Source organism: Methylobacterium tarhaniae (assembly GCF_001043955.1).
In the GTDB taxonomy this organism is placed as follows: Bacteria; Pseudomonadota; Alphaproteobacteria; order Rhizobiales; family Beijerinckiaceae; genus Methylobacterium; species Methylobacterium tarhaniae.
Genome location: NZ_LABZ01000021.1, coordinates 1 through 55,131, shown reverse-complemented (window position 1 = coordinate 55,131; position 55,131 = coordinate 1). Strand labels below are relative to the sequence as shown.

The 55,131-nt window shown below is 71.5% G+C and carries 55 protein-coding genes; 31 read left to right on the top strand and 24 right to left on the bottom strand.

All coding sequences use genetic code 11. From position 1 onward, the window contains the following. The first annotated feature begins 94 nt into the window (after window positions 1–94). A complete protein-coding gene (locus VQ03_RS03605) occupies window positions 95–1,003 on the top strand; it encodes a L,D-transpeptidase family protein (protein WP_048449493.1) in 909 nt (302 codons plus the stop codon). A 60-nt stretch (window positions 1,004–1,063) separates the two neighbouring features. Here the strand turns inward: VQ03_RS03605 and VQ03_RS03600 are convergent, their stop codons facing one another. Beyond that, window positions 1,064–1,819, bottom strand: a complete 756-nt coding sequence (locus VQ03_RS03600) for a DUF2076 domain-containing protein (protein WP_048449492.1) — start codon at window positions 1,817–1,819, stop codon at window positions 1,064–1,066. A 270-nt stretch (window positions 1,820–2,089) separates the two neighbouring features. On the opposite strand from VQ03_RS03600, the gene VQ03_RS03595 reads away from it, so the two are divergent. Further along, window positions 2,090–4,264 carry a malate synthase G gene (locus VQ03_RS03595; protein ID WP_048449491.1) on the top strand — a complete coding sequence of 725 codons (2,175 nt, stop codon included), beginning with the start codon at window positions 2,090–2,092 and terminating at the stop codon, window positions 4,262–4,264. Between the two features lie 191 nt (window positions 4,265–4,455). On the opposite strand, the gene VQ03_RS32655 is transcribed toward VQ03_RS03595, so the two are convergent. The 9 genes from VQ03_RS32655 to VQ03_RS03555 form a co-directional block, all read right to left on the bottom strand. Further along, entirely contained in the window at window positions 4,456–4,818 is a 363-nt protein-coding gene (locus VQ03_RS32655; RefSeq protein WP_157063938.1) for a hypothetical protein, read from the bottom strand. Between the two features lie 191 nt (window positions 4,819–5,009). After that, window positions 5,010–5,573 carry a single-stranded DNA-binding protein gene (gene ssb / locus VQ03_RS03590; RefSeq protein WP_048449490.1) on the bottom strand — a complete coding sequence of 188 codons (564 nt, stop codon included), beginning with the start codon at window positions 5,571–5,573 and terminating at the stop codon, window positions 5,010–5,012. Between the two features lie 218 nt (window positions 5,574–5,791). Further along, complete coding sequence (locus VQ03_RS03585; RefSeq protein WP_048449489.1) at window positions 5,792–7,081, bottom strand: O-acetylhomoserine aminocarboxypropyltransferase/cysteine synthase family protein; 1,290 nt, start codon at window positions 7,079–7,081, stop codon at window positions 5,792–5,794. Between the two features lie 82 nt (window positions 7,082–7,163). Then, entirely contained in the window at window positions 7,164–7,598 is a 435-nt protein-coding gene (locus VQ03_RS03580; protein WP_083467751.1) for a response regulator, read from the bottom strand. Window positions 7,599–7,766: 168 nt separating this feature from the next. Then, window positions 7,767–8,942: a sensor histidine kinase gene (locus VQ03_RS03575; protein WP_048449487.1), complete on the bottom strand. Its 1,176-nt coding sequence runs from the start codon at window positions 8,940–8,942 to the stop codon at window positions 7,767–7,769. Window positions 8,943–9,195: 253 nt separating this feature from the next. Then, entirely contained in the window at window positions 9,196–10,473 is a 1,278-nt protein-coding gene (locus VQ03_RS03570) for an O-acetylhomoserine aminocarboxypropyltransferase (protein WP_048449486.1), read from the bottom strand. 231 nt (window positions 10,474–10,704) lie between these two features. Beyond that, a complete protein-coding gene (locus tag VQ03_RS03565) occupies window positions 10,705–10,974 on the bottom strand; it encodes a hypothetical protein (protein ID WP_048449485.1) in 270 nt (89 codons plus the stop codon). A 136-nt stretch (window positions 10,975–11,110) separates the two neighbouring features. Then, on the bottom strand, window positions 11,111–12,088 hold the full coding sequence (locus VQ03_RS03560; protein ID WP_048449484.1) for a DUF1775 domain-containing protein: 978 nt from the start codon (window positions 12,086–12,088) through the stop codon (window positions 11,111–11,113). A 61-nt stretch (window positions 12,089–12,149) separates the two neighbouring features. Continuing rightward, complete coding sequence (locus tag VQ03_RS03555; protein ID WP_048449483.1) at window positions 12,150–12,515, bottom strand: hypothetical protein; 366 nt, start codon at window positions 12,513–12,515, stop codon at window positions 12,150–12,152. 266 nt (window positions 12,516–12,781) lie between these two features. Between VQ03_RS03555 and VQ03_RS03550 the strand changes: the two genes are divergently transcribed. From VQ03_RS03550 to VQ03_RS03525, 6 genes are all read left to right on the top strand, one after another. Beyond that, a complete protein-coding gene (locus tag VQ03_RS03550) occupies window positions 12,782–14,071 on the top strand; it encodes a L,D-transpeptidase family protein (protein WP_048449482.1) in 1,290 nt (429 codons plus the stop codon). A gap of 71 nt (window positions 14,072–14,142) precedes the next feature. Further along, a complete protein-coding gene (locus VQ03_RS03545; RefSeq protein WP_048449481.1) occupies window positions 14,143–14,355 on the top strand; it encodes a SlyX family protein in 213 nt (70 codons plus the stop codon). 511 nt (window positions 14,356–14,866) lie between these two features. After that, window positions 14,867–16,168: a serine hydroxymethyltransferase gene (gene glyA, locus VQ03_RS03540; RefSeq protein ID WP_048449480.1), complete on the top strand. Its 1,302-nt coding sequence runs from the start codon at window positions 14,867–14,869 to the stop codon at window positions 16,166–16,168. A gap of 120 nt (window positions 16,169–16,288) precedes the next feature. Further along, window positions 16,289–16,840, top strand: a complete 552-nt coding sequence (gene nrdR / locus VQ03_RS03535) for a transcriptional regulator NrdR (protein WP_048449479.1) — start codon at window positions 16,289–16,291, stop codon at window positions 16,838–16,840. Between the two features lie 41 nt (window positions 16,841–16,881). After that, window positions 16,882–17,967, top strand: coding sequence for a bifunctional diaminohydroxyphosphoribosylaminopyrimidine deaminase/5-amino-6-(5-phosphoribosylamino)uracil reductase RibD (gene ribD, locus VQ03_RS03530; protein ID WP_048449535.1), 1,086 nt, complete (start codon window positions 16,882–16,884; stop codon window positions 17,965–17,967). Next, a complete protein-coding gene (locus VQ03_RS03525) occupies window positions 17,968–18,612 on the top strand; it encodes a riboflavin synthase (protein ID WP_048449478.1) in 645 nt (214 codons plus the stop codon). 13 nt (window positions 18,613–18,625) lie between these two features. On the opposite strand, the gene VQ03_RS03520 is transcribed toward VQ03_RS03525, so the two are convergent. Further along, complete coding sequence (locus VQ03_RS03520; RefSeq protein ID WP_048449477.1) at window positions 18,626–19,537, bottom strand: LysR family transcriptional regulator; 912 nt, start codon at window positions 19,535–19,537, stop codon at window positions 18,626–18,628. 100 nt (window positions 19,538–19,637) lie between these two features. Between VQ03_RS03520 and VQ03_RS03515 the strand changes: the two genes are divergently transcribed. The 3 genes from VQ03_RS03515 (at window position 19,638) to VQ03_RS03505 (ending at window position 21,710) form a co-directional block, all read left to right on the top strand. After that, complete coding sequence (locus tag VQ03_RS03515; protein ID WP_048449476.1) at window positions 19,638–20,393, top strand: SDR family NAD(P)-dependent oxidoreductase; 756 nt, start codon at window positions 19,638–19,640, stop codon at window positions 20,391–20,393. Between the two features lie 161 nt (window positions 20,394–20,554). After that, window positions 20,555–21,052 carry an Hsp20 family protein gene (locus tag VQ03_RS03510; protein WP_048449475.1) on the top strand — a complete coding sequence of 166 codons (498 nt, stop codon included), beginning with the start codon at window positions 20,555–20,557 and terminating at the stop codon, window positions 21,050–21,052. A gap of 142 nt (window positions 21,053–21,194) precedes the next feature. After that, the gene (locus VQ03_RS03505; RefSeq protein ID WP_245291949.1) at window positions 21,195–21,710 is read left to right on the top strand and encodes a hypothetical protein; all 516 of its coding nucleotides are present in this window, start codon (window positions 21,195–21,197) and stop codon (window positions 21,708–21,710) included. A gap of 94 nt (window positions 21,711–21,804) precedes the next feature. On the opposite strand, the gene VQ03_RS03500 is transcribed toward VQ03_RS03505, so the two are convergent. The 4 genes from VQ03_RS03500 to ribH form a co-directional block, all read right to left on the bottom strand. Then, on the bottom strand, window positions 21,805–23,952 hold the full coding sequence (locus VQ03_RS03500; protein WP_048449474.1) for a sodium-translocating pyrophosphatase: 2,148 nt from the start codon (window positions 23,950–23,952) through the stop codon (window positions 21,805–21,807). A gap of 219 nt (window positions 23,953–24,171) precedes the next feature. Further along, complete coding sequence (gene thiL, locus VQ03_RS03495) at window positions 24,172–25,176, bottom strand: thiamine-phosphate kinase (RefSeq protein WP_083467750.1); 1,005 nt, start codon at window positions 25,174–25,176, stop codon at window positions 24,172–24,174. Window positions 25,177–25,353: 177 nt separating this feature from the next. Next, window positions 25,354–25,824 (bottom strand): transcription antitermination factor NusB, encoded by a 471-nt coding sequence (nusB, locus tag VQ03_RS03490; protein WP_048449473.1) that lies wholly within the window; start codon window positions 25,822–25,824, stop codon window positions 25,354–25,356. Window position 25,825: 1 nt separating this feature from the next. After that, window positions 25,826–26,368 (bottom strand): 6,7-dimethyl-8-ribityllumazine synthase, encoded by a 543-nt coding sequence (gene ribH, locus VQ03_RS03485; protein WP_048449472.1) that lies wholly within the window; start codon window positions 26,366–26,368, stop codon window positions 25,826–25,828. Between the two features lie 236 nt (window positions 26,369–26,604). On the opposite strand from ribH, the gene VQ03_RS03480 reads away from it, so the two are divergent. The 14 genes from VQ03_RS03480 to VQ03_RS03415 all read left to right on the top strand — a co-directional run bounded on the left by VQ03_RS03480 (window position 26,605) and on the right by VQ03_RS03415 (window position 39,132). Continuing rightward, window positions 26,605–27,909, top strand: coding sequence for an MFS transporter (locus VQ03_RS03480; RefSeq protein ID WP_048449471.1), 1,305 nt, complete (start codon window positions 26,605–26,607; stop codon window positions 27,907–27,909). A gap of 300 nt (window positions 27,910–28,209) precedes the next feature. Continuing rightward, entirely contained in the window at window positions 28,210–28,773 is a 564-nt protein-coding gene (petA, locus tag VQ03_RS03475; RefSeq protein WP_048449470.1) for a ubiquinol-cytochrome c reductase iron-sulfur subunit, read from the top strand. A 40-nt stretch (window positions 28,774–28,813) separates the two neighbouring features. After that, on the top strand, window positions 28,814–30,100 hold the full coding sequence (locus tag VQ03_RS03470) for a cytochrome b (protein WP_048449469.1): 1,287 nt from the start codon (window positions 28,814–28,816) through the stop codon (window positions 30,098–30,100). A 90-nt stretch (window positions 30,101–30,190) separates the two neighbouring features. Next, window positions 30,191–31,117 carry a cytochrome c1 gene (locus tag VQ03_RS03465; RefSeq protein WP_048449468.1) on the top strand — a complete coding sequence of 309 codons (927 nt, stop codon included), beginning with the start codon at window positions 30,191–30,193 and terminating at the stop codon, window positions 31,115–31,117. A gap of 164 nt (window positions 31,118–31,281) precedes the next feature. After that, window positions 31,282–32,160 (top strand): S-methyl-5'-thioadenosine phosphorylase, encoded by an 879-nt coding sequence (locus tag VQ03_RS03460; protein ID WP_048449467.1) that lies wholly within the window; start codon window positions 31,282–31,284, stop codon window positions 32,158–32,160. Between the two features lie 241 nt (window positions 32,161–32,401). Next, window positions 32,402–33,004, top strand: coding sequence for an imidazoleglycerol-phosphate dehydratase HisB (hisB, locus tag VQ03_RS03455; RefSeq protein ID WP_048449466.1), 603 nt, complete (start codon window positions 32,402–32,404; stop codon window positions 33,002–33,004). Between the two features lie 30 nt (window positions 33,005–33,034). After that, on the top strand, window positions 33,035–33,526 hold the full coding sequence (locus VQ03_RS03450) for a DUF2628 domain-containing protein (protein WP_048449465.1): 492 nt from the start codon (window positions 33,035–33,037) through the stop codon (window positions 33,524–33,526). Between the two features lie 64 nt (window positions 33,527–33,590). Beyond that, window positions 33,591–34,250 (top strand): imidazole glycerol phosphate synthase subunit HisH, encoded by a 660-nt coding sequence (gene hisH, locus VQ03_RS03445; RefSeq protein ID WP_048449464.1) that lies wholly within the window; start codon window positions 33,591–33,593, stop codon window positions 34,248–34,250. Between the two features lie 44 nt (window positions 34,251–34,294). Beyond that, the gene (gene hisA / locus VQ03_RS03440; protein ID WP_048449463.1) at window positions 34,295–35,056 is read left to right on the top strand and encodes a 1-(5-phosphoribosyl)-5-[(5-phosphoribosylamino)methylideneamino]imidazole-4-carboxamide isomerase; all 762 of its coding nucleotides are present in this window, start codon (window positions 34,295–34,297) and stop codon (window positions 35,054–35,056) included. 57 nt (window positions 35,057–35,113) lie between these two features. After that, a complete protein-coding gene (locus VQ03_RS03435) occupies window positions 35,114–35,602 on the top strand; it encodes a DUF29 domain-containing protein (RefSeq protein ID WP_245291945.1) in 489 nt (162 codons plus the stop codon). Window positions 35,603–35,613: 11 nt separating this feature from the next. Continuing rightward, complete coding sequence (gene hisF / locus VQ03_RS03430; RefSeq protein ID WP_048449532.1) at window positions 35,614–36,396, top strand: imidazole glycerol phosphate synthase subunit HisF; 783 nt, start codon at window positions 35,614–35,616, stop codon at window positions 36,394–36,396. Between the two features lie 96 nt (window positions 36,397–36,492). Continuing rightward, window positions 36,493–36,816, top strand: coding sequence for a phosphoribosyl-ATP diphosphatase (locus VQ03_RS03425; protein ID WP_048449461.1), 324 nt, complete (start codon window positions 36,493–36,495; stop codon window positions 36,814–36,816). Continuing rightward, the gene (gene coaA / locus VQ03_RS03420; protein ID WP_425350027.1) at window positions 36,813–37,850 is read left to right on the top strand and encodes a type I pantothenate kinase; all 1,038 of its coding nucleotides are present in this window, start codon (window positions 36,813–36,815) and stop codon (window positions 37,848–37,850) included. Before VQ03_RS03425 ends, coaA begins: the two co-directional genes overlap by 4 nt. 64 nt (window positions 37,851–37,914) lie before the next feature. Further along, complete coding sequence (locus VQ03_RS03415) at window positions 37,915–39,132, top strand: ABC transporter substrate-binding protein (RefSeq protein ID WP_048449460.1); 1,218 nt, start codon at window positions 37,915–37,917, stop codon at window positions 39,130–39,132. Window positions 39,133–39,316: 184 nt separating this feature from the next. Here VQ03_RS03415 and thpR read toward each other — a convergent pair whose 3' ends face one another. Further along, window positions 39,317–39,868: an RNA 2',3'-cyclic phosphodiesterase gene (gene thpR / locus VQ03_RS03410; protein WP_048449459.1), complete on the bottom strand. Its 552-nt coding sequence runs from the start codon at window positions 39,866–39,868 to the stop codon at window positions 39,317–39,319. A 6-nt stretch (window positions 39,869–39,874) separates the two neighbouring features. Further along, complete coding sequence (locus tag VQ03_RS03405) at window positions 39,875–40,510, bottom strand: arylesterase (protein WP_157063936.1); 636 nt, start codon at window positions 40,508–40,510, stop codon at window positions 39,875–39,877. A 171-nt stretch (window positions 40,511–40,681) separates the two neighbouring features. Here VQ03_RS03405 and VQ03_RS03400 point away from each other — a divergent pair, with 171 nt between their 5' ends. The 4 genes from VQ03_RS03400 to VQ03_RS03385 all read left to right on the top strand — a co-directional run bounded on the left by VQ03_RS03400 (window position 40,682) and on the right by VQ03_RS03385 (window position 46,017). Continuing rightward, on the top strand, window positions 40,682–41,377 hold the full coding sequence (locus tag VQ03_RS03400) for an ABC transporter ATP-binding protein (protein ID WP_048449457.1): 696 nt from the start codon (window positions 40,682–40,684) through the stop codon (window positions 41,375–41,377). Between the two features lie 5 nt (window positions 41,378–41,382). Beyond that, entirely contained in the window at window positions 41,383–43,965 is a 2,583-nt protein-coding gene (locus tag VQ03_RS03395; RefSeq protein ID WP_048449456.1) for an ABC transporter permease, read from the top strand. A 235-nt stretch (window positions 43,966–44,200) separates the two neighbouring features. Next, window positions 44,201–45,004, top strand: a complete 804-nt coding sequence (locus VQ03_RS03390) for a Bax inhibitor-1/YccA family protein (RefSeq protein WP_048449455.1) — start codon at window positions 44,201–44,203, stop codon at window positions 45,002–45,004. Window positions 45,005–45,138: 134 nt separating this feature from the next. Further along, window positions 45,139–46,017 carry a bifunctional helix-turn-helix transcriptional regulator/GNAT family N-acetyltransferase gene (locus VQ03_RS03385; RefSeq protein ID WP_048449454.1) on the top strand — a complete coding sequence of 293 codons (879 nt, stop codon included), beginning with the start codon at window positions 45,139–45,141 and terminating at the stop codon, window positions 46,015–46,017. Between the two features lie 125 nt (window positions 46,018–46,142). Here the strand turns inward: VQ03_RS03385 and VQ03_RS34945 are convergent, their stop codons facing one another. The 3 genes from VQ03_RS34945 to cobS are packed head-to-tail and all read right to left on the bottom strand — an operon-like array spanning window position 46,143 to window position 47,915. After that, window positions 46,143–46,841, bottom strand: coding sequence for a retropepsin-like aspartic protease family protein (locus tag VQ03_RS34945; protein WP_048449453.1), 699 nt, complete (start codon window positions 46,839–46,841; stop codon window positions 46,143–46,145). 4 nt (window positions 46,842–46,845) lie between these two features. Continuing rightward, entirely contained in the window at window positions 46,846–47,055 is a 210-nt protein-coding gene (locus VQ03_RS03375; protein ID WP_048449452.1) for a DUF1289 domain-containing protein, read from the bottom strand. Further along, on the bottom strand, window positions 47,055–47,915 hold the full coding sequence (cobS, locus tag VQ03_RS03370; protein ID WP_048449451.1) for an adenosylcobinamide-GDP ribazoletransferase: 861 nt from the start codon (window positions 47,913–47,915) through the stop codon (window positions 47,055–47,057). The genes VQ03_RS03375 and cobS overlap by 1 nt, the downstream gene beginning before the upstream one ends. 152 nt (window positions 47,916–48,067) lie before the next feature. Here cobS and cobT point away from each other — a divergent pair, with 152 nt between their 5' ends. Beyond that, window positions 48,068–49,099, top strand: coding sequence for a nicotinate-nucleotide--dimethylbenzimidazole phosphoribosyltransferase (gene cobT, locus VQ03_RS03365; RefSeq protein WP_048449450.1), 1,032 nt, complete (start codon window positions 48,068–48,070; stop codon window positions 49,097–49,099). Between the two features lie 3 nt (window positions 49,100–49,102). Here the strand turns inward: cobT and VQ03_RS03360 are convergent, their stop codons facing one another. Continuing rightward, window positions 49,103–50,284, bottom strand: coding sequence for a GNAT family N-acetyltransferase (locus VQ03_RS03360; protein WP_245291944.1), 1,182 nt, complete (start codon window positions 50,282–50,284; stop codon window positions 49,103–49,105). 98 nt (window positions 50,285–50,382) lie between these two features. Between VQ03_RS03360 and VQ03_RS03355 the strand changes: the two genes are divergently transcribed. Next, window positions 50,383–51,435, top strand: coding sequence for a polysaccharide deacetylase family protein (locus tag VQ03_RS03355; protein WP_048449449.1), 1,053 nt, complete (start codon window positions 50,383–50,385; stop codon window positions 51,433–51,435). A 3-nt stretch (window positions 51,436–51,438) separates the two neighbouring features. Here the strand turns inward: VQ03_RS03355 and VQ03_RS03350 are convergent, their stop codons facing one another. The 3 genes from VQ03_RS03350 to VQ03_RS03340 form a co-directional block, all read right to left on the bottom strand. Further along, on the bottom strand, window positions 51,439–51,792 hold the full coding sequence (locus VQ03_RS03350; protein ID WP_048449448.1) for a hypothetical protein: 354 nt from the start codon (window positions 51,790–51,792) through the stop codon (window positions 51,439–51,441). A gap of 200 nt (window positions 51,793–51,992) precedes the next feature. Continuing rightward, a complete protein-coding gene (locus VQ03_RS03345; RefSeq protein ID WP_048449447.1) occupies window positions 51,993–52,208 on the bottom strand; it encodes a DUF2842 domain-containing protein in 216 nt (71 codons plus the stop codon). 99 nt (window positions 52,209–52,307) lie between these two features. Further along, on the bottom strand, window positions 52,308–55,131 hold a 2,824-nt coding region (locus VQ03_RS03340), incomplete at its 5' end, for an indolepyruvate ferredoxin oxidoreductase family protein (protein ID WP_048449446.1).

Here is a 55,131-nt window from a genome sequence, read left to right as displayed (position 1 = left end):
GCTCACCACGTTCCTTCACCGCGCGGTCCCGGGCGGCCTGCTCTCCTCGCCGCGATGCCGGCGGGTCGGTCGGGCGGGTTCGGGGACGGGTGAGATGGCGGTGCGCGGGATGGTGCTGGCCGGGGCGGTCGCGGCCGGGCTGGGAGCGGGACCGGTGCTGGCGCAGGGCGCGCCGGGAGCCTATGGCGGCGGCTTCATCGAGTTCCTGATGACCGGGCAGGATCCCGCCGCCGTCGCCCGCCCCTTACGCCCGGCACCGGTCGCCCCGGACGGCACGATCCTGGCCGGGCGCGGCTACCGGCAGGCCGGCTACGCCGCCGAGGTCTACGGGCAAGCGCCGGCCTATGCCCGCGCCGCGGGCTACGCGCCGGCGGGCTCTGCGGGCGCCCCGTATTCGGGCGCGCGGGTCGGCTACGCGCCGGTCGTCCCCGGGGCCTCCCTGCATTCCGGCGATCCGGTGCCGGCCCCGGCCTATGCCCCGGATCCGTTCGAGGCGCCTCGCGCACGGGCGGTGCCGATGCCGGATCCCGAGGCCCAGGAGGGGATCGCCCGGGCGATCGACTCGCGCTTCCAGCGCCAGGAGGTCGCCTATGACGGCGGGCAGCGGCCCGGCACCGTCGTGATCGACACGCCCTCGCGGTTCCTCTACCTCGTCCAGCCCGGCGGCCGGGCCCTGCGCTACGGCATCGGCGTCGGGCGGCCGGGCTTCACCTGGTCGGGGATGAAGACCGTCAGCGCCAAGCGCGAATGGCCGGACTGGACGCCGCCGGCCGAGATGCTGCGGCGGCGCCCGGACCTGCCGCGCCACATGGCCGGCGGCCCCGCCAACCCGCTGGGCGCCCGCGCCCTCTATCTCGGCTCGTCGCTCTACCGCATCCACGGCACCAACGAGCCGCACACGATCGGACAGTCGGTCTCCTCGGGCTGCATCCGGATGATGAACGAGGACGTGATGGACCTGTACGAGCGGGTGCCGGTCGGGGCCCGCGTGATGGTGATCTGACGCGAAAAAGCCCCGCCGCGCTGCCGCGGCGGGGCCCTTCAGGCTGGACGACGCGACCGGTCAGACCCAGTCGTCGCTGCCGCTGTCGCCCATGTCGCCGTCATAGGAGGCGTCCTGGAAGCCGGCATCGTCGCCGCCCAGCGGCGCGCCGAAATCCTCGCTGCCGCCGGCATTGCCGAAGTAGTTGTTCTCGATAGTGGTCCCGCCGGCCGCACCGGCGCCGCCCAGGCCCGCCATGCTGCCGAGGGAGGAGTGGCCGCCCGCGAAGGCGTTGCTGAGCGCGCTGCCGAGCAGCATGCCGCCCGCCGCACCCGCCGCCATCGGCAGCGCCGTGGCGAGGAAGCCGCCGCCGCGCTGCTGTGGCGCCTGCGGCTGGCCGCCCCACGGACCGCCCTGCTGCGGGGCATAGCCGGGCTGCTGCGGCGGATAGCCCTGCTGCGGGCCGCCATAGCCGGGCTGCTGGCCATAGCCGCCGCCCTGGTTGCCCCAGGCGCCGCCGCGCTGCGGCGGCTGCTGCGGCTCGGGCCGCGAGCCGCCGCCGAAGATGCTGGAGAAGAAGCCGCCTCCGCCGGCGCCCTGGCCGGCCCCCTGGCCGCCGCGCTGGGCCTCGGCCCGGGCCTGCTCGAGCTGCTGGTTGAGGCTCTTGATCGCCTCCTCCTGCACGTAGACGAGCTGCGCCAGGGCGTAGGGCGCGTAGGGCTGGGCGCGGATCTTGTCGGCGATGAAGCGCTCCGCGTCGGCATCGCGGGGCTGCTGCGCGGCCTGCTCCAGTCGCTGGAATATGCCGTTGATGACGTCGCGTTCTTCGCTGTTCATGGAGCCGTACTCCTTCGGTGGCCGGCGGGCGGACCCGGCCCGGCGCCCACGAGATGGGAGGGGGGCCGGCGTTTGTCACGGGGAGGCAACGCGCGAGCGGAGCTTTTTCGCCCGTACCCTGCATTACGTTTTCGACAGGTCGTCTCATCCCGGGATCGCGGCCAGCGGGCTCCCCGCGGCCTGCGCCCGCGCATCGGCTTTCTGGCGCCCGCATCCCCTGTTAGAGGGAGGCGAAGGCGGGCACGTGCGGATGCCCGCGGGAGGAAGACGATGGATCGCAAGACGGTCGGTGGCGTGTCGGTGGCCCGGGTGCTGCACGATTTCGTGGTCGAGGAAGCCCTGCCGGGGACCGGGATCGGCCCGGAGGCGTTCTGGAACGGCCTGTCGGCCATCGTGCGCGATTTGAGCCCCCGCAACCGCGCCCTGCTCGAGACCCGCGACGCCCTGCAGGCCAAGATCGACGCCTACCATCGCGAGCGGGTCGGCAAGCCGGTGGACGAGGCGGCCTACAAGGCGTTCCTCACCGAGATCGGCTACCTCCTGCCCGATCCCGGACCGGTCCAGGTGCGCACCGACGACGTCGACGACGAGATCGCCACCATCGCCGGCCCGCAGCTCGTGGTGCCGACCTCGAACGCCCGCTACGCGCTCAACGCCGCCAATGCCCGCTGGGGCTCGCTCTACGACGCGCTCTACGGCACCGACGCGGTGTCGGAGGAGGGCGGCGCGACCCGCGCCAGCGGCTACAACCGCACCCGCGGCGCCCGGGTGGTGGCCCGGGCCCGGGCCTTCCTCGACCGCACCCTGCCGCTGGCCGGCGGCCGCCACGCCGACGTGGTGACCTACGCGGTGGAGGGCGGCCAGCTCGTCGGCAACATGAATACCGGCGACACGATCCCGCTCGCCCGGCCCGAGGCCTTCGCCGGCTATCGCGGCAAGGCCACCTCGCCGACGGCCCTGCTGCTGCGCCACCACGGCCTGCACGTCGAGATCGTCCTCGACCGGACTCACCGGATCGGCCGCTTCGACGCCTCCGGCGTCGCCGACATCGTGATCGAGTCGGCGGTCTCGACGATCATGGACCTCGAGGATTCGGTCGCCGCGGTGGATGCCGACGACAAGGTCGTGGTCTATCGCAACTGGCTCGGCCTGATGAACGGCACGCTCTCGGCCGCGGTCGAGAAGGACGGGCGCCGCTTCGAGCGCAAGCTCAACCCCGACCGGACCTACACGGCGCCGTCGGGCGAGGGCGAGGTGACGGTTCCCGGCCGCTCCCTGATGCTGGTGCGCAATGTCGGCCACCACATGTTCACCGATGCGGTGCTCGACGAGAGCGGCGCCGAGGTGCCGGAGGGCATCCTCGACGCGGCCGTGACGGCCCTGATCGCGATCCACGACCTCAAGGGCACGTCGTCGATCCGCAACAGCCGCCGCGGCTCGGTCTACATCGTCAAGCCGAAGATGCACGGGCCGGAGGAGGTCGCCTTCGCGGTCGAGCTGTTCGGCCGTGTCGAGGCGATGCTGGGCTTGAAGCCCAACACCCTCAAGATGGGCATCATGGACGAGGAGCGCCGCACCACGGTGAACCTCGCCGCCTGCATCAAGGCGGCGGAGCAGCGGGTGGTGTTCATCAATACCGGCTTCCTCGACCGCACCGGCGACGAGATCCACACCTCGATGGAGGCGGGCCCTGTCATCCGCAAGAACGACATGAAGGGTACGCCCTGGATCAAGGGCTACGAGGAGAACAACGTCGATGTCGGCCTCGCCTGCGGCCTCCTTGGCCGGGCGCAGATCGGCAAGGGCATGTGGGCGGCGCCCGACGCCATGGCCGAGATGCTGATGCAGAAGGGCGCCCACCCGAAGGCCGGCGCCTCGACCGCCTGGGTGCCTTCCCCGACCGCCGCGACCCTGCACGCACTGCACTACCACGAGACCGACGTGAAGGCCCGCCAGCAGGAGCTGGCGCGCCGGCCGCGCTCGGCTCTCGACGAGATCCTGCAGATCCCGCTCGCCCGCTCGAACTTCGCCCCCGACGACGTGCAGCAGGAGATCGACAACAACGTCCAGAGCATCCTCGGCTACGTCGTGCGCTGGATCGACCAGGGCGTCGGCTGCTCCAAGGTGCCGGACATCCACGACGTGGCGCTCATGGAGGACCGGGCGACCCTGCGCATCTCGTCCCAGCACATCGCCAACTGGCTGCACCACGGCGTGGTCTCGCAGGCACAGGTGATGGAGACGATGAAGCGCATGGCCCAGGTGGTCGACCGCCAGAATGCCGGCGACCCGCTCTACCGCCCGATGGCGCCGGGCTTCGACGGCCCCGCCTTCCAGGCCGCCTGCGACCTGGTGTTCAAGGGCCGCATCCAGCCCAACGGTTACACCGAGTACGTGCTGCATGCCCGGCGGCGCGAGGCGAAGGCCGGCGGCGCGCCGGCCTGAGGCGTGAGAGGGGAGGGCGCCCATCGTGGAGTGCGGCGCCCTCCCATGTGCCGCGGGCCGGTGGTCGCCGTCGCCGGCCCGTGGCTTTTCGGATCGCGCGCGTCACCGGGCCGCGCGGAGGCGCTCCTCCGCCGGATCGCGGCTCGGCAGGTCGCTTTGGCGTTCATCATGACGTCGATCGCGGGGCCGCGCTACGAAGCGCCCGGCGGGCTGATATAGGCTTTGACGAATTTCGGCAGCACGGACGGATAGGTGCTGCTGATGATGGCGGCGCCGATATCGCCGTCCCGCATGATGATCCCGGCAGAGGTGAGCCGGCGGCATCCGTCATCGTGGTCCTGGTGCCGGAGCAGACTTTGACCGATCCATCGTTTTTCTGGATCATGTACATATCGATCGGCGCATTCGGATAGCGTACGAACGTATTGGTTCGTCGCTTGATATACGCGTCGACCAAGTCCGACATGCAGCTCGAGTTCTTGCACGTGGACATTGCCCGCGCGATCACCACCGAGGCAACCATGAATGATCGCGCATGATTTGCGGGAGTTCACGCAAGGGTGTTTGCCGGAATGTCGCGCATGTCTCCTGCGAGACGAATCCAGCGCTACGGCACCGTTCCCGGTCAGATCCTGCATGGCGACAAGCACAGCGCCCGGTCACGATGTGACCGGGCGCTTCTCACGATTGTCGTGCGCTCCGTGGCGAGCCGCACTCGCCAAGGAGGATGCGATCGGGGATCGCCCTAGAACGGGATGTCGTCGTCCAGGTCGTCGTAGCGCTTCTGGTTGCCGCCGCTCGACGACGGAGCCGGGCGCCGCTCGCCACCGGAGGAGGAGCGCCCGCCGCTGCTGCGCCCGCCACCGCCGCCACCGCCGTAATCGCCGCCGCGGCTGATCTGGCCGCCGCCCATGTCGTCGCCGCCCATCTCGGACATGCCGCCTTCGGCGCCGCCGCCGCGGCCGTCGAGGATCGTCAGCTCGCCGCGGAAGCGTTGCAGCACGATCTCGGTCGTGTACTTCTCGGCGCCGGACTGGTCCTGCCACTTGCGGGTCTGAAGCTGGCCCTCGACGTAGACCTTCGAGCCCTTGCGCAGGTACTGCTCGGCGACGCGGGCCAGGTTCTCGTTGTAGATCACGACCGAGTGCCACTCGGTCTTCTCCTTGCGCTCGCCGGTCGCCTTGTCCTTCCAGGACTCGGACGTGGCCAGGCGCAGGTTCACCACCGGGTCGCCGGAGGCCAGACGGCGGGTCTCCGGGTCGCGCCCGAGATTGCCCACCAGGATCACCTTGTTCACGCTGCCCGCCATCACGCTCTCCTCTCGTTCCATCTCACTCGGGCGCATGCCCGGCCGACGCCGCGGACCACCGCTTCGGTCACGCGAGTTGGGCCGAACAGGCCGGGACCGGCAAGGGGAGCGGACGCCTTGTGCCCACTACACACATGCCTCAGGCCTGAGCGTGTTCTACATTTGTTCGAAGCATGAGGCAAGCGCCGTCCGGCGGTGGCCCGGACGGCGCGAAAGGCTCAGTCGAGGGCGTCGAGGGATTGCGCCACGTCGGCGATCAGGTCCTCGGTCGATTCCAGCCCGATCGACAGCCGCACGGTGTCGGGGCCGACGCGGGCGGCCTCCTTGTCGGCGGCGGGGAGCTGCCGGTGGGTCGTCGTCGCCGGGTGGATCGCCAGGGACTTGATCTCGCCGATATTGACGAGGTGCGAGATCAGGTTGAGGCCGGTGATGAATCGTTGGGCCGCCTTCTCGCCGCCCTCGAAGCCGACGGTGAAGATCGAGCCGGCGCCCATCGGCGAGTAGCGGTTCGCCATCGCCTCGCCGGGCTGGCCCGGCAGCGACGGGTAGCTCACCCAGGCGACCTTCGGGTGATCCTTGAGGAAGGCGGCCACCGCCTTGGCGTTGGCGCAGTGGCGCTCCATGCGCAGGGGCAGGGTCTCGGTGCCGGTGAGCGTCAGGAAGGCATTCATCGGCGACAGGCCGGGGCCGAGGTCGCGCAGGCCGAACAACCGGCAGGCCACCGCGAAGGCGGTCTCGGGGAAGCGCTCGGAGACGACGAGGCCGTCATAGTCGGGCCAGGGCTCGTTGATCAGGTTGTAGCGGCCCGTTCCCTTCCAGTCGAACCGGCCGCCGTCGCAGACGATGCCGCCGATCACCGTGCCGGAGCCCGACAGGAACTTCGAGGTCGAATGGACCACGATGTCGGCCCCGTGCTCGATCGGACGGATCAGGGCCGGGGAGGCCAGCGTGTTGTCGACGATCAGCGGCAGGCCGTGCTTGTGCGCCACCGCGGCGACGCCTTCGAGGTCGATCACCGTGCCGCACGGGTTGACGATCGATTCGCAGACGATCGCCCGGGTCCTGTCGGTGATCGCCTGCTCGAAATCCTCCGGCGTCAGGCCGCGGGTGAATTGCGGCACGAGGTCGTAGCGGCCCTCCAGCCGGCGCATCAGGCCGAGGGAGCCGCCGAACAGCCGCGAGGAGGCGACGTAGGCGTCGCCCGATTGCATCAGGGTCATCAGCACCAGCAGCATCGCCGACTGGCCGGAGGCCACGGCGACCGCCGCCTTGGCGCCCTCCAGCGCGGCGACCCGGCGCTCCAGCGCCGCCACGGTCGGGTTCGAGCCGCGGGAATACGAGAAGCCGGTCGCCCGCATGGCGAAGATGTCGGCGGCCTGCTCGTTCGATTCGAACACGAAGCCGTTGGTGAAGTAGATCGGCTGCGCCCGGGCGCCGGTGGCCGGATCGGGGGCGGTGCCGGCATGGACCGCCCGGGTGGCGAAATGCAGCTTGGTCGGATCGGTCATCGGGGTCGTCCGTGGAAGGCTAAGCAGATTTCGCAAAAGTGGTGGCCGGTTCTGCGACAAAAATCTGCGACAACATCACAGCTCAGGCGGCGCGGCGCACGGTGTCGTGCAGCGTCCGCACCAGGGCCGAGGGCGCGTAGGGCTTGGGGATGAAGCGCGCCCCCGGCGGCATGTCGTGGGGCCCCGGGCTGCCCATGCCGGAGACCACCAGCACCGGAATGCGCGGCCAGCGCCGGGAGACGAGGCGGGCGAGGGCGAAGCCGTTCATCGAGCCGAGCGGCATGTCGACGTCGGTCATCAGCACCTCGACGTCGGGCCGGCTCTCCAGCACCTTGAGGGCCTGGTCGGCATGGGGCGCCTCCAGCACGGTGAAGCCGGCCTCCGCCAGGGTGTCGGCGGCCTCCATCAGCAGCAGGCCGTCATCCTCGACGAGGAGCACCACCGGGGCGGCGTCGCAGGCGGGGTCGGGCCCGTCCTGACGGGAATCCTGGGGGTGTCGGTCCGGGTCAGATGTCATCGCGGGCAATGCAGGCGGGGGCGAAAGGTTGCTGCCGAATGGTGCTGCCTATGGGTCCGCATGCCGGGGGTCAAGCGTGGCCGCGGACGCAGCGTCAGCCGGTCCCGCCCCCGGATCCGCCCGCGAGGTCCCGTTTCGGGCGGTCATGTCGTGCCGTCTCGCAGGGTGCTAGGCCGTCCCGTCCTGCATCGCGGCGAGCGGCGCTTCGAGGTCCATCACGGCGCCCTCGCGGGGGAAGCGCAGGCTGACCCGGCCACCGAAGCTGTGCACTAGGCTGCGCTCGATCAGCCGCGAGCCGAACCCGCCGCGGCGAGGCGGCACGACGGGCGGGCCGCCGCTCTCCTCCCAGCGCAGGTGCAGCATCGCCTCGGCCTCTCCCGCCAGCGCCCAGGTGACGGCGACGCGGCCGGTCGGGCTCGACAGGGCGCCGTACTTCGCCGCGTTGGTGGCGAGCTCGTGCAGCATCAGCGACAGGGTCAGGACCGAGCGGGGTCCGAGGCCGACCCGGGGACCGGCGGCGGCGAAGCGGCCATCCATCGCGTCGATGTGCGGCGCCATCGCGCCCTCGACGACCGCCGCGAGGTCGGCTTCCGCCCAGGCCCCGCGGATCAGCACGTCGTGCGCATCCGACAGCGCCATCAGGCGGCCGTTGAAGGCGTCCATCGCCGATTCGAGGCTGGGGGCGCTGCGCAGGGTCTGGGCCGCGACCGCCTGGACCAGCGCCAGGGTGTTCTTCAGGCGGTGCGCCATCTCCTGCATCAGCAGCGCCTGCTGCTCCTCGGCGCGGTGCGCCTCGGTCACGTCGCGAGCCACCGCGAGCAGGCGCTCGGGGATGCCGTCGGGCCCCTGGATCGGCGAAACCACCACGTCCCACCAGCGCATGGCCTCGCGCGGGCCCGAGGGCGCGCGGAAGCGGCCGGTGCGGCCGGCACGGGCGGCGGCGAGCGCCACCTCGGCGGCGATCCGGTCGCCGGGCTCCGGCCAGGATGCGGCCCAGGTGCTGCCGATCGCCGCCGCGTCGAGGCGGCCCGCTTCGGTCAGCCACTGCACCGTGCCGTCGAGGGCGAGCACCTGGATGCTGTCGCGGCTCGCGGCCAGGAGCCGGGCGGTGAAGGCCTCGCTCGCCCGCAGGCGGGCATTCAGGTCCTCGGCGGTGGCGAGGCGCGCCTCCCACTCGGCGGGCGAGGCGGCTCGGTCGACCTCACCGGTGGGCGTCCGCGCTTCGTGAGGCGGCCTGGCTTCGTGAAGCAGGGCGCGCAGGCGGGCGATCTCCTCGCGGATCGCCTGCTGGCGCGCCGTCTCGACGCTGGAGGCGCGTTCGGCGTCGGTGTCGCGGGCGACCATCGCACCAGCCTCCAGACCCGCCCGGGCGGCATTCATCCCGACGGCGCCGAAGGCCGGGAGCCGCGGCTCACCCGGCGCCGAAACTGGTCGCGGTCAGTAGATCACGGGAGCAGGCTTGGCCGCAATGCTTGCGGGAATTTTTCCTGTGCCGCCAATTCCCTAACGGCAGATCCCTAGCGGAAGCGGTGCCGGCGGCACCGGGCCGTCGCGGGGAGGGGCCCGGCTGCCGTGCGGCCGGGCCCCGCAGCGTGCCTCAGGCGAGCGCCTGGTCGAGGTCGGCGATCAGGTCGCGCGGATCCTCGATGCCGACGGAGAGGCGCACCACCTCCGGGCCGGCGCCGGCCCGGGTCTTCTGCTCGTCGGTGAGCTGGCGGTGGGTGGTCGAGGCCGGGTGGATCACCAGCGAGCGGGTGTCGCCGATATTGGCCAGGTGCGAGAACAGCTTGAGGTTCGAGACCAGGGCCACGCCGGCCTCGTAGCCGCCCTTCAGGCCGAAGGTGAACACCGCGCCGGCGCCGTGCGGGCAGTATCGCTTGTGCAGCTGGTGGTAGCGGTCGGTCTCGAGGCCCGGATAGCTCACCCAGGCCACCGCCGGGTGGCGGCTCAGGTGCTCGGCGACCGTCTTGGCGTTGTCGGAATGGCGCTGCATGCGCAGCGGCAGGGTCTCGATGCCGTTGATGATCAGGAAGGCGTTGAACGGCGACAGCGCCGGCCCGAGGTCGCGCAGGCCCAGCACCCGCACGGCGATGGCGAAGCCGAAATTGCCGAAGGTCTCGGACAGGACCATGCCGGCATATTCCGGCCGCGGCTGCGACAGCATCGGGTAGCGGGCGTCGCCCGCCCAAGTGAACGAGCCGCCGTCGACGATCAGTCCGCCGATCGAGTTGCCGTGGCCGCCGAGGAACTTGGTGGCCGAGTGGACCACGATGTCGGCGCCGTGCTCGAACGGGCGGATCAGGTACGGCGTCGCCATGGTGTTGTCGACGACGAGCGGGATGTTGTGCCGCTTGGCCACCGCCGCGATCGCCGCGATGTCGGTGATGACGCCGCCCGGATTGGCGATCGACTCGATGAAGATCGCCTTGGTGCGCGGGGTGATCGCCGCCTCGAACGAAGCCGGATCGTCGGTGTCGGCCCAGACGACGTTCCAGCCGAAGTTCTTGTAGGAGTGGTTGAACTGGTTGATCGAGCCGCCGTACAGCTTGTTGGCGGCGATGAACTCGTCGCCCGGCTGCATCAGGGCGTGCATCACCAGGAACTCGGCGGCGTGGCCGGAGGCCACCGCGACGGCGGCGGTGCCGCCCTCCAGGGCCGCGATGCGCTCTTCGAGCACCGCATTGGTCGGGTTGGTGATGCGGCTGTAGATGTTGCCGAAGGCCTGCAGCCCGAACAGCGAGGCGGCGTGATCGACGTCGTCGAACACGAACGAGGTGGTCTGGTAGATCGGCGTCGCCCGGGCGCCGGTGGCGGCGTCCGGCGCCGCGCCGGCATGGATCGCGAGGGTGTTGAAGCCGGGCTGGCGGTCGGTCATGGCGTCCTCGGGCGTCGTCTCTGGCCGACGTGATTAGGACCCCGGAGGCCAGAGGGTCAAGCGCCGCCGTAGACCTGTAGGCTCAGTAAAACCGAACTTTTTGCTGTGCGGATGGGCCTCTCGACCATCCGGTAGAAGCAAAGTCTACAAATCGGACGGCCTTAGAAAGATCGATCTCGCTCTGGCCGAGTGCCGGGCGGACGACGAAGCCTCGCCCACCCGGCGCGATCCTCAGCGGTAATGCCGGTGCCGACGGTGATGATAATGCCGCCCGCGCATGTGGGTGCGGTAGGCGCGCCGGCCCGGATCGATGCCGAGCACGCCGTTGACGCCGCCGACGGCCCCACCGACCGCCCCGCCCACGATGCCGCCGACCGGGCCGGCGACGCGGTTGCCCTCGCGGGCGCCGCGCTGCATCCCGCCGGGAATGCCCTGTGCCTCGGCGGCGCCGGCGAGCGCGAATGTCGAGACAGCGAGGGCGGCGAGGAGCCTGAGCTTCATGATCGTCACTCCGGGGCGCGGCCGGCAGGGCGCCGGTCCGTCCAAGGCATAACGGCCGAGCCGGGCGGAAGTGGCGGACACGTCGAGCGGTCCGCCGCCGCCGTTACCGACGCGTCACAGGTCCGGCGGCTCGCCCTCAGTGGTGCTGGTGCCCGCCCCCGGCCTCCGGGGCCGCCGCGCCGATGGCACCGACCGCGAAGCGCACCGGCACCGTCCCGGCGCGGGCGAAGGTCAGGGTGCCGTCGAGGGTGTCGCCGGCCTTCACCGGGCCGGTCAGGTCCATGAACATCAGGTGGTAGCCGCCGGGCTTGAGCACCACGGTCTCGCCGGGCTTGATGACGAGGCCCGCTTCCACCGGCGCCATCTTCGCCACGCCCTTGTCCATCGCCATCTGGTGCACCTCGCCCCGGGCCGCCAGCGGGATCGAGGCCGAGACCAGACGGTCGGGCTCCTTGCCCGTATTGGTGACCTGAAGATAGCCGCCCGCCACCTTGGCGCCGCCGGGGGTGGCGCGGATCCACGGCGCCGTGACGGTGAGGTCGCCGGCCTTGATCGAGGCGGAACCGGCCGGCGCGGCACCGGCCGGCGCGGCCGCGGCCGCGGCCACGATGCGCACGCCCGGAGCCGGGGATTTCAGGTCGCGGGCGGACTGGCCCGGGGCCGGCACCTCGCGCCAGTCGACGACGGCGCCGTCGCATTCCTGGCGCACCGGGAAGTAGACCGTGCCGCCGGGAGCCACCGCGTCGGTGAGGCGGGCCTGGAACACGAACTCGTCGTACTGGTCGTCGGGCAGGGAGCCGCCTCTCCAGGCGATCTCCTTCACGCCCTCCGACACCGCGCCGTGATGCGACGGGTAGGGGCGGGCATAGGCGCCCTTCACGGTCGTGAGCTGCCAGCCGGCCTTCGGCATGGGCTTGGCCGCGATCACGCCCTCGGGAATCGTGACGGTGAGGCCGGTCGTGGCCTTGCCGTCGCAGCCATGGCCGATCTGGACCACGCCCCGATAGGTCTGGTTCGGGCTCGCCTGCGTGACGGCGAGCACCGCGTGGGCGAGGGCGGGGGCGGCAACGAGAGACAAGGCGGCGGCGAGGCCGGCGCGGAGCGGGAAGGTCATGGGGAGTCGGATCCGGCAAGTCGCGTGACGGGTGAGAGCAGCGGCGCTGCCCGACGGAGCGTCACGCGGCAGGCGGACCGCGGGCGGAGGCGGAGCGGGCGGACGGCCCGCGAGCCAGGGTCTCCACCGCGAAGGACCAGGACAGGACGATGGCGGCCCGCGGCGGCCAGGCCTGCGCCGTCGCCGGTCGCGGCGGGGTGAGCGGGGCCGGACAGCCGAGCGTGCAGCAGGCATGGGCGTGCGCGAGCGGTTCGCTCCCCGCCGGGGCCTGATGCGACGGGCAGAGGATGCCGGCGCCCGCCGCGACCGGAACCGGGTTGAGGCCGGTGAGGAAGGCCTGCAGCACCAGCCCGTAGAGCGACAGCACGGCGGCGACCGCGCGCCAGCGCGCGACCCTCCTGCCCGATGCCTGCCCGAGATCGCCCATGCGCCAGACATAGCCGAGGCGACCGGGTTCCGCTACGGCCGGGAGAGACCGCTCCCCCCGACCGCGCGTTGCACAATTACCGCAGTCCACAGGCTATGCCCAAGCTCCACGGCGGTGCCTGCCCGGCGCCACAATCTGGCCCGCTCCTCATAGTGTCTTAACCGCATCCCGGCACCGTCACGGGCCATAGAATGGGGCGCAACACGGCAGCGGAAAGTCTGTCGCCGTCGATCGTCCCGCGTCAGAGGTTCGAGAGCAGAATTCCCATGCTGACACGCGTTTCCCTCACCGGTTCGCTCGGCCTGGCTCTCCTGGCCGCCGCCGCCCTCCCGGCCCTGGCGCAGGACCGGGGCGGCGGGCTGGCCCAGGCCGAGTGGGCGCAGAACTACGATTCCGCCGCGACGATGCGGGTGCAGCGCTCCAACACGCCGATCCTCTCGCCCCAGACCCTGGCGGCCACCGAGCAGATGGTCGAGCGCTACCGCGACATCGTGGCCCGCGGCGGCTGGCAGCCCGTGTCGGGCGCCGAGCGCCTGCGCGTCGGCTCGAAGAGCCCGGCGGTCACCGCCCTGCGCCAGCGCCTGATCGTCTCCGGCGACCTCGACCCGGCGGCGGGCTCCTCGCCGGTCTACGATTCCTATGTCGAGGCCGGCGTGCGCCGCTTCCAGGCCCGGCACGGCCTGAACCAGACCGGCGCGATGAACATCACCACCGTCCAGGCGATGAACGTGCCGGCGGACGTGCGCCTGCGCCAGCTCGAGCTGAACGCGGTGCGCCTGCGCTCCTATTCGGGCAATCTCGGCGAGCGCTACGTCATCGTCAACATCCCGGCGGCCCTCGTCGAGACGGTCGACGGCGACCACGTCGCGACCCGCCACGCCGCCGGCGTCGGCAAGATCGACCGCCAGTCGCCGATCATGAACGCCAAGATCCAGGAGGTGAACTTCAACCCCTACTGGACGGTGCCGGCCTCGATCATCAAGAAGGACCTGATCCCGAAGATGCAGAAGGATCCGGCCTACCTGACCGACAACAAGATCCGCATCTTCAACGGCGACCGCGAGATCCCGCCGTCGCAGGTCAACTGGCATTCCGACGAGGCGACCCGCTACCGCTTCCGCCAGGATCCGGGCGTCGACCTGAACTCGATGGGCTTCGTGCGGATCAACATCCCGAACCCGCACGGCGTGTACATGCACGACACGCCGGCCAAGGGCATCTTCGGCGACGATTTCCGCTTCGTCTCGTCGGGCTGCGTGCGCGTGCAGAACGTGCGCGAATACGTGTCCTGGATCTTGCAGGGCACCCCGAACGCCAACCCGGACACGATCGAGGCGATCATCCAGGGCGGCCAGCGGGTCGATGCCCGGCCGGTCGCGCCGATCCCGGTCTACTGGACCTACATCACCGCCTGGTCGACCCCGGACGGCCTCGTGCAGTTCCGCGACGACATCTACAAGCGCGACGGCGCCGGCGCCCCGACCGCCTCGATGGCTGCCGCCGCTGCCGGCCCGCGCAACTTCAACCCCGACGCCGACGACGACCAGACCAACTGATCGCCGCGCGACGACCCGAACTGACGACGGCCCGGGCGTGAGCCCGGGCCGTTTTCGCATGAGTGGACATCATGACCCCCGATCCCGAAACCCGCCTCGACGCGCTCGAAGCCCGCATCGCCTACCAGGACGCGACGATCGAGGACCTGAACCGCATCGTCACCGAGCAATGGAGCGCGATCGACGCTCTGACGCGGCACGTCGCCGCCCTGCGCGAGCGGGTGCGCGAGATGGCTGAGCGCCCGGCCGAGAGCGGGGACGAGCCCCCGCCGCCCCACTACTGAAGTACGGCCGAAAAGATTTGTGACCTCGCTTTCAGTTTTTCTGAATCGCCGAGCGCTTGACGCAAATTGCGCTCAATCCTAGCTTCCCATCAAGTCAGACGGAATTGTCACCCTCTCCCGCCAGTTCGGGGCCGTGCAACGACGTCCGCGATCCAGGTGAACAGGTGCGGGACCAGAGAACGGAGTGGGTTCGTCCACGTCTTTGTCCCGCATGATCGATGCTGTTTGGATTTCGGGCGCCGCTGTGCCGCCACGGACAGACGCGGAGGGTTTCAGCTCCGCGACGTCGGTCCGGCTCGCTTCGCGCCCGAGTCCCGATCTCGACGTCTCGCTCCGGAATCTTGCCGCAAGGTCGCGGCCAGGAGCCGCAGCAGATGTCGCTCACAGACAAAGGTCCGCCGCTGCGGCCTTGGACTCCTCCGTCGCCCGCGTGTAGAAGCCGGTCGATCCCAGTAGCTTATCCCGCACCGGCGCTCCGTCCGGGCGGCTCCCGACGAACCTCGAGGCCATCATGAGCGTGGGCACCGCCGCCAATACCCGGTCCAACTCGTTCTTCTCCGCGTCGCTCGCCGACGCCGATCCGGATCTCGCCCGCGCGGTCGCGCAGGAGCTCGGTCGCCAGCAGCACGAGATCGAGCTGATCGCCTCGGAGAACATCGTCTCGCGCGCCGTGCTCGAGGCGCAGGGCTCGGTTCTCACCAACAAATACGCCGAGGGCTATCCGGGCCGGCGCTATTACGGCGGCTGCGAGTTCGTCGACATCGCCGAGAACCTCGCCATCGAGCGCGCCAAGCGCCTGTTCGGCTGCGAATTCGCCAACGTGCAGCCGAATTCCGGCTCCCAGGCGAACCAGGGCGTGTTCATGGCCACCATGCAGCCCGGCGACACCTTCCTCGGCCTCGATCTCGCGGCCGGCGGCCACCTCACCCACGGCGCGCCCCCGAACGTCTCGGGCAAGTGGTTCAAGCCGGTCTCCTACACGGTGCGCCGCGAGGATCAGCGCATCGACATGGAGCAGGTCGAGCGCCTGGCCCAGGAGCACAAGCCGAAGGTGATCATCGCCGGCGGCTCGGGCTATCCGCGCCACTGGGACTTCGCCAAGTTCCGCGAGATCGCCGACAGCGTCGGCGCCATCTTCTTCGTCGACATGGCGCACTTCGCCGGCCTCGTGGCGGGCGGCGTCCATCCCTCGCCGTTCCCGCACGCCCACGTGGTCACCACCACCACCCACAAGACCCTGCGCGGCCCGCGCGGCGGCATGATCCTCACCAACGACGAGGCGCTGGCCAAGAAGCTCAACTCGGCGATCTTCCCGGGCCTCCAGGGCGGGCCGCTGATGCACGTCATCGCCGGCAAGGCGGTGGCCTTCGGCGAGGCGCTGCGGCCGGAGTTCAAGGTCTATGCCCGCCAGGTGGTGGAGAACGCCAAGGCGCTCGCCGACACGATCATCTCGGGCGGCTACGACATCACCTCCGGCGGCACCGACAACCACCTGATGCTGGTGGATCTCCGCGCCAAGGAGCTGACCGGCAAGGCGGCGGAGGCCGCGCTCACCCGCGCCGGCATCACCTGCAACAAGAACGGCGTGCCGTTCGATCCCCAGAAGCCGACCATCACCTCCGGCATCCGCCTCGGCACCCCGGCCGCGACCTCCCGCGGCTTCGGCGTCGCCGAGTTCAAGAAGGTCGGCGAGCTGATCGTGCAGGTGCTCGACGGCCTGCACCGCGCCGGCGAGGCGGGCGATGCAGGCGCCGAGGAAGCGGCCAAGCGCGAAGTCCACGCGCTGACCGACCGCTTCCCGATCTACGGCTGAACTGAGTCCCTGATCTCCCGGCTTCCCCTTCCGCCGGGAGCGCTCTAGAACACGCCCCTTCCGGGGCCGGTCCCGCGCGCGGGACCGGCCCTTTTTCGTCAGTAGAGGAACGGGCGACCGATGCGGTGCCCCTATTGCGGCGGCCTCGACACGCAGGTGAAGGATTCCCGGCCGAGCGACGACAGCTCGGCGATCCGCCGCCGGCGGATCTGCCCGGATTGCGGCGGCCGCTTCACCACCTTCGAGCGGGTGCAGCTGCGCGAGCTGATCGTCGTCAAGCGCTCGGGCCGCAAGGTGCCGTTCGACCGCGACAAGCTGCAGCGCTCGGTCGAGACGGCCTTGCGCAAGCGCCCGGTCGAGCCGGAGCGCATCGAGCGCCTGGTGAGCGGCATCACCCGCCGGCTCGAGAGCACCGGCGAGGCCGAGGTGACCAGCGAGGCGATCGGCGAGGCGGTGATGGAGGGGCTCAAGGGCCTCGACGACGTCGCCTATGTGCGCTTCGCCTCGGTCTACAAGAACTTTCGCGAGGCCCGGGACTTCGAGGAATTGCTGGGCCACCTCGCCGCCGGCGCGGCCCAGGCGGCCGGCGCCGACGAGGCTTCCCCGGCCGACGCCTCAGTTCCGATCGATCCGGCGCCGCCGGCCCGCCGCCCGCGGAGCCGCGCGTCGTGAGCGCCCGAGATTCCGCCCAGGAGGAGGCCGACCGGCGCTACATGCGCCTCGCCCTCGCCCTTGGCCGGCGCCATCTGGGCCAGGCCTGGCCGAACCCGTCGGTCGGCGCGGTGCTGGTTGCCGGTCCGCCGGGGTCCGAGCGGATCCTGGCGCAGGGCGTGACGCAGCCCGGCGGCCGGCCCCATGCCGAGCGGGTCGCGCTGGCGGCGGCCGGGGAGGCGGCACGCGGCGCCACCCTCTACGTCACGCTCGAACCCTGCTCGCATCACGGCCGCACCTCGCCTTGCGCCGATGCCACCATCGCGTCGGGGGTCGCCCGGGTGGTGAGCGCGATGGACGATCCCGATCCCCGGGTCGCCGGCCGCGGCCATGCCCGGCTGGCCGAGGCCGGCATCGCCGTCTCGGTCGGGCTGATGGGCGCGGAGGCCGCCCGCGACCAGCGCGGGCACGTCACCCGGATCACGCAGGGCCGGCCGGCGGTCTTCCTCAAGCTCGCCCGCACGGCGGACGGCTACGCGGCGGGCGGGGAGGGGCGGCTGATGATCAGCGGGCCGCGGGCCAATGCCGAGATCCACCTGCAGCGGGCCCATTGCGACGCGATCATGGTCGGCGTCGGCACGGTGCTGGCGGACGATCCCCAGCTCACCGTGCGCCTGCCCGGGATGGCGGCCCGCTCGCCGCTGCGGATCGTCCTCGATCCAGCCTTGCGCACGCCGCCGACAGCCGGCCTGGTGCGCACCAGCGCCACCGTCCCGACCCTGATCCTCGCCGGCCGCGAGGCGCCCGGCCCGGCCGCCGAGGCGCTCAGCGCGGCTGGCGCCGAGGTGCAGCGGGTGCCGGTCACCGCGGAAGGGCGCATCGACCTGCCGGCGGCCCTGCGGTTCCTGGGCGCCCGCGGCCTCACCCGGGTGTGCTCGGAGGGCGGGCCGACGCTCGCCGACGCGCTCGCCCGCGACGGACTCGTCGACGAGTGCCTGCTCGTCACCGGCGACTGCGTCCTCGGCCGGCCCGGCCTGCCGGCGGTCGGCCCGAACCTCGCCGCGCGCCTCGCCTCCGCGGATTTCGCGGTCGCGGAGGAGGCTCGGATCGGCACCGATCTCTTCACCTGCCACGTACGGAGCCCGTAGATGTTCACCGGCCTCGTCTCGGATGTCGGCCGCGTCGTCGCGGTCTCCGGCGATTCCAAGCTGAAGCGCATCGCCATCGACTGCGCCTACGACCCCGCCGGCATCCTGATCGGCGCCTCGATCGCCTGCTCGGGGCCCTGCCTCACCGCCGTGACGGTGACCCCGCGCGAGGGTGGCTGCACCTTCGAGGTCGATGCCGCGGCCGAGACCCTGGCCCGCACCACGGTCGGAGCGTGGGGTCCGGGCACGCGGGTGAACCTGGAGCGCTCGCTCAAGATCGGCGACGAGCTCGGCGGCCACCTCGTCACCGGCCATGTCGACGGGCTGGCCGAGATCGTCGCTCGCGAGCCGGTGACCGGCCAGGCCGGCGACGTCTGGGCGCCGAGCGAGCGCTTCGTGCTCCGGGCGCCGGCCGGGTTGTCGCGCTTCATCGCCGAGAAGGGCTCGGTCTGCCTCGACGGCACCTCGCTCACCGTCAACGGCGTCGAAGGCGACACCTTCACGGTGCTGCTGATCCCCCACACCCTCGCCGTCACCACCTGGGGCGAGCGCCGGGTCGGGGACAGGCTCAACCTCGAGGTCGACCTGATCGCCCGCTACGCGGCGCGGCTGACGGAGGCGCGGGCGGCGGTCGGGCTGAGCTGACCTTCGCCCCGCATCACGCGCGCGGGCCCACACGGGAGAGCCGCGCGGCGAAGAACTCCGCCAAGGCCTCGACCTTGGCAGGCCTGGCCTGCGCGCTCGGCGTGACGAAGGAGAGCGCGCCGCCCGGCAGGTGCCATTCCGGCAGCAGCGCCTCCAGTCGCCCGTCGGCGAGATGGTCGGCGGCGATGAAGTCCGGGAGCTCGGCGAGGCCGAGCCCGTCGAGCAGAACCGGCAGCAGGGCATCGGCATTCGTCACCCGCAAGGGACCGGCGGGCACCACGCTCGCCTCCGCGCCGCCCGGCCCGGTGAAGCGCCAGACGCCCCGCCGGGCGCGGTAGGCGTAGCCGAGGCAGTGCTCCGGCCTCAGCTCGTCCGGATGCTCCGGCCGGCCGTGCCGTGCCAGATAGGCCGGTGCCGCCACGACGAGGGCCGTGACCGGCAGGAGGCGCCGCGCGACGAGCGCGGAATCCGGCAGGGCCGCGATGCGCAGGGCCGCGTCGAACCCCTCGCCGACGAGGTCGACCGTCGCGTCCGAGAGATGCAGGTCGACGGCGAGGTCCGGGTAGAGCGAGAACAGCTCCGGCAGCAGCGGCGCGACCCAGCGCAGCCCGAACGACATCGGCACCGCGAGCCGCACCGTGCCGCGCGGCCGGCGCGACAGGTCGCGCGCCGCATCCTCCGCCTCCTGCGCCTCGCGGCTGGCGCGGGCGGCGCCCTCGACGACCCGCTCGCCGAACTCGGTCAGGGCGAGCCGGCGCGAGCTGCGGTTGACGAGCCGCCCGCCCAGACGCGCCTCCAGCCGGCTCACCGCGCGGGACACGGTGGCGACCGACACGCCCGCCGCCCGCGCCGCGCCCGCATAGGAGCGCTCTTCCGCGACCTTGGCGAAGAGGGCGAGGCCCTCGAAATCCGGCAGCTTCGACATCGACAGATCTGCAACGATGGTTTGCAGACGTTGCCATATCGCAAGCGCTAACTCCGATCCATGGTCCCGCTCACACACCCGAACGGGGGAGACACGAACCATGACCGGCAAGCTCATCGACAAGGTCGCGGTGGTGACCGGCGGCACCAGCGGCATCGGCCTCGCCACCGCCCGGCTCTTCGCCCAGGAAGGCGCCCGCGTCTTCGTCACCGGCCGGCGCCGGGCGGAACTCGACAGGGCCGTCGCGGCGATCGGTCCTTCGGCCACCGGCGTGCAGGCCGATGCCGCGAAGCTCGCCGACCTCGACCGGCTCATCGCCCAGGTGCAGGCGGAGGCCGGCCGCATCGACGTGCTGTTCGCCAATGCCGGCGGCGGCGCGATGCTGCCGCTCGGCGAGATCACGGAGGAGCATTACGAGGACACGTTCGGCCGCAACGTGAAGGGCGTGCTGTTCACGGTGCAGAAGGCGCTGCCGCTGCTGGCGCCCGGCGCGTCGGTGATCCTGACCGGCTCGACGGCGGGCACCGAGGGCACGGCGGCCTTCAGCGTCTACGCGGCCTCGAAGGCGGCGGTGCGGGCGCTCGCCCGCAACTGGATCCTCGATCTGAAGGGCCGCGCGATCCGCGTCAACACGCTGAGCCCCGGTGCGACCCGCACGCCGGGCCTCGTCGATCTCGCCGGCCCGGATGCGGCGCAGCAGCAGGGCCTGCTGGACTACCTCGCCTCCCGAATCCCGATGGGCCGCGTCGGCGAGGCGGACGAGATCGCCCGGGCCGCCCTGTTCCTGGCCTCGGACGATGCCAGCTTCGTCAACGGCGTCGAACTGTTCGTGGATGGGGGCCAGGCCCAGGTCTGAGCCCGCACCGCAGGGGCGCGAAAAAAATTCGCTCCAGGCCGGAACCAGGGACTGGTGGACGCGTTTCATGCGCGCGAGGCCCGAACGGGCTCGCAGGTTGGGCGCCGGACAGAGGTGTCCGGTGGCCCTCGTCATCACGTTGCTCTCAGGAGGATGTGGTCATGAGGACCTTCGACTTCGCGCCGTTGTACCGTTCCACCGTCGGCTTCGACCGCTTGTTCTCGATGCTGGATCAGGCAGCCCGGATCGAGCCGTCGACGCAGCAATGGCCGCCCTACGACATCGAGAAGCTGGGTGACGACGCCTACCGCATCACCATGGCGGTGGCCGGCTTCTCGCAGGACGAGATCGAACTGACCCAGCACGATACCACGCTGCTCGTCACCGGCCAGAAGAAGGACAAGGACGGCGAGCGCGACTACCTGCACCGCGGCATCGCGGCGCGCGCCTTCCGCCAGACCTTCAGCCTCGCCGACCACGTGAAGGTCACGGGCGCGAGCCTGCAGAACGGCCTGCTCTCGGTCGACCTCAAGCGCGAGGTGCCGGAGGCGCTCAAGCCGCGCCGCATCGCCATCGGCGGCAGCCAGGCCTCCATCGGGCAGGACAACGCGCCCGCCCAGATCGAAGGCCATGCCGAGGATCGCTCCAAGGCCGCCTGATCTAAAAGGCCGCCTGATCTAAAAGGCCGCCTGACCCCTGTGGTCATCCACTGACGAACGGAACCCCGGAGGCCCGCGCCCCCGGGGCCTGAACCCCTTTTCGTGCCCCGTCACGCACCATCAGGGAAGATGAACCGTGTCGATGGAGATGCATCTCACCCAGGCCGGTCCCGTCCGTACCGGCCCGATGAACCCGCCTGGCGTCCAGCCGGCATCGGTCGAGGCGTGGCAGGCCCTCGTCGCGCCCGGGGACGTGTTCCGGCATCCGCGGGAGGTGCTGGCGCACCCGAATCTGTCGAGGACGGAGAAGCGTGCGATCCTGGCCTCCTGGGCATCGGATGCCTGCGCGCTGGAGAATGCGCCGGGCCTGCGCTGCCTGGCCGGCAGCCGGGCCGAGCCGGTCCCGGTCGACGCCGTGCTGGGCGCTCTCGCCGAACTCGACGACGAAGCCCCGCGCGGCTCCGGGACGCGCCCGACGCGACGGCTGTCCCCGCGGCGCCGGTCGCGCACCGCTTGGACGATCGGCTGGCACCTCCGCCCGGGCCGCCGGAACGACGACGATGACGACCCGCCGCCGTGCCCTGCCACCATCATGCCGGCGCCGCGCCCCCGGACGTTCCCCGACGCGGCGGCGCGGGCACTCTGCATCCCGGCATAGGGCAGCCCGGGAGACGCCCCGCCAAGTTCCATCGGGTGCAACTCTGCCCCGCGAAAGACGGCCGCCCGGGTTCCGGGCGGCCGCGCCTCTTCGGTCAGCTATGCGCCAGGATCGCCAGCAACAGCAGCGCGATGATGTTGGTGATCTTGATCGCCGGGTTCACCGCCGGGCCGGCGGTGTCCTTGTAGGGGTCGCCGACGGTGTCGCCGGTCACCGCGGCCTTGTGGGCCTCGGAGCCCTTGCCGCCGTGATGGCCGTCCTCGATGTACTTCTTGGCGTTGTCCCAGGCGCCGCCGCCCGAGGTCATCGAGACCGCGACGTAGAGGCCGGTGAGGATCACGCCGAGGAGCATCGCGCCCACCGCCGCGAAGGCCTGCCCCTTCCCGGCGATGGCCTGGATGACGAAGAACAGCACCACCGGCGACAAGACCGGCAGCAGCGAGGGGACCACCATCTCCTTGATGGCCGCCTTGGTCAGCATGTCGACCGCACGGCCGTAATCGGGCCGCTCGGTCCCCTGCATGATGCCGGGCTTCTCGCGGAACTGGCGGCGGACCTCCTCCACCACCGCGCCGGCGGCACGGCCCACCGCCGTCATGGCGATGCCGCCGAACAGGTAGGGGATTAGGCCGCCCAGCAGCAGCCCGACGACCACGTAGGGGTTGGACAGCGAGAAGTCGACGGTGATCCCCTGGAAGAACCGGTACTGGGTCGCCGAGGCGTTCTTGATGAAGTAGTCGAGGTCCGAGGTGTAGGCGGCGAAGAGCACCAGGGCGCCGAGACCCGCCGAACCGATGGCGTAGCCCTTGGTCACGGCCTTGGTGGTGTTGCCCACCGCATCGAGCGCGTCGGTGGACTTGCGCACTTCCTTCGGCAGGCCGGCCATCTCGGCGATGCCGCCGGCATTGTCGGTCACCGGCCCGAAGGCGTCGAGGGCGACGACGACGCCGGCCAGAGCCAGCATGGCGGTGACCGCGATGGCGATGCCGAACAGGCCGGCGAGTCCGTAGGTGACGATGATGCCGGCCACGATCACGATCGCCGGCAGCGCGGTCGATTCGAGCGAGATCGCCAGGCCCTGGATCACGTTGGTGCCGTGGCCGGTGACCGAGGCGTGGGCGATCGACTTGACCGGCCGGTAGCGGGTGCCGGTGTAGTACTCGGTGATGACGACGATCAGCGCCGTGATGACGAGGCCGGCCACCGCGCACAGGAACAGGCTGAGCGAGGTGAAGCTGTCGCCGCCCGCCGTGGTGAAGCGGGTCGAGAAGCCGCCGAACATCACCATGTTGAGGCCCGCGATCGCCGCGATCGAGAGCGCGCCGGCGCCGATCAGCCCCTTGTAGAGCGCCCCCATGATCGACTGGTTCGAGCCCAGGCGCACGAAGAACGTGCCGATGATCGAGGTGATGATGCAGGCCGCGCCGATCGCCATCGGGTAGATCAGCATCGTCTCGAGCACGTTGCGGCCGCCGACATCGACCTGCCCCGAGAAGAAGATCGCCGCCAGCACCATCGTGGCGACGAGGGTGACCGCGTAGGTCTCGAACAGGTCGGCCGCCATGCCGGCGCAGTCGCCGACGTTGTCGCCGACATTGTCCGCGATGGTGGCGGGGTTGCGCGGATCGTCCTCCGGAATGCCGGCCTCGACCTTGCCGACGAGGTCGCCGCCGACATCGGCGCCCTTGGTGAAGATGCCGCCGCCGAGACGGGCGAAGATCGAGATCAGCGAGGCGCCGAAGCCGAGGGCCACGAGCGCGTCGATGACCTCGCGGCCCGCCGGGTCGAGGCCGGCGAAGCGGGTGAGGTAGGTGTAGTAGAGGGCGACGCCGAGCAGCGCGAGGCCGGCCACGAGCATGCCGGTGACGGCGCCCGACTTGAACGCCACCGAGAGGCCGGCGCCCAGCGATTGCGCCGCGGCCTGGGCGGTACGCACGTTCGCCCGCACCGAGACGTTCATGCCGATAAAGCCGGCGACGCCCGACAGGACGGCCCCGATGAGGAAGCCGATCGCGACCTTGAGGCCGAGGAACCAGGCCAGGAGCACGAAGAGCACCACGCCGACGATCCCGATCGTGGCGTATTGGCGGCGCAGATAGGCCTGAGCGCCCTCGGCGATCGCGCCGGCGATCTCCTGCATGCGCTGCGTGCCGGCATCGCGCCGCATGACGTCGTTGATGGTGACGATGCCGTAGGCAACGGCACAGAGGCCGCCCAGGATGATGAGCAGGAGTGCGGTCATTCTACCGTCCTTGATTGTCGGGCATTCCCGCGACGTCGGACGGCCGAGATGGCGAGCGGCCGTGTACGCGCGAAGCGGGCCTCCCTCCCTGTTGAGCGGGCCCGCACGCCAGCGCGGATCCGCACTCACAGTCGTGCCAAACTTCCCATCCGAGCGCAAACGCTCCCAAGCTTCATCCGCCTGAGACTTTCGGCGTCGGTCCGAATCTTCGGAGCGGGCCTAGAAATGGCTGAACGAGCCGGAGCGGAAGCGCCGCGTGCCGCCGTCCCGCGTCCGGAAGACCGGCGGGGCGCCGCCCTCCGTCACCGTGCCGATCTCGGTCAGAGGCACGCCGGCCCGCTCGGCCGCCTCGCGCAGGGCCGGCACGGCGGCCGGATCGGCCGCGCAGAGGATCTCGTAATCGTCGCCTCCGGTGAGCGCAGTGTCGAGGAGGTCCGGCTTCGCCGCCAGCGCCGCCCGGGCGGCCTCCGAGAGCGGAACCCGCTCGATCTCGACCTCGGCGCTCAGGTCCGCGGCCCGCATCATCTTGGCGAGGTCGCCGACGAGCCCGTCGGACACGTCCATCGCCGCGCGGGCATGGGCGCGCAGGGCCGGAGCGAGGGCGAGGCGCGCTCGCGGATGCAGGTAGCGGTCGACCAAAGCGGCGCGGACCGGGAACGACACCGCCTCGCCCCAGGCGGCCGCGGGTTTCTGCCGGAGCTTCAGGCCGAGCGCCGCGTCGCCGATGCTGCCCGATACCAGGAGGCGATCGCCGACCTGCGCCGCGGCCCGCCGCACCATGGTGCCGGACGGGACCTCGCCGAGGGCGGTGATGCCGACGAGGGTGGATCCCGCCGCCCGCACGGTGTCGCCGCCGAGAAGCGGGCAACTCGCCAACGCCGCCGCCTCGCTCAAGCCGGTGCAGAACTCGGCCAGCCAGCGCTCGTCCCAATCCTCCGCCAGCGCCAGGGTGAGGAGGAAGCCCCGCGGCTCCGCCCCCTTGGCGGCGAGGTCGGACAGGTTCACGCCGAGGGCCTTGCAGGCGATCGAGGCCGGCGGGTCGTCGGGGAAGTAATGCACGCCGGCTACCACCGCGTCGGTGGTCAGCACGAGGTCGTGGCCCGGGCGCGGCGTCAGCAGGGCCGCGTCGTCGCGCAGCGACAGCCCGCCTTCACCGGCGAGCGGTGCGAAGTAGCGGGCGATCAGCTCGTCTTCGGTGGGGCGGGGCAGGTCGGGGCGGGCCATCGCGTGGCGCTCTCACGGCGGAGGTCGGGGTGGCGGCGACGCCGCCGGTCCCGGCCCGAGTCTCGGCCGACAGCTAGACCCCGGACGGGGCGTCGCAAGGATCTAACGGCAAAAGAGACTATTTTCCGTTTATCCGTGAGAGGTCATACCGTCCGCGGGAATTCGCGGCACGCCGGATCAACCGGCGCGTGAGCCCTTGGAGAAGTCCTCCGGACGCACGGCGCGACCGACCTTGTCGAGCACCGCGTTGACGAGGCCTGGCTCCTCGCCCTCGTAGAAGCTGTGGGCGACGTCGACGTATTCGGAGATCGCGACCTTCACCGGCACGTCGCGGCGGAACATCACCTCGTAGGCGCCGGCGCGCAGGATCGCCCGCACCACCGCCTCGAGGCGGCGCAAGGGCCAGCCGGCGGCCAAAGCCGCGTCGAGGCGCTGGTCGATCGCCCGCTGCTCCTCGACGGTGCCGCGCAGGAGGTCGCGGAAGAAGGCGGTCTCGGCCGGCGGGTGCTCGACCTCGTCGATGACCTGCCCGATCCAGAAGGCCTCGAACTCGGCGAGAGCGTCGATCACGCCCTTGCCGGAGATCTCCATCTCGTAGAGGGCCTGGACCACCGCGAGGCGGGCGCCGCTGCGCTCGGCGGGCTTCATCTCACTCGGTCTCCGGGTTGCGGCGGGGGGTGAAGCCGATGGTGCGGTCCTGGCGGCCCGCCTCCTCGGCCCGGCGCAGGGCCAGCACGGCCAGAGCCGCCTCCGCCGCACCGCCGCCCTTGTTCATCTCGGCCACGCGGGCGCGGGCCTGGGCCTGGGCCTCGGTCTCGACCGTCAGGATGCCGTTGCCGAGCGGCAGGCGGAGCATGACGGACAGGTCCATCAGCGCCCGGGCGCTCTCGCCGGCGACGATGTCGTAATGGCCGGTCTCGCCCCGGATGACGCAGCCGAGCGCCACCACGGCGTCGTAGGGCTTGCGGGCGCGGGCCGCCGCCTCGAGCAGGATCGCGACGGTCTGGGGGATTTCCAGCGCGCCCGGCACCGTGACGACCACGGCCTCGGCGCCTGCCGCCGCGATCACCGCCGTGGCGCCGGCGAGGAGCTCGTCGGCGATGTCCTCGTAGTAGCGGGCCTCGACGACGAGCACCCGGGCTCCGGTGAGCTGGGGGCGGTCGGCTCCGCTGTCGCGGCGTGGCGTGACCATGGCGAACTATCTGCGTCTCGAACGGGCACCGGCGCGGGCGCGGCCCGACGGGCCTCGCTGCGGTGCATCACCGGTGGGGGAGGGGAGCACTAGACCAGAAGAGGTCCGTCCCACAAGTGCCGCGGCCTTCGCAGATCGTCGCTCCTTGCCAAGCGCGGACAATCCGGTCATCCCGGGCGCCAGAGCCGGGACGCCAGACTTGGCCAGCCATCAGCGACGGCCGGGAGGAAACAGCCGTGACAACCGATATCGAAGCCCGCACGATCAAGCGCGTCAGCTGGCGCCTGATCCCGTTCCTGATCGTCTGCTACTTCGTGGCCTATCTCGACCGCGTCAATGTCGGGTTCGCCTCGCTGACCATGAACCGGGATCTCGGCATCTCGGCCACCGCCTACGGCCTCGGCGCCGGGCTGTTCTTCATCACCTACTTCATCTTCGAGGTGCCGTCGAACCTGGCGCTGGAGAAGTTCGGGGCGCGGCGCTGGATCGCCCGCATCATGCTGAGCTGGGGCCTGATCTCCGGCGGCATGGCCTTCATCGGCGGCGAGACGAGCTTCTACATCATGCGCCTCTTGCTCGGCGCGGCCGAGGCCGGCTTCTTCCCGGGCATCATCTTCTATCTCACCCTCTGGTATCCCTCGGCCTACCGGGCGCGCATCGTCTCGCTGTTCATGGTGGCGATCCCGCTCTCGAGCGTCATCGGCTCGCCGATCTCCGGCCTGCTGCTCGAGCTCGACGGCGTGCTCGGGTTCAGGGGCTGGCAGTGGCTCTACGTGATCGAGGCGCTGCCGGCGGTGATCCTGTCGGTGATGACCTACTTCTACCTCACCGACCGTCCGGCCGACGCCCAATGGCTCGCCCCCGACGAGCGCGCCTGGCTGGAGCAGACGCTGGCCGCTGAAGCCGCCCGCACGCCGCGCCAGGGTCACGTGCCGCTGACGCAGGAAATCCTCAACCCGCGGGTGCTCGCCATCGCGGTGGTGTATTTCGGCGCCGTCGCGCTGCTCTATGCCTTCGGCTTCTTCCTGCCGCAGATCTTCAAGGCCTTCGGTCTCACCAACGCCCAGACCGGCTTCGTGATGATCATCCCGTACGCCGTCGGCACCGTCGGCATGCTGTGGTGGGGCCGGCGCTCGGACGCCAAGCGCGAGCGGCGCTATCACCTCGCGGCGGCGCTCGCCTGCGCCTCGCTCTGCACCATCGGGGCGGCCCTCGTCGGCGATTCGATCGTGAAGGTGGTGCTGTTCTCGGGCGCGGCGCTCGGCATCTTCGGGGCGCTGCCGATCACCTGGACGCTGCCGACCGAGACGCTCTCTGGCGCCGCTGCGGCGGGCGCGATCGCCGTGGTCAACTCGATCGGCAACCTGTCGGGCTTCGTCGCGCCCTACGCCGTCGGCGCGATCAAGGACTGGACCGGCAGCTTCACCGGCGGCCTGCTGCTGATCGCCTGCGCGGGCCTCGTCGGCATGGTCACGGTGCTCCGGCTCAGCCATTCCAGCCCGGCCGCGGCGTCCGGCCGCGTCGGCGCGCCGGCCGAGTAGGTCCGCGGGGGATCGGGACGGCCCGTCCGAGCCGTCCCGGCACCTGAGAACACACCGGTCGGGAATCTGGAATTCCTCTGGATCCAGCCGCCTTTTCGCCCTTTATTCCGGGGCTTGGCCGTGCAACAGAGCTACCCGCGCGGCGACGCCCGGTCGCATTGCCGCCACGAGTGGGGAGGTGCTTCGGTCCGGCAGGATCGGGGAACGAGAACCCCTCCAGCCGTTTCAGCGGGCCTCGACGCCTTGCGCCGCGCAAGCGGCGGCCCGCCGCCGTCAACGATCTCTCGGGAGAGCCGGAACTTGGCCACCACCGTCGCCCCATCCGACGCCGCGCATCCCCACGGGACGACCCGCCGGGACTTCCTGTTCCTCGCCACCGGCGCGGGCGCCGTGGTCGGGGCCGCCGCTCTCGCCTGGCCCTTCGTCGCCTCGATGGCCCCCGACGCCGACACGATCGCGGCCGGTGCGCCGATCGACGTCGACCTCACGCCGATCGCCGACGGCCAGATCGTCAACGTGTTCTGGCGCGGCAAGCTGATCTTCGTGCGCCATCTCACGGAGAAGGAAGTCGCCGACATGAAGGCGGTCGCCCCGGCCAGCCTGATCGACCCGGCGCCGTTCCTCGGCCGCGTCAAGGAGGGCCACGAGCGCTGGCTCGTCGCCTACGGCAACTGCACCCATCTCGGCTGCGTGCCGATCGCCAACGCCAACGGCCTGGAAGGCTGGGCCTGCCCCTGCCACGGCTCGCAGTTCGACGCCGTCGGACGCGTCACCCGCGGCCCGGCGCCGATCAACCTGCCGATCCCGCCCTACGCCTTCCAGGGCGACACCAAGGTCCGCATCGGCGAAGGCGCCACCGCCTGATCAAGCCGATCGTGAAGCAACGTCAGACGCGGGCTGCCCCATGAGCGCACACGCCACAACCTACGTTCCCAAGAGCCGCTTCGCGAAGTGGTTCGAGGCCCGGCTGCCGATCGCAGGCCTGGTCCATTCCTCGTTCATCGCCTTCCCGGTTCCGCGCAACCTGAACTACTTCTGGACGTTCGGCGCGATCCTGATCGCGATGCTGGGCTCGCAGATCATCACCGGCGTCTGGCTGGCGATGCACTACCAGCCCTCGGCCACCGAGGCGTTCAACTCCGTCGAGCACATCATGCGCGACGTGAACTACGGCTGGCTGCTGCGCTACATGCACGCCAACGGCGCCTCGATGTTCTTCATCGCGGTGTACGTGCACATGTTCCGCAACCTCTATTACGGGTCCTACAAGGCCCCGCGGGAGGTGCTCTACATCCTCGGCGTGATCATCTACCTGCTGATGATGGCGACCGCGTTCCTCGGCTACACCCTGCCGTGGGGCCAGATGTCGTTCTGGGGCGCCACCGTCATCACCAACATCTTGGCGGCGATCCCGGTCGTGGGCGACACGATCCAGAGCCTGCTCTGGGGCGGCTACTCGGTCGGCAACCCGACCATCAACCGCTTCTTCTCGCTGCACTACCTGCTGCCGTTCATGATCGCCGGCGTCGTCGTCCTGCACGTCTGGGCGCTGCACGTCACGGGCCAGAACAACCCGACCGGGATCCCGATCAAGTCCGGCAAGGACGCCGTGCCCTTCACCCCCTACGCGACCATCAAGGACGTGTTCGCGGTGGTGGTGTTCTTCGCCTTCTTCGCCTACTGGATCTTCCTGCAGCCGAACTACCTCGGCCACGCCGACAACTACATCCCGGCGAACCCCGCCGTGACGCCGGCGCATATCGTGCCCGAGTGGTACTTCCTGCCCTTCTACGCCATCCTGCGCGCGGTGCCGGACAAGCTCGGCGGCGTGATCCTGATGTTCGGCGCGGTGATCATCCTGGCGCTGGCGCCGTGGCTCGACACCTCGCGGGTCCGCTCGGCCAACTACCGGCCGATCTACCGCCAGTTCTTCTGGGTCTTCATCTTCTGCTGCTTCCTGCTCGGCTGGCTCGGCTCGAAGCCCCCGGAGGGCGGCTACGTCCTGGCCTCGCGCATCGCCACCTTCTACTACTTCGCCCACTTCCTGATCGTGATGCCGCTGGTCGGCCTCTTCGAGACCCCGAAGCCCCTGCCGGGCTCGATCCTCGAGAGCGTCACCGGCCCGGGCAAGCAGGTCGGCTCCTCCGGCATCCCGGCCGGCGCCACCGCCGCACCCCCGACCAAGGGCTGATCGACACGCATGGGCGCGGCGGCTGCGGGAGGCATCCGCCGCGCCCCTCGACACGACGCAACGACGACGCCGCAAGGGGCATCGAGGGGAATGATCAGAACACGCGCTCTCGGCACACGCGCTCTCGGCACACGTGCTCTCCTGGCGGCTGCCTTCGCCACGTTCCTGTCGGCCGGCGCCGCCTCGGCGGCGGAGGGCGGGCCGCTGCCGCACCGCGAGAAGTGGACCTTCTCGGGGATGTTCGGCACCTTCGACCAGGCGCAGCTGCAGCGCGGCTTCCAGGTCTACCGCGAGGTCTGCGCGAACTGCCACAGCCTGAGCTACGTCCGCTTCCGCAACCTCGGTGAGGAGGGCGGGCCCGACTTCTCCGCCGCCCAGGTCAAGGCGCTGGCGGCCGAGTACAAGGTCAAGGACGGCCCGAACGATTCCGGCGACATGTTCGAGCGGCCCGGCCGCCCGGCCGACAAGATCCCGGCGCCGTTCCCGAACGACCAGGCCGCGGCCGCCGCCAATGGCGGCAAGGCACCGCCGGACCTGTCGCTGATGGCCAAGGCCCGCACCTTCGCCCGCGGCGGCCTGTGGTTCATCATCGATTGGCTGCCCTTCGTCGGCTATACCGAGCAGGGTCCCGACTACATCCACGCCCTCCTCAACGGCTACAAGGACGAGCCGCCGAAGGACGTGACCGTACCGCCGGGCGGCCACTACAACGAGTTTTATCCGGGCCACGTCATCGCGATGCCCAAGCCCCTCAGCGACGGTCAGGTGACCTACGCCAAGGGCGCCGACGGCAAGCCGGTCGTGCCGGAGACGGTCGACCAGTATTCCCGCGACGTGACCGCCTTCCTGATGTGGACGGCCGAGCCGCACCTCCTGGCACGGAAGTCGCTGGGCCTGCGGGCGATCCTCTTCCTGCTTGTCCTGGCCGGCCTGCTCTACTACGTGAAGAAGAAGATCTGGTCCGATGTCGGCGGCGAGACGCACGGGCTGCAGCCCGAGCTGCACAAGACCAGCTGACGCTGGAGCATCTTCCGACGAAGCGGATGCCGGTTCGCTGCAGAAAATGCGGTAAAATCAAAGGCCTGAAGCAGCACCCGATCGCAACGCGATCGGCCGCTGCTTCAGACGCCATCCCTTCCAGAGGCCCCGCAAGGGGCCTCTTTCGTTACAGGAGAACCCTGATGGTCAAGGCCGTGCTCGGAGTGATCGGCGGGTCGGGCGTCTACGACCTGCCCGGGCTGGAGGACGTGCGCGAGGAACGCGTCGCTTCACCCTGGGGCGAGCCGTCGGATGCCCTGCGCATCGGCCGGATCGGCGAGACCCCGGTGGTGTTCCTGGCGCGCCACGGACGCGGCCACCGGCTCTCGCCGTCCGGCATCGACTACCGGGCCAATATCGACGTGCTCAAGCGCGCCGGCGTCACCGACATCGTGGCGCTCTCGGCCTGCGGCTCGTTCCGTCAGGAGCTCTATCCGGGCCTGTTCGTGCTCGTCGACCAGTTCGTCGACCGAACCGTCGGCCGGACCTCGTCGTTCTTCGGCAATGGCTGCGTCGCCCACGTCTCGATGGCCCATCCGGTCGGCCCGGGCCTCCAGGCCCGCATCCTCGCCGCGGCGGAGGCCGAGGAGATCGCGGTCCGGAAGGGCGGAACTTACGTCTGCATGGAGGGGCCGCAATTCTCCTCCTACGCCGAGTCGCTCACCTACAAGGCGCAGGGCTACGACGTGATCGGCATGACCAACATGCCGGAGGCCAAGCTCGCCCGCGAGGCCGAGATCACCTACGCCACCATCGCCATGGTGACCGACTTCGATTGCTGGCACCCGGAGCACGGCGCCGTCGACGTCGCCGCCGTGGTGGCGGTGGCCCGCGCCAACGCCGCGAAGGCCGCCCGCCTGGTGAGCCGGCTCGCCCGCGACTTGCCCACCGAGCGCGAGCCCTGCCCGGCGGGCTCCGACCGGGCGCTCGATGGCGCGATCATGACCGCGCCGACCCATCGCGACCCGGCGCTGATGGCGAAGCTGGATGCGATCTGCGCCCGGGTGCTGGCGGACGTGTGATACCGGTTCCGGACGCTTCCTTCCGGAACTGGTATCGCAAGCCCGCGCAGGGGAGCCGGAGGCTCCACACGCCTGAGCGACGCCGAAACCCGCATCGCGAAGCGGTGAATCGGATGTCGTACGACGCCGCTGCGCGTCCCGGGGTCAGCGGGCGGGGTGTAAAGCCCGCATCCCCTCTGGCGTTTCCGCGGGCTGCCTTTTAACAAGGCAGCCCGTTTCCATTGGCAGCCCGTCTCCCACGATGACCGATACCCCCCTCCGCGCAGGCCGCGTCGACCGGCGCACCGCCGAGACCGACGTCAGCGTCGCGCTCACCCTCGACGGCACCGGCCGGGCCAGCATCGCGACGGGAGTCGGCTTCCTCGACCACATGCTGGAGCTGCTCGCCCGGCACGCCCTGTTCGACCTCGAGGTCAAGGTGACGGGCGACCTTCACGTCGACCAGCACCATACCACCGAGGATTGCGGCATCGCGCTCGGCCAGGCCTTCGCCCAGGCGCTCGGCGACAAGCGCGGCATTCGCCGCTACGCCGACCTGCACCTGCCCATGGACGAGGCACTGACCCGGGTCGCCGTCGACATCTCGGGGCGGCCGTTCCTGGTGTTCCGGACCGAATTCGCCCGCGAGAAGATCGGCGTCTTCGATACCGAGCTGGTGCGGGAGTGGTTCCAGGCCTTCGCGATGAATGCCGGGATCACGCTGCACGTCGAGACGCTGTACGGCGACAACCAGCACCACATCGCCGAGAGCTGCTACAAGGGGCTGGCACGTGCCTTGCGGCACGCGGTCGAGGTCGATCCCCGCGAGGGCGGTCGCGTGCCATCGACCAAAGGCTCGCTCTAGGGCCGCAACGACGGAGCTCGGGGGAGCCGGATGACCACCTACACCCTGCACCTGCCCGACGAGGTCGATCCCGGCGAGCCGGAGGCGCTCGACCGCGCCAAGCTGGTGCCGGACGCCTTCGTCTGGCCGGCCTTCTGGTTCTCGGCGCTGTGGTTCTTCTGGCACCGGCTCTGGCTTGCCGGGCTGATCGTGCTCGCGGCCGAGATCCTGGTCTGGGTCGCCGGTCTCACCCTGGGGTTGAGTCCGGTCGCGGGCTTCGTGATCGCCTTACTCCTGTCCTGGCTCATCGGGCTCGAGGCCTCGTCCCTGCGACGCTGGACCTACGCCCGGACCGGCCGCCCGATCCGCGACGCGGTGACCGCCTCGGACGTCAGGGAGGCCGAGGTGAAGTTCGTCGCCCGCTGGCTGCGAGAGGAGGGGACCCGTCTCGGGACCGCCGCCCCTCGGGCGGTGACGCCGGCCAACACCCGCGCCGAGAGCCCGGCCCTCGGGCTCTTCCCCGAGGCGCAGGCCCCCCGGTGAGCGCCGCAACCACCCTGACGAACGCCTCGTTGATCCAAGCCACCGCGACCCGGGAGGACCTCCGTTGAGCGCGGACACCGTCGCCATCATCGATTACGGCTCCGGCAACCTGCACTCGGCCGCCAAGGCCTTCGAGCGTGCGGCCCGCGAGACCGGGACCGATGCCCGCATCCTCGTCACCTCCGATCCGGAGATCGTGGCGGCGGCCGACCGGGTCGTGCTGCCGGGCGTCGGTGCCTATGCCGATTGCCGACGGGGGCTCGACGCCGTCTCCGGCATGGTCGAGGCGATGACGCACGCCGCGCATGCCCGCGGCCGGCCGTTCCTCGGCATCTGCGTCGGCATGCAGCTGCTCGCGAGCCGCGGCCTCGAATACGAGGTCACGCCGGGCCTCGGCTGGATCCCGGGCGACGTCGCACCGATCACGCCGTCGGATCCGGGCCTGAAGGTGCCCCATATGGGCTGGAACACGCTTCAGGCCCGCCGGCCGCACGCGCTGCTCGACGGCATCCCGACGGGCGGGGAGGGGCTGCACGCCTATTTCGTGCACAGCTACGCGCTCGCGGCATCGGAACCCGACGACGTGGTCGCGACCGCCGATTACGGCGGCGCGGTCACCGCCATGGTGGCCCGCGGCACCATCGCCGGCACGCAGTTCCATCCCGAGAAGAGCCAGACCCTCGGGCTCCGGCTGATCGGCAACTTCCTGCGCTGGCGCCCCTGACGCGGCCTGCGCTTCCACACCCTCGAGCCTTGCGGTGACGACGCGTGATCCTGTTTCCGGCCATTGATCTGAAGGAAGGGCGCTGCGTCCGCCTGGTGCAGGGCGACATGGCGCAGGCCATCGTCTTCAGCGACGATCCGGCGGCGCAAGCCGCGACGTTCCAGGAGCAGGGCTTCTCCTGGCTCCACGTGGTCGACCTCGACGGCGCCTTCGCGGGCGCGCCGATGAACGCCGCGGCGGTCGACGCCATCCTGGCGGCGGTGACGATCCCGGTCCAGCTCGGCGGCGGCATCCGCGAGATGCGCACCGTCGAGGGCTGGCTCGCCAAGGGCGTCAGCCGGGTCATCATCGGCACCGCCGCCGTGAAGGATCCGACCTTCGTGCGCGAGGCGGCCCGCCGCTTCCCGGGCAAGATCGCCGTCGGCATCGACGCCAAGGACGGGCGTGTCGCGGTCGAAGGCTGGGCCAAGACCTCGACGGTGACGGCGGAGGAGCTGGGCCGCCGGTTCGAGGATGCCGGCGTCGCCGCGATCATCTACACCGACATCGCCCGCGACGGCATCCTCAAGGGCCTCAACATCCCGATGACCCTGGGCCTCGCCGATGCAGTCAAGATCCCGGTGATCGCCTCCGGAGGACTCGCCTCGATCGAGGACGTGCACCGGATCCTGGAGCCGGACTGCGCGAAGCTGGCCGGCGCCATCACGGGCCGCGCGCTCTACGACGGCCGGATCGACCCGAAGGAGGCGCTCGCTGCCATAGCGCGGGCCAAGGCCGCGCAGGGCAAGGGCCTGCCGACGGCGTGAGGCGGAGGGCACCGCCCCGTGATAGGATCGGGGCGGCTATCCGGAGGCGTGAGACACGTGACCGCCGCGACCCGTAAATCCAAGCCGACTCCTGCCCGACCGGCTTCCCCGCCGCCGATGACGGCCTATGCCGACGACATCTACGGCTGGGCGATGGAGCAGGCCGCCGCTCTGCGCACCGGCAATCTGTCGGTGCTCGACCGTGAGAACCTGGCCGAGGAGATCGCGAGCTTGGGTCGCTCTGAGTTCAATCGCCTCGTCAGCTTCTATGCACTGGTCCAGCTTCCCATACTCAAGTGGCAACATCAGCCGAGCCATCGCTGCGCGAGTTGGGCCGTCTCGATCTCGACGCATCGCAAGCATGTGAGCCTGACGATCGCCGACAACCCAAGCCTGAAGTCGCGCCTCGACGAAGCGTTCGAGCGCGCCTATCTGCAGGCGCGGCACGATGCCATCCGCGAGACCGGCCTCTCTCCGGCGATCTTTCCGATCGACTGTCCCTTCACGCGCGACGAGGCGATGACTCGCCCGTTCATCTACGAGTGAGCCAGCGTCCCGTGCTCAAGACCCGCATCATCCCCTGCCTCGACGTCAAGGACGGCCGCGTCGTCAAGGGCGTGCAGTTCCTCGAACTGCGCGACGCCGGCGATCCCGTGGAGGCCGCCAAGGCCTATGACTGCGCCGGGGCCGACGAGCTGTGCTTCCTCGACATCACGGCGAGCCACGAGGACCGGGGCATCCTGCTCGATGCGGTGAGCCGCACGGCGGAGGCCTGCTTCATGCCGCTCACCGTCGGCGGCGGGGTGCGCAAGGTCGAGGACATCCGCACCCTGCTGCTCGCCGGGGCCGACAAGGTCTCCATCAACACCGCGGCGGTGAACGACCCGGACCTGGTGGCGCGGGCGGCGGAGAAGTTCGGTGCGCAATGCATCGTCGTGGCGATCGACGCCAAGCGGGTCTCGGGCGAGGGCGAAGCTCCACGCTGGGAGATCTTCACCCATGGCGGCCGGAAGCCCACCGGGATCGACGCGATCGACTTCGCCCGCCTCGTGGCGGGGAAGGGGGCCGGCGAGCTGCTGGTCACCTCGATGGACCGCGACGGCATGCGCTCGGGCTACGACATCGGGCTGACCCGGGCGATCAGCGACGCGGTCAACGTGCCGGTGATCGCGTCCGGCGGCGTCGGCGGCCTCGACGACCTCGTGGCGGGCGTGCGCGACGGCGGCGCGAGCGCGGTGCTCGCCGCCTCGATCTTTCACTTCGGCCAGCACACCGTCGCGGAGGCCAAGGCCCACATGGCGGCGGCGGGTTTGGCGATGCGGCTCGATCCGACGCCCTGATCGCCGGCAATCACCGCGGGACATGAGAGGGCAAGCCGCTTGACCACCCGGCACGGCCGGCCCCAGGGTTCACCCGGACACATTCACGGCAACCGCATGACCGCCTTCACCCTCGCCGACCTCGACCGCATCGTCCGCGAGCGTGCCGCGGCCTCGCCGGAGGAATCCTACACCGCCAAGCTCGTCGCCGGCGGGCCGGCCCGGCCGGCCAAGAAGCTCGGCGAGGAGGCCGTCGAGGCCGCCATCGCCGCGGTGCAGGGCGACCGCGACGGGCTGACGGCCGAGGCGGCGGACGTGCTCTACCACCTGCTGGTGGTTCTCAGGGCCGCCGAAGTGCCGCTGGAGGCGGTGATGGCGGAGCTGGAGCGGCGCACCGCCCAGAGCGGCATCGCCGAGAAGGCGGCGAGGAGGCCGGCATGACCGACGCCAGCATGATCGAGGGCGGTCTGACCGGGGCCGGCCCGGCCCCGACCCTCGGCGCGGCGCAGCTGGCGGCGAGCCTCGACGAGGCGACCGACCACCTCTCGCCCTACCGGGTCTTCGCCCGCGAGGAATGGGCGCACTTACGCGCCGACACGCCGCTCACCCTCACCGCCGAGGACGTGATGCGGCTGCAATCGCTGAACGACCCGATCTCGCTCGAGGAGGTCATCGCGATCTACCTGCCGCTGTCGCGGCTGCTCTCGCTCTACGTCGCGGCGACGCAGGGGCTGTTCAAGGCGACGCAGCGCTTCCTCCTCGCCGAGCGCGAGGTGAAGGTGCCCTACATCATCGGGGTCGCCGGCTCGGTCGCGGTCGGCAAGTCGACCACCGCCCGGGTGCTGAAGGCGCTGCTGGCCCGCTGGCCCAACACCCCGAAGGTCGACCTCGTGACCACCGACGGCTTCCTGTTCCCGAATGCCGAGCTGAACCGCCTCGGGCTGATGGAGCGCAAGGGATTTCCTGAGAGCTACGACACCCCGACGCTGCTGCGCTTCCTCGCCGACATCAAGGCCGGCAAGCGCCAGGTCGCGGCGCCGCTCTACTCCCACCTCGTCTACGACGTGGTGCCGGGGGAGACCACGGTGGTCGACCGGCCCGACATCCTGATCGTCGAGGGGCTGAACGTGCTCCAGCCGGCCCGCCTGCCGCGGGACGGCACCGCGATCCCCTTCGTGTCGGATTTCTTCGACTTCTCGGTCTACCTCGATGCCCACGAGGACGACCTGCACCGCTGGTACGTCAACCGCTTCCTGCGCCTGCGCAACACCGCCTTCCGCGACCCGCTGTCGTATTTCCGCAAATATGCCGAGATCAGCGAGGAGGAGGCGCTCACCATCGCCGACGGGCTGTGGAACCGGATCAACCTCCTGAACCTGCGCGACAACATCGTGCCGACGCGCCAGCGCGCCAGCCTGATCCTCGCCAAGGGCGCGAGCCACCGCATCGAGAGCGTGGCTCTGCGCAGATTGTAGGGGTCGCGCGCGGTTGACCTTCCCGACACCCCCCGCCAGCATGCGGGAAAAGCGGGAGGAAACCATGAGACGAACCCTTCGGTGCGCCGGCGCGGCGCTGGCCGCGATCCTGTGCGCGGGTGCCGCGCAGGCGCAGATCTCCGACGACCTGGTCAAGATCGGCGTCCTGTCGGACATGAGCGCGGCCCAGGCCGACAGCACCGGCCCGGGCTCGGTCACCGCCGCCCGGATGGCGGTCGAGGATTTCGGCGGCACGGTGCTGGGCAAGCGGATCGAGGTCGTCTCCGCCGACCACCAGAACAAGCCGGATATCGGCTCGAACATCGTCCGCCAGTGGCTCGAACTGCAGCAGGTCGACGTCGTCGCCGACGTGCCGACCTCGTCGGTGGCGCTCGCCGTCCAGAACCTCACCCGCGAGCGCGACCGCCTGTTCCTGAACTCCTCGGCCGGCTCCTCCGACCTGTCCGGCCCGGCCTGCTCGCCGAACGCGATCCACTGGACCTACGACACCTACTCGCTGGCCAACGGCACCGCCGGCCCGCTGGTGTCGCAGGGTGCCACCTCCTGGTACTTCGTCACCGCCGACTACGCCTTCGGCCACGCGCTGGAACGCGACACCAGCCAGGCGGTCGCCCGCGCCGGCGGCAAGGTGATCGGCTCGGTGCGCCACCCGATGGGGATGGCGGATTTCTCCTCGGCCCTGCTCCAGGCCCAGTCCTCGGGCGCCAAGGTGATCGCGCTCGCCGATCCGGTCGGCGACACCGCGACGGCGGCCAAGCAGGCGGGCGAGTTCGGCATCCAGCAGCAGGGCCAGAAGCTCGTCGGCCTGCTGATCGACGTGGTCGACCTGCGGGCGATCGGCCTCGAGACCGCGCAAGGCATGCTGCTCACCACGAGCTTCTACTGGGACCGCGACGACGAGACCCGGGCCTTCGCCCAGCGGTTCCTCAAGCGCCACGGCCGGATGCCGACCCAGTTCCAGGCCGGGGTCTATTCCAGCATCTCGAACTACCTGAAGGCCGTGCAGGCGGCCGGGACCGACGCGGCCAAGGCGGTCGTCGCCAAGATGCGCGAGACCCCGGTCAACGACTTCTATGCCAAGAACGGCCGGGTCCGCGAGGACGGCCGCATGGTCCACGAGATGTACCTGATGCAGGTGAAGGCGCCGGCCGAATCGAAGGGCGAATGGGACCTGCTGAAGCCGATCGCGACGATCCCCGGCGACCGGGCTTTCCGGCCGATCGAGGCGGGCCATTGCCCCTATCTCGGCAAGGCGGGGTGAGGCGGGCGCGTCGGCCGAATAAGAACGCGCCCACGCCAAGTTCGAAGGTGGAGGTGACCGGCGTGGGCGCGTGCCCGCCAAAGGGCAGTGCGCCGGAGTCTATACTGGTTTGGTGGTACAGCCATCACCCGTTTGGGGGACTTGCTTTCGGTGGCTTGCCGCCGTTCGGAGCGAGTGAGCGTCGTCATGCCTCATCCGACGCCAGCGGATAGGCGGCCTCGACCACGTAGGGCCCCCCGCCGACGGAGTCCCGCGCCGAGTACAAAGCCACCCGCCGCGCCGTGAACGAGACCCGCGGGAAGACCGGCTGCACGGCCAGGTACTGCGCCACCCCGCCCGGGCCGGCGCCGCGCTTGAGCCGGCCCACGGTGACGTGGGGCGTGAAGCGGCGGGTGTCCGGCGCCACGCCGAGCTGGCGCAGGATGCGCTCGTGCTCGGCCTGCAACTCGGCGAGGTCGGGATCGGGCACCACCCGGGCATAGAGCGAATGCGGCCGGTCGCCGCCGAACACCGCCAGCGCGTCGAGGACCAGGGTCAGGGGAGGGCGGGGCCGGATCCCGGACAGGGCCTCCATGATTTCGTCGGCCAGCCCGCCGTCGACGTCGCCGATGAAGCGCAAGGTGACGTGGTAATCGGCGGGCTCGACCCAGCGGGCCCCCGGCAGGCCGCCCCGGAAGGCGCTGAGCGCCAGGCCGGTCTCGGGCGGGACCTCGATCCCGGTGAACAGGCGCGGCATGACGAGTCACGGCCCCTTGCGCAGGCGCTTCAGGAAATCCTCGACGCTCGGCAGGATGCCGGCGACGACCCGCGCCACCCCGGCCTGCGTCGGGTGCAGGCCGTCCGGGAGGTTGAGGCTGCGGTCGCCCGCGATGCCGTCGAGGAAGAACGGGTAGAGGATCAGGCCGTAGCGCTCGGCGAGCCGCGGGTAGATCGCGTCGAAGCGCCGTCCGTAATCGGGCCCGAGATTCGGCGCCGCCCGCATGCCGGCGAGCAGGACCGGGATGCCGCGGGCCTTCAGCTTCGCGACGATCGCGTCGAGGGCCTTCTCGGTCACCGCCGGGTCGGTGCCGCGCAGCATGTCGTTGGCGCCGAGCTCCAGGATGACGCCGTCGGTCCCGTCCGGCACCGACCAGTCGACCCGGTCGAGCCCCCCCGTCGCGGTATCGCCGGAAACGCCCGCATTGGCGACCGTCACGGCGTGGCCGCGCGCCTTCAGGGCCGCCTCGAGCTGCACCGGGAAGGCGGCCGCCGCCGGCAGGCCGTAGCCCGCCATCAGGCTGTCGCCGAAGGCGACGAGGTTCAGGGGGCGCTCCTTTGCGGGCTCCTGCGCGGGCTCTCGGGAGAGGCCCTGGGCGTGAAGCGGTGCGGCGAGGGTCATCAGCAGGGAAACGATCAGAAATCCGAGTGCCGCGCGGCGGCCATCATGGCGGAACATGGATGTGCGGCCCATATCGGGCCGACGGGCCGCCTGTCCTGCGTAGGTCCGTCCCAATTCGTCATCTCCGGCGCCGACCCGATCGGTCGCCCTCCACAGATCGGCTTCCCGCCCATGACCGACAAGGCCACCGGACCGGCGATCGCGCTCGACGGCGTCGATCTCAGCCTCGGCCGCGGCGCCGCCCGGGTCCACATCCTCAAGGGCATCTCGCTGTCCGTCGCGCCGGGTGAGGCGGTGGGCCTCGTCGGCCCCTCGGGCTCGGGCAAGTCGACCCTGCTGATGACCATGGCCGGGCTGGAGCGGCCGGATTCCGGCCGGGTCGTGGTCGAGGGCACCGACCTCGCCGGGCTCGACGAGGACGCCCTGGCGCGGTTCCGCGGCCGGCGCATCGGCATCGTGTTCCAGTCCTTCCACCTCGTGCCGACCATGACGGCCTTGGAGAACGTCGCGTTGCCGCTCGAACTCGCCGACGCGCCCGACGCCCATGCCCGGGCGGCGCGGGAGCTGGAGGCGGTCGGCCTCGGGCACCGCCTGCACCATTACCCGGCCCAGCTCTCCGGCGGCGAGCAGCAGCGCGTCGCCATCGCCCGGGCGGTGGCGCCCGAACCCGCCATCCTCGTCGCCGACGAGCCGACCGGCAACCTCGACGAGGCGACCGGCGCGCAGATCATCGAGCTGCTCTTCGCCCTCAAGCGCGACCGCGGCGCCACCCTGGTGCTGGTCACCCACGATCCCGGCCTCGCCCGCCTGTGCGATCGTACGGTGCGGCTGCGCTCGGGGCTGATCGATACGGCTGTGAGCGCGTAGCCCCGATGCACGGCAGCCTTCCCAAGCTCCCCGGCGCCACGCCCGGCCGGCCCTCCCGCCTGCCGCTCACCCTGCGCCTGGCGCTCCGCGAGCTGCGCGGGGGCCTGCGCGGCTTCACGGTGCTGCTCGCCTGCATCGCCATCGGGGTCGCCACCATCGCGGGCGTCGCCTCGCTGTCGCGCTCGCTCTCCGACGGGCTCGCCCGGGAGGGCCGCCGGATCCTCGGCGGCGACGTCACCTTCGGGCTGATCCACCGCGAGGCGAGCCCGCAGGAAAAGGCCTTCCTGGAATCGCGCGGCCGCGTCTCGGTGGCGGGTTTCACCCGGGCCATGGCCTCGGCCGGGGACAGGGGCGCGGCGCTCGTCGAGCTGAAGGCGGTCGGGCCCGATTACCCGGCGGTCGGCGCGCTGGCGACCGAGCCGCCGATGCCGCCCGCCGACATCTTCGCCCTCCGCGACGGCGTCTACGGCGCCGCCGCCGACCCGGCACTCCTCGCCCGCCTCGATCTCAAGCTCGGCGACCGCCTCACGGTCGGCGGAGCCGCGATCGCGCTGCGTACCGTGCTGGTGAGCGAGCCGGACAAGATCGCCGGCGGCATCGGCTTCGGTCCCCGCCTGATGGTGTCCCTCGATGCGCTCGAGGCCTCGGGCCTCGTCCAGCCCGGCAGCCTCAACCGCTTCGTCTACCGGGTGACGCTGCCGAAAGGAGACGATGCGGCGGTCGAGCGGGTGATGACGGAAGCCCGCGCCGCCCTGCCGGAGGCGGGATGGGAGATCCGCTCGCGGCTCAACGCCGATCCGCGCTTCGCCCGCAGCATCGAGCGTTTCACCCAGTTCCTGACCCTCGTCGGGCTCACCGCGCTCCTCGTCGGCGGCGTCGGCGTCGCCAACGCGGTGCGGGCCTTCGTCGATCGCAAGCGCGCCTCGATCGCGACCCTCAAGAGCCTCGGCGCCCCGGGCAGCCAGGTGGTCGGCATCTACCTGACCCAGGTGATGCTGATCGCCGGGATCGGCATCGCCGCCGGCCTCGTGATCGGCGCGGTCCTGCCCTTCGCCCTCGACGCCGCCTTCGGGTCGCTGCTGCCCTTGCCGCTCAACCCGACCCTGGCGCCGGGCGAGCTGGCGGTCGCCGCCCTCTACGGCGTGCTGACGGCGCTCGCCTTCGCGATCGGGCCGCTCGGCCGCGCCCACGACGTCGCGGTGTCCGGGCTGTTTCGCGACACGGTCGATCCCGACCGGCGCTGGCCGCGGCCGCGCTATCTCGGGATCCTCGCCTTGGCGCTCGTCGGCCTCGTCGGCCTGGCCCTCGCCACCGCCTACGATCGCGGCGTGGCGCTGATCTTCATCGCGGCGGCGGGCCTCGCCTTCGGGCTCCTGCGCCTCGTCGCCTTCGGGCTGATGGCCCTGGCGCGCCGCCTGCCGCGCCCAGGGAGGGCCGCGCCGCGGCTGGCGCTGGCCAACCTGCACCGGCCCGGTGCGCTGACACCCTCGATCGTGCTGTCCCTCGGGCTCGGCATCACGCTCCTCGTGACCCTGAGCCTGATCGACGCCAACATCACCCGGACGCTGACCCGCTCGCTGCCCGCCAAGGCGCCGAGCCTGTTCTTCCTCGACATCCCGAGCCGCGATTCGGCGGCCTTCGACCAGTTTCTCGGACGGGCCGCGCCGCGGGCCAAGATCGAGCGGGTGCCGATGATGCGCGGGCGGATCACCGCGCTGAACGGCGTGCCGGCCGGGCAGATCAAGGCCGGCGAGGACGCCGCCTGGGTGCTCGACGGCGACCGCGGCATCACCTACGCCGAGGACCTGCCGGACGGCTCGCGGGTCACGTCGGGGCAGTGGTGGAAGGGCGAGGACGCCCAGAAGCCGCTCGTCTCCTTCGACGACCAGCTCGCACGCAGCCTCGGCCTCAAGGTCGGGGAGACGGTCACCGTCAACGTGCTCGGGCGCAGCCTGACGGTGACGATCGCCAACCTGCGCCACGTCGAGTGGCGCAACCTCGGCATCAACTTCGTGATGGTGTTCTCGCCGGGCACCTTCCGGGGCGCGCCGCACAGCGACCTCGCCACCCTGACCCTGCCGGAAGGGCCCGACCCCGCCCTCGAGGCCCGGATCCTGCGCGACGCGGCGAAGGAGTTTCCCTCGGTGAGCAGCGTGCGGGTGAAGGATGCCCTCGACGCGGTCAACGACCTCGTCGGCAAGCTCGTCTTCGCGATCCGCGGCGCCAGCGCGGTGGCGGTGGCGACGAGCCTGTTCGTGCTGGCGGGCGCCCTGGCCGCCGGCCACCGGGCCCGGCTCTACGACGCGGTGGTGCTCAAGACGCTCGGCGCCACCCGGGCGCGGCTCCTGTCCGCCTACACGATGGAGTACGGCGCGCTCGGCCTCGCCACGGCCGTGTTCGGCCTCGCCGCCGGGACGCTCGCCGGCTGGGTGATCCTCACCCGCGTCATGCATCTCGACTTCGCCCTCGACCTCTCGGGCGCCCTGCTCGCGGCCCTGCTCGCGGTCGTGGTGGCGGTCGCGCTCGGGCTCGCCGGCACCTGGCGCATCCTCAGCCAGAAGCCGGCGCAGTACCTACGAAATCTATAGGGATCTTAATCCTTCGGAGACCCTGCGGCGCATGGACCCCGAAAATTGACCGGACGTGGCCGGCAACAGGTCCGGCTGCGCCCTTGTGCGCGCTCTTCCAGCCCCACATATTCCGGTCAAGGCGCACGGGCCCGCGAGGGCCCGGGTGCCGATCCGACGCGTCAAGCGTCCGAGGGTCGCGTGAGAGCCTCGCACCAGGAACATCCACGCTAGAGAGCTTCCGAAGGAATCTCCCATGGCATTCGAGAACAGCCCGTTCCGGCAGGGTAACGCGAGCGGCTACGGGGCGCCCACCGGCTATGCCCCGAGTCAGGTCCAGGTCGACCAGGGCCTTCGCGCGTTCATGCTCGGCGTCTACAACAACATGATCATCGGCCTGGGCATCTCCGGGCTGGTGGCGATCGGCATCAACAAGCTGGCGGTGGCGACCTCGTCGGCGGATGCGGTGGCGCGGATCGGCTCGATCCCGCTGACCAGCTTCGGCCGCACGCTCTACGCCACGCCGCTGATGTGGGTGATCGCGCTCGCGCCGCTCGCCTTCATTTTCCTCTTCTCGTTCCGGATGGACCGGATGTCGGCCGCCACGGCCCGCACCACCTTCTTCGCCTTCGCGGCGGTGATGGGTGCGTCGCTGTCGACGCTGCTCATCCGCTATACCGGCGCGAGCGTGGTCCAGGTGTTCTTCATCACCGCGGCGGCCTTCGGTGGCTTGAGCCTCTATGGCTACACCACCACCCGCAGCCTGTCGGGCATCGGCTCGTTCCTGGTGATGGGCCTCATCGGCCTCGTCATCGCCAGCCTGGTGAACATCTTCCTGGCCTCGAGCGCCCTGCAATTCGCGATCTCGGTCATCGGCGTGCTGATCTTCGCCGGCCTGACCGCGTACGACACGCAGAAGCTCAAGGAGATGTACATCTACGGCAACTTCGACGGCGAGACCGCCGCCAAGGTGTCGGTGTTCGGCGCCCTGACGCTGTACCTGGACTTCATCAACATGTTCCAGTTCCTGCTCTCGCTGATGGGCAACCGGAACAACTAAGGAGCCTCGCGGGGCGGCACGCCGCCCCGACCGATCGAGGAGAAGCCCCGGCCCGGAGCCGGGGCTTTTTTCGTGAGCGGGCCTCCCGTCGAACCCGGATTGACGGTGCGTATTCTCTGACTTAAGTCAGGGAAATGTCGATTGACGCCATCCGCCGCATCCGCCGCTTCAACCGGGCCGTCACCGCCGAGGTCGGGGCCCTCGACACCTCGTTCCTCGGCCGCGGGCGGCCGCTCGGCGCGGCCCGCGTGCTCAACGCCATCGGGCATGGACGCGGCGAGGTGGGCAGCCTGCGCGACTATCTCGGGCTCGATTCGGGGCTGCTGAGCCGGCTCCTGCGCAGCCTGGAGGAGGAGGGGCTCGTCGTGACGCTGCCCCATCCGCAGGATGCCCGCCGCCGGGTCGCGGCCCTGACCGAGGCCGGACGGCAGGAATTCGCCGCCTACGAGGCCCTGTCGAACGACCGGGCGGCGCAACTCCTGGCCCGCGCCCCCAAGGGCGACGACCTCCTGCGCGCCATGGACCTCGTCGCCACGGCCCTCGGTCGCGAGCGGATCGCCATCGAGGAGACCGATCCCCGCTCCGAGGCGGCCCTGCACTGCCTGACCGCGTACTACGCCGAGCTCGGGCGGCGGCTCGCGACCGGCTTCGACGTCGCTCTCTCCCGCGACCCGGAGGCCGCCGACATGATGCGTCCCCGCGGCGCCTTCCTGGTCGCCCTGTCGGACGGGCTGCCGGTCGGCTGCGTCGGCCTGAAGGGCAAGGGCGGGGATCTGGCCGAGATCAAGCGGCTCTGGGTCTGCCCCTCCGCCCGCGGTCTCGGCCTCGCCCGCCGGCTGATGGAGGAGGCGGAGGCCGCCGCGCGGGACCTCGGCATCACGACCCTGCGCCTCGATTCGAACAATGCGCTGACCGAGGCGCTCCAGCTCTACCGCCGCACCGGCTGGGTCGAGATCGACCGCTTCAACGACGATCCATATCCGGATCACTTCTTCGAGAAGCATTTGCCATGACCACGGCGAATCCCCTCGACCGTTCCCGCGGCGTCCCCCGGATGACGGAGAGGGATTCATGAAGGCGCGCGCCGGACCGATCGCTCGAGGCCTGTCGGTCGCGTCTGCGCCGCGACCGAGAGGCCTCACCCCCGCGCCCCGCGCAGGATCAGCCGGCTGCCCCTGACCTCGTACGAGTTCAACCGTTCCAGGAAGCTCATCCCGAGCAGGTTCACGCTCAGGGCGCCCGGCCGGGTGACGAGGGCCGCGACGCGGCTCTCGGTGATCGGCCCGACCGACACCGTGTCGAGCACGACCGGAGCCGCGGCGGTGCGGCCGTTGGCGGTCTGGACCTGGATCCGGAAGGCGGCCGGGCCCGGGCGGATGCCGAGATGGGCGGCAGCCTCGGCAGTGAGCACCACCGCGCTCGCGCCGGTGTCGAAGGCGAAGGCCTGGAGTCGGCCGTTGACCTTGGCCTGGACCGTGAAGCCGCCATCGACCCGCCGGGCGATCACCACCTCGTCGCCGGGTCCCGGGACCGGCTGGCCCGGGCTCATCTCCCCGAGCGCCCGGAACGCCATGTCCCGCGCCTCGTCGCGATAGGCGTAGAGGCTCGCCGCTCCGGCCCCGATCCCGCACCACAGGAGGAGCGAGACGAGCCCCTCGCCGAATCCGGACCGGAACCGGTTCCCGACCCCGTTCAGCACCATCAGGGCGGCGCCGCCGGCAGCCGCGAGCCCGGCCGCCTCGTCGGGGCGCAGCCCCGCCACCTCGCGCCCGCCGACGGCGTTGAGCGCGTAGGCGCAGGCGAGGAGCAGGAGCCCGATGCCGGCGGCGCCCGGCACGGGATCAGGCCAGGGCCGCCGGGGCCGGCTCGGGCTCCGGCTCGGGATAGGAAGCGGCCAGCCGCGCCGGCAGCCCTGCCATGATGCGCAGGCGCTCCGGCTCGGACAGGGAGCCCCAGGCGGCGATCTCGTCGCCGGTGCGGCCGCAGCCCTCGCACAGGCCGGTGGCGGGATCGAGGACGCAGAGGCGAATGCAGGGGGAGGAGGCGGGCATCAGGCGGGAATCGCGATCACGAGGGCGAGGAGGGCGGCGATCTCGGCCATCTGCTGGCTCGCCCCGATCACGTCGCCGGTCTGGCCGCCGACGAGGCGCGCGGCCATCCGCGCCAGCGTCCAGGCGGCGATGACGGCGAGGAGACCGGCGAGGCACAGGCCCAGCCAGGGCAGGCCGAGGAGGCAGGCGACGGCCAGCACGGCGAGGCAGAGCGCCCAGGCGGTGGCGTGGGTCCTGCCCGTCGGCCGGCCGACCGCGTGGGCGGCCCCGTCCGGCCGGGCGGGGGGCAGTCGGCAGAGTGGCCAGAGGGCGGCGGTGCGCGACAGGGCGGCGGCGGCCAGGAACGCGACGGCGACGCGCCAGCCGATCCGGTCGGCGAGCGTCGCCAGCGCCCCGATGCGCAGGGCGTAGGACAGGACCAGGGCGGCGGCCCCGTAGGCGCCGATGCGGCTGTCGCGCATGATCTCGAGCCGCCGGGCCGGGGTCCCGCCGCCGCCGAACCCGTCCGCCACGTCGGCGAGGCCGTCCTCGTGCAGGGCGCCGGTGACCAGGGTGGTGAAGGCGAGGGCCAGGGTCGCGGCGAGGAACGGCCCGAGGCCGAGAGAGAGCGACGCCGCGAGCGCGACGGCGCCCGCCGCGCCGATCACCAAGCCGGCGAGCGGCAGCATCCTGGGCACGGTGCGGAAATCCGGCGCGGCATGGATGTCGGCCTCGCCCGGCAGGGCCGGGACCGGCAGGCGGCTGTAGAAGCGCAGGCAGACGGCGAGATCGCGCAGGGGCGGCCACGGGCCGGCGGGGGGAGGGGGCGGCTCGAACTCGTCGTCGGCCTGACCCGGCCCCGCATTCGATTCCGTCGCCATCACTCGACACACCCCGACGAAGGCGCCCCGCTCCGAGAATTCGCCCCTTCGGCTCATTTTGCTGTATCTGCACGCCACACGATAGCCCCGCAGGCGGGTTTGCCCCCTGCAAGGGGACGCTTCCGCAGGACACTTCCCCAGGGACACTTCCCATGGCCGACAGCCCGACCGACGCCGCCCCGTTCGACGACATCCGCCGCCTGATCGCCACCATGCCGGGGCCGGACGAGGCCGCCGCCGCCGAGGTTTCGGCCCGCGACTCGCTGCTGACCAAGCCCGCCGGCAGCCTCGGCCGGCTCGAATTCCTCGCCGCCTGGATGGCGGCGTGGCAGGGCAAGGCGCCGCCGAGCCTCGACCGGCCGCTGGTCTGCGTCTTCGCCGGCAGCCACGGCGTGGCGGCGCGCGGCGTCTCGGCCTACCCGTCCGCCGTCAACCGCCAGATGCTCGACAATTTCGCCGCCGGGGGCGCGGCGATCAACCAGATCTGCGCTGCCTACGGGCTCGGCTTCAAGGTGTTCGACCTCGCCATCGACATGCCGACCGGCGACATCACGACCGAGCCGGCGATGACCGAGAAGGCCTGCGTCGCCACCATGGCGTTCGGCATGGAGGCGGTGGCGGCGGGCACCGACGGGCTCGCGGTCGGCGAGATGGGCATCGGCAACACCACGGTGGCCGCGGCGATCTACGCGGCGCTCTACGGCGGCGAGCCGGCCCGATGGGTCGGCCGCGGCACCGGCATCGACGAGGCGGGCCATGCCCGCAAGGTCGCCGCGGTGGAGGCGGCGCTCGCCTGCCACCAGGGCCATCTCGACGATCCGCTGGCGGTGATGGCGCGCCTCGGCGGCCGCGAGATCGCCGCCATGGCCGGCGCTATCCTGGCGGCGCGGCTGCAGCGGGTGCCGGTGGTGATCGACGGCTACGTCTCGACCGCTGCGGCGGCTCTGCTCCACGCCATCGATCCCCGCGCCCTCGACCACTGCCTCGCCGGCCACGTCTCGGCGGAAGGCGACCATGCGGCGGTGCTCGAGCGCCTGGGCTTGCGTCCGCTCCTCGATCTGGGCCTGCGCCTCGGCGAGGGCAGCGGGGCGGCGCTCGCGCTCGGCCTCGTCAAGGCGGCGGTCGCCTGCCACCGCGAGATGGCGACCTTCGCGCAGGCGGGGGTGTCGGGGCCGATGGCCTGAGCCTCAGGCCGGCCGCGCCATCGCCTTGCGGGCCCGCCCGACCAGCGCCCAGAGCCGCGGATCGCGCTTGATCCGCCGCTTCAGGCGCGCGCCCGCCTCGGCGGCGGCGCCGAAGGCCCGGCCGCGCAGGCTCACCGGCAGCACCGCGTCGACGAGCGAGATGGTCTCGTCGCAGACGCTGGCCTTGTAGCGCGCCTCGCCGACGCCGAGATCGAGGGCGGTGCGGCCGCGCAAGGACTGGTCGCGGATCAGGGCCTGGAGCAGCAGGTCGCCGGGGCTGAAGCGGGCGAGCGCGGGATCGGGATCGAACGAGGTCAGCATGCCGCTGAAGCGGCGCGCATCGACCGCGCCCACGAAGGTGGCGAGGATGCGCCCGCTCTCCGTCTGCAGGGCGTGCAGCTCCAGGGCACCGGCCCGGCAGGCCTCGTCGAGGAAGAGCCGGGCCGCCGGGTCGGCGAAGGGATCGCTGATGCCGGCTCGCGCGAAGCGCACCGCCTTCTGGGCGAGGTAGGCCGACAGGATCGCCCCGCCCTCGGCTCCGTCCGCCGCCACCCGGTGCGCGACCGGCCCGTGCGCCGCGACCAGCCATTTCTCCTTCTGGCGCAGCTTGCGCCGGGCGTCGCCGCTCAGGCACCGCTTGAGCACCGCGTCCGGATCCGCCTCGAGCGCGAGGCCGTAGCCGTCGCTCGGCGAGGCGGGGCCCTGCGCCAGGGGGTTGGCGACGCCGTTCCAGAGGCGCGGCTGATCGGCCAGGTGGATCGCGTCGATCCCGGCCAGCGCGCCGGCGCGCCGCAGGGCCCGGCCGTAGGCCTCCGCCGGCAGGGAGGCGGCGTCCGGGCCGGCGAAGATCGGCATGTGGTAGTTCGCGTGCCGGCCGCCGATCATCCGGGCGACCCGGATGCCGGCTTCCCGTCTCACGCAGAGCGGCAGCAGCGCCTGCGGGCGGCCGGCGGGGTCGCGCAGCAGGACCGGGCAGGGACGGGCGCCGTCCAGGAGGGTGCTCGCATAGGCCCTCACCCAGGCGAAGCGCTGATAGGGCGTCATCACCACGCCGGGTGCGGCTTCGAGGTCACGCCACGGCGCCTCCGCCGCCGCGAGGCCGGGGAAGACCTCCGGCATCAGGGCGAGGGACGGCGCCGACCCGGCTGCCACGCCCTCCGCCGTCAGTCGCATCGTGCCGCCCATCGCCCCACCTCGCCCGTCCCCGATGAGCTAACGGGCAAGCGTGCAGAATCCGCAAATGGCGTAACGAAGCTTTGGCCGATCGGGGTGATCCTCCGGTCATGCTCTCCGCCGCCCGCCACCGCCTGTTCCATGCCGGCTTCGCCGCCATCGCGGCCACGGGGGCCGACCGCTGGCTCGCGCGGGCGGCGCGCGGTCGCGGCCTGATCCTCACCTTTCATCACGTGCGGCCGGACGAGGATCCGCCGGGCGCCTACGCGCCGAACCGCCTGCTCGCCATCACCCCGGCCTTCCTCGACCGCACCCTCGCCGCCCTGCGGGCGCGGGGCTTCGCGATCGTCCCCCTGTCGGAGTTGCCGCGCCGGCTCTCCGGGGATGGGGAGCCCTTCGCGGTGCTCACCTTCGACGACGGCTACCGCGACAACCTGGAACACGCCGCGCCCGTGCTGCGCCGCCACGGCGCGCCCTGGACCCTCTACGTCACCCACGACTTCGCCACCGGGACGGGCCGGCTGTGGTGGATCGAGCTCGAATGCGCGATCCGGGTCCTCGACCGGGTGAGGCTGCCGGAGATCGGGCTCGACCTCCCGGCGGCCGACGACGCCCAGAAATCCGCCGCCTTCGCGCAGGTCTATGCCTGCCTGCGGGCCGGCCCTGAGGAGGGGTTGCGTGCCGCGATCCTGGGACTGTGCGTCGAGGCGGGGATCGACGTCGGCGGCATCGCCCGCGCCCTGTGCCTGTCGGCCGGGGAGCTGCGCGACCTCGCCCGGGACGAGACGGTGACGCTCGCCGCCCACACCCTGTCGCATCCGATGCTCGCCAAGCACGATGCGGCCACGGCGCGCCGGGAGATCGTGGAGGCCCGCACGCGGCTCGGGGCGCTGCTCGGCCGGGTGCCCGAGCACGTCTCCTACCCGGTCGGCGATCCGGGCTCGGCGGGCCCACGGGAATTCGCTCTCGCCCGCGAGGCGGGCTACCGCACCGGCGTGACGACCCGGCCCGGCCACCTCTTTCCCGGGCACGCCGCCCACCTGCACGCCCTGCCGCGGGTTTCGGTCAATGGTTGCTTCCAGACCGACGCGGCCCTGCGCGCCCTGCTCTCCGGCGTGCCGTTCCTGGCCTGGAACCGGGGCAGGCGGCTGAACGTCGCCTGAGGCTCAGCGGTGACGCCGCCGCCGGTAGTGACGGCTCCCGCCTCCGCTGATCACCGTGAAGGCCGCGCTCTGGCGCCCCCCGCGCAGGCGCCGGGTCCAGCTGCGGCGGCCGCGGGGGGCGGGCTCGGCCGTCTCGCCGAGGCTCGGGGGTTCGGGCAGGCGCGGGATCGCCGCGGAGACCGCCGCCGCCGCGGCCGCGACGCCCTTCGCGGCGGGGCCGAACAGCGACAGGCACTGGTTGTAGGCGAGATCGCCCTTGATGCGCTCGCAATCGCCGACGGAGCGGGGCGCGCCCTGCGCCAGGGCGGCACCGGCGAGGGGACCGAGGAAAAGGAAGAGCGCGAGCGCGTGGCGCATGGGCCGGGGGCTACCTTGCGGGGGAAAGGGGAGGCACGAAGCGGCAAGAGCGCACGAAGCGGCAAGAGCGCTTGAAGGAAGAGCGCTTGAAGGAAGAGCGCGAACGGAAAGCGGCGGGCCTGGGACCGCGGCCCCGAGGGTCTGGCAGCCCTTTTTGGCGAAATCCCGGCTCCTGCACCGTTTGGTCCATCGTGCCGGCGTCAGGCCGGATCGCGGTCCGGCCGCTCCATCCAGCGGATCAGCGGCATCAACGGGAAGATCCAGGCGATCCCCAGGATCGCGTAGAGCACCGACTGCACCAGCGGCGGCGTCTGGGCGATGCGGCTGTCGGCGAGCGCCATGGCGAGGGGCGCATAGATCAACACGAAGGCGATCATCACGATCGCCCCGACGAAGGAGCGGGTGCGGCGGCGCATGGCGGGGCAACCTGTGGCGGTGGCAAGGAGCTGCATCACCGCCTACGCGAGGCTCCGTCCCGCCGCAATCCGGTCCGCCGACGCAGGCGGGCGGCCGGGCTATCCCGCCCGCGACAGGGGAGATCCCGCGTCGTTGCTCGCGGCGTGTCCGGCTTGAGCGGTGGCCAGCAAAGCCGCGCTGCGGGTGCGCCAGGCCGCGATCGCCCGCGCCTTGACCGGGCCGAAGCCGCGGATCTCCTCGGGTGCGGCGAGGAGGTCGCGCAAGGCGGCCGGATCCGCCCGGCCGGCCAGGGCGAGGGCGGCGTCGATCTGGGTCTCGTAGGCGGCCAGCACCGCGCGCTCCTCCCGCCGCTCGGCGATCAGCCGCAGCGGGTCGAGGCGCCGGCCGCGCAGGATCTTCAGGGCGGCGAGCCCGCGCAGGACCGGCAGCAGCCAGGGCCCGAACGCGATCTTGCGCGGTTCTGATTCGCCTCGACGAGGCCGTGCGAGGAAGGGGGGAGCGAGATGGAAGGTCGGCCGAGCCGCCCCGTCGAACTCCTCGGCGAGGCGGGCCAGGAAGGCCGGATCGGACTGGAGCCGCGCCACCTCGTACTCGTCCTTGATCGCCATCAGCTTGAACAGCGAGCGGGCGACCACGTCGGCGAGCGCGTCGCCACCCCGCTCCCGCACCGCCGCCACCCTGGCGCGGTAGCGCGCGGCGTAGGCCTCGTCCTGGTAGGCCGTGAGGTACTCGGCGCGCCGCGCGACCACGGCGTCGAGATCCTGCGCCGGCTCGACCGCCGGTGCGAGATGCGCCTCCACGAAGGCCGGGTCGGCGGCGAGCAGCCGGCCCCAGGCGAGCGCCAGGCGGTTGCCCGCCACCGCCACGCCGTTCAGCGCCACGGCCTGATCCAGGGCCTCGCGGGAGACCGGCACCAGCCCGCTTTGCCAAGCAAAGCCCAGGAGCAGCACGTTGGCGGCTTGCGCATCGCCGATCAGGCGCCCGGCCATCGCCTGCGCGTCGAGGCTGCGCAGGGCGCCCGCGCGGACGCGGCGGGAGAGCAGGCTTTCCAGCATCCCGGTATCGATGCGGGCGTTCGGGTCGCGCAGGGTCGCGCCGGTCGGGATCTCGTGGGTGTTGGCGACGATGCGGGTGCGGGCGGGATCGATCACCGCGGCGGCATCGGGGCTCGCCGCCACCACAAGGTCGCAGGCCAGGACCGCGTCGGCCCGGCCGCGGTCGATCCGCACCTGATGGAGCGCGCTCGGATCGGCGGCGAGGCGCACGAAGGAGAGCACCTGCCCGCCCTTCTGGGCGAAGCCCATGAAGTCGAGCACGCTGGCGCCGCGCCCTTCGAGGTGCGCCGCCATGGTGATGAGGGCGCCGACCGTCACCACGCCGGTGCCGCCGACGCCGGCGACCAGGATCTCGTAGGGCTCCGGCCCCAGGGCGGTGCCGGGCTCGGGCAGGGACGCGGCCCTGGCCGCGACGGTCTCGGGATCGACCGCGACCCCGGGCCGGCGCCGCGGCGTCGCGCCGTCCAGCGTGACGAAGGACGGGCAGAAGCCCTTGAGACAGGAAAGGTCGCTGTTGCAGCCGGTCTGGTCGATCGCGCGCTTGCGGCCGAACTCGGTCTCGACCGGCACGACCGAGAGGCAGTTCGATTTCCGCTGGCAATCGCCGCACCCCTCGCAGACCAGCGGGTTGATGACCGCGCGCCGCGCCGGCGGGGCGCTCAGGCCGCGCTTGCGCCGCCGGCGCGCCTCGGTGGCGCAGGTCTGGTCGTAGACCAGCACGGTCACGCCCTGCACCTCCCGCAAGTCCCGCTGCACGGCATCGAGGTCGTCGCGGTGATGCACGGTGACGCCGGGGCCGAGCGGGTCGCGGGCGGCGGCCTTCGCCACCCGGCCGGGATCGTCGGACACCACCACGACGCGGCGCGCGCCCTCGGCCGTCACCAGGCGGGTGATCTGCGGCACGGTGAGCACGCCGTCGACCGGCTGGCCGCCGGTCATCGCGACCGCGTCGTTGTAGAGGATCTTGTAGGTGATGTTGGCGCCGCTCGCGACCGCCTGCCGGATCGCCGCGTGGCCGGAATGGAAGTAGGTCCCATCGCCGAGATTCTGGAACACGTGGGTCTGGCGGGTGAACGGCGCCTGGCCCGTCCAGTCGACGCCCTCCGCTCCCATCGGCACGATGCCGGTGGTGTCGCGGTCCATCCAGTTCGCCATGAAGTGGCAGCCGATGCCGGCCCGGCCCTGCGAGCCCTGCGGCACCCGGGTCGAGGTGTTGTGCGGGCAGCCCGAGCAGAAATACGGCGTGCGCACCGGAAGCGGCCCGGGGCCGGTGGCGGGTGCAGGGCCAAGGGCGCGGTCAAGCGCGTCCGGCTCCCGGACCGTGAGGCCGAGGGCGCGCAACGTCTCCGCCAGGATCCCGGTGAGGCGCGAGGGGCGCAGCTCCTCGACCTCGGAGACGAGGGGGGCGCCCGTCCCGTCGCGCTTGCCGAGGATGCGGGGACGCTGTCGAGCGGGCAGGTCGTAGAGCCCGTCGCGCAGCTGGCGTTCGACGAGCGGCGCCTTCTCCTCGATCACCAGCACGGTCTCGACGCCGGCCGCGGCACCCGAGATTCCCGCGACGTCGAGGGGATGGACGAGGCCGACCTTCAGCACCGCGACACCGGCCCGGCCGAGCGAGTCCGGATCGTGGCCGAGGAGCCGAAACGCTTCCATCGCGTCGCCATGGGCCTTGCCGACCGTGACGACGAGGAGGCGCGGGCGTTCCGGCGCCACGACCAGCCGGTCGAGGGGGTTGGCCCGGGCGAAGGCGCGGATCGCCTCGAGCTTCCGGAGCGCCCGCGCCTCGATGGCGAGGCTCGGCAGGTCGGGCCAACGGATATGCAGGCCGCCAGGGGGCGGGGTGGTGGCGGGGGCCGCGAAGTGGGGC

What these genes read in the sequence shown, in the direction of transcription:
- VQ03_RS03345 (WP_048449447.1), bottom strand. Translation starts at nt 52,208, where the DNA reads ATGCGCCGCCGCACCCGCTCCTTCGTCGGGGCGATCGTGATGATCGCC.
- VQ03_RS03470 (WP_048449469.1), top strand. Translation starts at nt 28,814, where the DNA reads ATGAGCGCACACGCCACAACCTACGTTCCCAAGAGCCGCTTCGCGAAG.
- VQ03_RS03580 (WP_083467751.1), bottom strand. Translation starts at nt 7,598, where the DNA reads ATGACATCTGACCCGGACCGACACCCCCAGGATTCCCGTCAGGACGGG.
- VQ03_RS03405 (WP_157063936.1), bottom strand. Translation starts at nt 40,510, where the DNA reads ATGACCCTCGCCGCACCGCTTCACGCCCAGGGCCTCTCCCGAGAGCCC.
- VQ03_RS03570 (WP_048449486.1), bottom strand. Translation starts at nt 10,473, where the DNA reads ATGACCGACCGCCAGCCCGGCTTCAACACCCTCGCGATCCATGCCGGC.
- VQ03_RS03450 (WP_048449465.1), top strand. Translation starts at nt 33,035, where the DNA reads ATGACCACCTACACCCTGCACCTGCCCGACGAGGTCGATCCCGGCGAG.
- cobT (WP_048449450.1), top strand. Translation starts at nt 48,068, where the DNA reads ATGGCCGACAGCCCGACCGACGCCGCCCCGTTCGACGACATCCGCCGC.
- thpR (WP_048449459.1), bottom strand. Translation starts at nt 39,868, where the DNA reads ATGCCGCGCCTGTTCACCGGGATCGAGGTCCCGCCCGAGACCGGCCTG.
- VQ03_RS03385 (WP_048449454.1), top strand. Translation starts at nt 45,139, where the DNA reads ATGTCGATTGACGCCATCCGCCGCATCCGCCGCTTCAACCGGGCCGTC.
- VQ03_RS03350 (WP_048449448.1), bottom strand. Translation starts at nt 51,792, where the DNA reads ATGCGCCACGCGCTCGCGCTCTTCCTTTTCCTCGGTCCCCTCGCCGGT.
- VQ03_RS03360 (WP_245291944.1), bottom strand. Translation starts at nt 50,284, where the DNA reads ATGGGCGGCACGATGCGACTGACGGCGGAGGGCGTGGCAGCCGGGTCG.
- VQ03_RS03545 (WP_048449481.1), top strand. Translation starts at nt 14,143, where the DNA reads ATGACCCCCGATCCCGAAACCCGCCTCGACGCGCTCGAAGCCCGCATC.
- VQ03_RS03390 (WP_048449455.1), top strand. Translation starts at nt 44,201, where the DNA reads ATGGCATTCGAGAACAGCCCGTTCCGGCAGGGTAACGCGAGCGGCTAC.
- VQ03_RS03575 (WP_048449487.1), bottom strand. Translation starts at nt 8,942, where the DNA reads ATGGTCGCCCGCGACACCGACGCCGAACGCGCCTCCAGCGTCGAGACG.
- VQ03_RS03525 (WP_048449478.1), top strand. Translation starts at nt 17,968, where the DNA reads ATGTTCACCGGCCTCGTCTCGGATGTCGGCCGCGTCGTCGCGGTCTCC.
- hisB (WP_048449466.1), top strand. Translation starts at nt 32,402, where the DNA reads ATGACCGATACCCCCCTCCGCGCAGGCCGCGTCGACCGGCGCACCGCC.
- VQ03_RS03600 (WP_048449492.1), bottom strand. Translation starts at nt 1,819, where the DNA reads ATGAACAGCGAAGAACGCGACGTCATCAACGGCATATTCCAGCGACTG.
- ribD (WP_048449535.1), top strand. Translation starts at nt 16,882, where the DNA reads ATGCGCCTCGCCCTCGCCCTTGGCCGGCGCCATCTGGGCCAGGCCTGG.
- VQ03_RS03460 (WP_048449467.1), top strand. Translation starts at nt 31,282, where the DNA reads ATGGTCAAGGCCGTGCTCGGAGTGATCGGCGGGTCGGGCGTCTACGAC.
- VQ03_RS03425 (WP_048449461.1), top strand. Translation starts at nt 36,493, where the DNA reads ATGACCGCCTTCACCCTCGCCGACCTCGACCGCATCGTCCGCGAGCGT.
- VQ03_RS03565 (WP_048449485.1), bottom strand. Translation starts at nt 10,974, where the DNA reads ATGAAGCTCAGGCTCCTCGCCGCCCTCGCTGTCTCGACATTCGCGCTC.
- VQ03_RS03585 (WP_048449489.1), bottom strand. Translation starts at nt 7,081, where the DNA reads ATGACCGATCCGACCAAGCTGCATTTCGCCACCCGGGCGGTCCATGCC.
- VQ03_RS03415 (WP_048449460.1), top strand. Translation starts at nt 37,915, where the DNA reads ATGAGACGAACCCTTCGGTGCGCCGGCGCGGCGCTGGCCGCGATCCTG.
- VQ03_RS03510 (WP_048449475.1), top strand. Translation starts at nt 20,555, where the DNA reads ATGAGGACCTTCGACTTCGCGCCGTTGTACCGTTCCACCGTCGGCTTC.
- ssb (WP_048449490.1), bottom strand. Translation starts at nt 5,573, where the DNA reads ATGGCGGGCAGCGTGAACAAGGTGATCCTGGTGGGCAATCTCGGGCGC.
- nrdR (WP_048449479.1), top strand. Translation starts at nt 16,289, where the DNA reads ATGCGGTGCCCCTATTGCGGCGGCCTCGACACGCAGGTGAAGGATTCC.
- cobS (WP_048449451.1), bottom strand. Translation starts at nt 47,915, where the DNA reads ATGGCGACGGAATCGAATGCGGGGCCGGGTCAGGCCGACGACGAGTTC.
- nusB (WP_048449473.1), bottom strand. Translation starts at nt 25,824, where the DNA reads ATGAAGCCCGCCGAGCGCAGCGGCGCCCGCCTCGCGGTGGTCCAGGCC.
- VQ03_RS03355 (WP_048449449.1), top strand. Translation starts at nt 50,383, where the DNA reads ATGCTCTCCGCCGCCCGCCACCGCCTGTTCCATGCCGGCTTCGCCGCC.
- VQ03_RS03555 (WP_048449483.1), bottom strand. Translation starts at nt 12,515, where the DNA reads ATGGGCGATCTCGGGCAGGCATCGGGCAGGAGGGTCGCGCGCTGGCGC.
- VQ03_RS03560 (WP_048449484.1), bottom strand. Translation starts at nt 12,088, where the DNA reads ATGACCTTCCCGCTCCGCGCCGGCCTCGCCGCCGCCTTGTCTCTCGTT.
- VQ03_RS03515 (WP_048449476.1), top strand. Translation starts at nt 19,638, where the DNA reads ATGACCGGCAAGCTCATCGACAAGGTCGCGGTGGTGACCGGCGGCACC.
- VQ03_RS03375 (WP_048449452.1), bottom strand. Translation starts at nt 47,055, where the DNA reads ATGCCCGCCTCCTCCCCCTGCATTCGCCTCTGCGTCCTCGATCCCGCC.
- VQ03_RS03605 (WP_048449493.1), top strand. Translation starts at nt 95, where the DNA reads ATGGCGGTGCGCGGGATGGTGCTGGCCGGGGCGGTCGCGGCCGGGCTG.
- coaA (WP_425350027.1), top strand. Translation starts at nt 36,813, where the DNA reads ATGACCGACGCCAGCATGATCGAGGGCGGTCTGACCGGGGCCGGCCCG.
- VQ03_RS03500 (WP_048449474.1), bottom strand. Translation starts at nt 23,952, where the DNA reads ATGACCGCACTCCTGCTCATCATCCTGGGCGGCCTCTGTGCCGTTGCC.
- VQ03_RS03595 (WP_048449491.1), top strand. Translation starts at nt 2,090, where the DNA reads ATGGATCGCAAGACGGTCGGTGGCGTGTCGGTGGCCCGGGTGCTGCAC.
- glyA (WP_048449480.1), top strand. Translation starts at nt 14,867, where the DNA reads ATGAGCGTGGGCACCGCCGCCAATACCCGGTCCAACTCGTTCTTCTCC.
- VQ03_RS03505 (WP_245291949.1), top strand. Translation starts at nt 21,195, where the DNA reads ATGGAGATGCATCTCACCCAGGCCGGTCCCGTCCGTACCGGCCCGATG.
- VQ03_RS03465 (WP_048449468.1), top strand. Translation starts at nt 30,191, where the DNA reads ATGATCAGAACACGCGCTCTCGGCACACGCGCTCTCGGCACACGTGCT.
- VQ03_RS03400 (WP_048449457.1), top strand. Translation starts at nt 40,682, where the DNA reads ATGACCGACAAGGCCACCGGACCGGCGATCGCGCTCGACGGCGTCGAT.
- VQ03_RS03550 (WP_048449482.1), top strand. Translation starts at nt 12,782, where the DNA reads ATGCTGACACGCGTTTCCCTCACCGGTTCGCTCGGCCTGGCTCTCCTG.
- thiL (WP_083467750.1), bottom strand. Translation starts at nt 25,176, where the DNA reads ATGGCCCGCCCCGACCTGCCCCGCCCCACCGAAGACGAGCTGATCGCC.
- VQ03_RS03395 (WP_048449456.1), top strand. Translation starts at nt 41,383, where the DNA reads ATGCACGGCAGCCTTCCCAAGCTCCCCGGCGCCACGCCCGGCCGGCCC.
- VQ03_RS03520 (WP_048449477.1), bottom strand. Translation starts at nt 19,537, where the DNA reads ATGTCGAAGCTGCCGGATTTCGAGGGCCTCGCCCTCTTCGCCAAGGTC.
- ribH (WP_048449472.1), bottom strand. Translation starts at nt 26,368, where the DNA reads ATGGTCACGCCACGCCGCGACAGCGGAGCCGACCGCCCCCAGCTCACC.